This window comes from Faecalibacter macacae (assembly GCF_003687725.1).
Taxonomy (GTDB): domain Bacteria; phylum Bacteroidota; class Bacteroidia; order Flavobacteriales; family Weeksellaceae; genus Empedobacter; species Empedobacter macacae.
Map to the genome: position 1 here is coordinate 5,196 of NZ_RDOJ01000001.1, position 57,671 is coordinate 62,866.

At 31.0% G+C, this 57,671-nt stretch carries 58 protein-coding genes, 6 tRNA genes and 1 riboswitch (1 of these 65 only partly in view); of the genes, 40 read left to right on the forward strand and 24 right to left on the reverse strand.

What is annotated here, in order from left to right; all coding sequences use genetic code 11:
- Positions 1-15: 15 nt before the first annotated feature.
- The 3 genes from EAH69_RS00025 to EAH69_RS00035 all read right to left on the reverse strand — a co-directional run bounded on the left by EAH69_RS00025 (position 16) and on the right by EAH69_RS00035 (position 2,308).
- Positions 16-780 carry a DUF3108 domain-containing protein gene (locus tag EAH69_RS00025; RefSeq protein ID WP_121933164.1) on the reverse strand — a complete coding sequence of 255 codons (765 nt, stop codon included), beginning with the start codon at positions 778-780 and terminating at the stop codon, positions 16-18.
- 124 nt (positions 781-904) lie between these two features.
- Positions 905-1,201, reverse strand: a complete 297-nt coding sequence (locus EAH69_RS00030) for a NifU family protein (protein WP_121933165.1) — start codon at positions 1,199-1,201, stop codon at positions 905-907.
- Positions 1,202-1,204: 3 nt separating this feature from the next.
- Positions 1,205-2,308: an Mrp/NBP35 family ATP-binding protein gene (locus tag EAH69_RS00035; RefSeq protein ID WP_121933166.1), complete on the reverse strand. Its 1,104-nt coding sequence runs from the start codon at positions 2,306-2,308 to the stop codon at positions 1,205-1,207.
- 136 nt (positions 2,309-2,444) lie between these two features.
- On the opposite strand from EAH69_RS00035, the gene EAH69_RS00040 reads away from it, so the two are divergent.
- Entirely contained in the window at positions 2,445-2,906 is a 462-nt protein-coding gene (locus tag EAH69_RS00040; protein WP_121933167.1) for a DinB family protein, read from the forward strand.
- A 66-nt stretch (positions 2,907-2,972) separates the two neighbouring features.
- Here the strand turns inward: EAH69_RS00040 and EAH69_RS00045 are convergent, their stop codons facing one another.
- On the reverse strand, positions 2,973-3,545 hold the full coding sequence (locus EAH69_RS00045) for a nitroreductase family protein (RefSeq protein WP_121933168.1): 573 nt from the start codon (positions 3,543-3,545) through the stop codon (positions 2,973-2,975).
- Positions 3,546-3,621: 76 nt separating this feature from the next.
- Between EAH69_RS00045 and EAH69_RS00050 the strand changes: the two genes are divergently transcribed.
- From EAH69_RS00050 to EAH69_RS00070, 5 genes are all read left to right on the forward strand, one after another.
- Positions 3,622-4,377 carry a DUF2189 domain-containing protein gene (locus EAH69_RS00050; protein WP_121933169.1) on the forward strand — a complete coding sequence of 252 codons (756 nt, stop codon included), beginning with the start codon at positions 3,622-3,624 and terminating at the stop codon, positions 4,375-4,377.
- Positions 4,378-4,389: 12 nt separating this feature from the next.
- Positions 4,390-5,349, forward strand: a complete 960-nt coding sequence (locus EAH69_RS00055; protein WP_121933170.1) for an aminodeoxychorismate synthase component I — start codon at positions 4,390-4,392, stop codon at positions 5,347-5,349.
- Positions 5,333-5,938 carry an aminotransferase class IV gene (locus tag EAH69_RS00060; protein WP_121933171.1) on the forward strand — a complete coding sequence of 202 codons (606 nt, stop codon included), beginning with the start codon at positions 5,333-5,335 and terminating at the stop codon, positions 5,936-5,938. Before EAH69_RS00055 ends, EAH69_RS00060 begins: the two co-directional genes overlap by 17 nt.
- Before the next feature lie 50 nt (positions 5,939-5,988).
- Positions 5,989-6,090, forward strand: a riboswitch (SAM riboswitch).
- 76 nt (positions 6,091-6,166) lie between these two features.
- Positions 6,167-8,560 (forward strand): TonB-dependent receptor plug domain-containing protein, encoded by a 2,394-nt coding sequence (locus EAH69_RS00065; protein WP_121933172.1) that lies wholly within the window; start codon positions 6,167-6,169, stop codon positions 8,558-8,560.
- Between the two features lie 58 nt (positions 8,561-8,618).
- On the forward strand, positions 8,619-9,941 hold the full coding sequence (locus EAH69_RS00070; protein WP_230466648.1) for an APC family permease: 1,323 nt from the start codon (positions 8,619-8,621) through the stop codon (positions 9,939-9,941).
- A 367-nt stretch (positions 9,942-10,308) separates the two neighbouring features.
- On the opposite strand, the gene EAH69_RS00075 is transcribed toward EAH69_RS00070, so the two are convergent.
- The 3 genes from EAH69_RS00075 to EAH69_RS00085 form a co-directional block, all read right to left on the reverse strand.
- On the reverse strand, positions 10,309-12,312 hold the full coding sequence (locus tag EAH69_RS00075) for a flavohemoglobin expression-modulating QEGLA motif protein (RefSeq protein ID WP_121933174.1): 2,004 nt from the start codon (positions 12,310-12,312) through the stop codon (positions 10,309-10,311).
- Positions 12,309-13,289 (reverse strand): glutathione synthase, encoded by a 981-nt coding sequence (gene gshB, locus EAH69_RS00080; RefSeq protein WP_121933390.1) that lies wholly within the window; start codon positions 13,287-13,289, stop codon positions 12,309-12,311. The genes EAH69_RS00075 and gshB overlap by 4 nt, the downstream gene beginning before the upstream one ends.
- A gap of 199 nt (positions 13,290-13,488) precedes the next feature.
- Positions 13,489-14,007 (reverse strand): TlpA family protein disulfide reductase, encoded by a 519-nt coding sequence (locus EAH69_RS00085; protein WP_121933175.1) that lies wholly within the window; start codon positions 14,005-14,007, stop codon positions 13,489-13,491.
- A gap of 108 nt (positions 14,008-14,115) precedes the next feature.
- Between EAH69_RS00085 and pth the strand changes: the two genes are divergently transcribed.
- From pth to EAH69_RS00105, 4 genes are all read left to right on the forward strand, one after another.
- Positions 14,116-14,682: an aminoacyl-tRNA hydrolase gene (gene pth / locus EAH69_RS00090; protein ID WP_121933176.1), complete on the forward strand. Its 567-nt coding sequence runs from the start codon at positions 14,116-14,118 to the stop codon at positions 14,680-14,682.
- On the forward strand, positions 14,672-15,085 hold the full coding sequence (locus EAH69_RS00095) for a rhodanese-like domain-containing protein (RefSeq protein WP_121933177.1): 414 nt from the start codon (positions 14,672-14,674) through the stop codon (positions 15,083-15,085). Before pth ends, EAH69_RS00095 begins: the two co-directional genes overlap by 11 nt.
- Positions 15,085-15,315 carry a DUF3820 family protein gene (locus tag EAH69_RS00100; RefSeq protein WP_121933178.1) on the forward strand — a complete coding sequence of 77 codons (231 nt, stop codon included), beginning with the start codon at positions 15,085-15,087 and terminating at the stop codon, positions 15,313-15,315. The genes EAH69_RS00095 and EAH69_RS00100 overlap by 1 nt, the downstream gene beginning before the upstream one ends.
- A gap of 66 nt (positions 15,316-15,381) precedes the next feature.
- On the forward strand, positions 15,382-15,993 hold the full coding sequence (locus EAH69_RS00105) for a hypothetical protein (protein ID WP_121933179.1): 612 nt from the start codon (positions 15,382-15,384) through the stop codon (positions 15,991-15,993).
- 31 nt (positions 15,994-16,024) lie between these two features.
- On the opposite strand, the gene nadD is transcribed toward EAH69_RS00105, so the two are convergent.
- From nadD to EAH69_RS00125, 4 genes are all read right to left on the reverse strand, one after another.
- The gene (nadD, locus tag EAH69_RS00110; RefSeq protein ID WP_121933180.1) at positions 16,025-16,591 is read right to left on the reverse strand and encodes a nicotinate (nicotinamide) nucleotide adenylyltransferase; all 567 of its coding nucleotides are present in this window, start codon (positions 16,589-16,591) and stop codon (positions 16,025-16,027) included.
- 97 nt (positions 16,592-16,688) lie between these two features.
- Positions 16,689-17,273 carry a Maf family nucleotide pyrophosphatase gene (locus EAH69_RS00115; RefSeq protein ID WP_121933181.1) on the reverse strand — a complete coding sequence of 195 codons (585 nt, stop codon included), beginning with the start codon at positions 17,271-17,273 and terminating at the stop codon, positions 16,689-16,691.
- Positions 17,273-17,803: a KdsC family phosphatase gene (locus EAH69_RS00120; RefSeq protein ID WP_121933182.1), complete on the reverse strand. Its 531-nt coding sequence runs from the start codon at positions 17,801-17,803 to the stop codon at positions 17,273-17,275. Before EAH69_RS00120 ends, EAH69_RS00115 begins: the two co-directional genes overlap by 1 nt.
- Positions 17,803-18,567 (reverse strand): Rossmann-like and DUF2520 domain-containing protein, encoded by a 765-nt coding sequence (locus EAH69_RS00125; protein ID WP_121933183.1) that lies wholly within the window; start codon positions 18,565-18,567, stop codon positions 17,803-17,805. Before EAH69_RS00125 ends, EAH69_RS00120 begins: the two co-directional genes overlap by 1 nt.
- A gap of 210 nt (positions 18,568-18,777) precedes the next feature.
- Between EAH69_RS00125 and EAH69_RS00130 the strand changes: the two genes are divergently transcribed.
- Positions 18,778-21,183, forward strand: a complete 2,406-nt coding sequence (locus tag EAH69_RS00130) for a TonB-dependent receptor (protein ID WP_121933184.1) — start codon at positions 18,778-18,780, stop codon at positions 21,181-21,183.
- An 84-nt stretch (positions 21,184-21,267) separates the two neighbouring features.
- Here EAH69_RS00130 and EAH69_RS00135 read toward each other — a convergent pair whose 3' ends face one another.
- The 4 genes from EAH69_RS00135 to EAH69_RS00150 form a co-directional block, all read right to left on the reverse strand.
- Positions 21,268-22,431, reverse strand: coding sequence for a dicarboxylate/amino acid:cation symporter (locus tag EAH69_RS00135; RefSeq protein ID WP_121933185.1), 1,164 nt, complete (start codon positions 22,429-22,431; stop codon positions 21,268-21,270).
- Between the two features lie 79 nt (positions 22,432-22,510).
- Positions 22,511-24,367 (reverse strand): LysM peptidoglycan-binding domain-containing protein, encoded by a 1,857-nt coding sequence (locus EAH69_RS00140; RefSeq protein ID WP_121933186.1) that lies wholly within the window; start codon positions 24,365-24,367, stop codon positions 22,511-22,513.
- Positions 24,368-24,406: 39 nt separating this feature from the next.
- Entirely contained in the window at positions 24,407-26,011 is a 1,605-nt protein-coding gene (gene bshC / locus EAH69_RS00145; protein WP_121933187.1) for a bacillithiol biosynthesis cysteine-adding enzyme BshC, read from the reverse strand.
- Positions 26,011-26,907 (reverse strand): glycerophosphodiester phosphodiesterase family protein, encoded by an 897-nt coding sequence (locus tag EAH69_RS00150; RefSeq protein WP_121933188.1) that lies wholly within the window; start codon positions 26,905-26,907, stop codon positions 26,011-26,013. Before EAH69_RS00150 ends, bshC begins: the two co-directional genes overlap by 1 nt.
- Positions 26,908-26,989: 82 nt before the next feature.
- Here EAH69_RS00150 and EAH69_RS00155 point away from each other — a divergent pair, with 82 nt between their 5' ends.
- On the forward strand, positions 26,990-27,400 hold the full coding sequence (locus tag EAH69_RS00155; RefSeq protein WP_121933189.1) for a hypothetical protein: 411 nt from the start codon (positions 26,990-26,992) through the stop codon (positions 27,398-27,400).
- A gap of 139 nt (positions 27,401-27,539) precedes the next feature.
- On the forward strand, positions 27,540-28,502 hold the full coding sequence (locus tag EAH69_RS00160) for a hypothetical protein (protein ID WP_121933190.1): 963 nt from the start codon (positions 27,540-27,542) through the stop codon (positions 28,500-28,502).
- 52 nt (positions 28,503-28,554) lie between these two features.
- On the opposite strand, the gene EAH69_RS00165 is transcribed toward EAH69_RS00160, so the two are convergent.
- Together EAH69_RS00165 and EAH69_RS00170 are read right to left on the reverse strand one after the other, a co-directional pair.
- Positions 28,555-29,625 (reverse strand): mannose-1-phosphate guanylyltransferase, encoded by a 1,071-nt coding sequence (locus EAH69_RS00165; RefSeq protein ID WP_121933191.1) that lies wholly within the window; start codon positions 29,623-29,625, stop codon positions 28,555-28,557.
- Between the two features lie 2 nt (positions 29,626-29,627).
- Positions 29,628-30,218 (reverse strand): SprT-like domain-containing protein, encoded by a 591-nt coding sequence (locus EAH69_RS00170; protein WP_147439058.1) that lies wholly within the window; start codon positions 30,216-30,218, stop codon positions 29,628-29,630.
- A 53-nt stretch (positions 30,219-30,271) separates the two neighbouring features.
- Here EAH69_RS00170 and EAH69_RS00175 point away from each other — a divergent pair, with 53 nt between their 5' ends.
- The 6 genes from EAH69_RS00175 to EAH69_RS00200 all read left to right on the forward strand — a co-directional run bounded on the left by EAH69_RS00175 (position 30,272) and on the right by EAH69_RS00200 (position 34,620).
- Positions 30,272-31,018 carry an MlaE family ABC transporter permease gene (locus tag EAH69_RS00175; protein ID WP_121933193.1) on the forward strand — a complete coding sequence of 249 codons (747 nt, stop codon included), beginning with the start codon at positions 30,272-30,274 and terminating at the stop codon, positions 31,016-31,018.
- Positions 31,018-31,785, forward strand: a complete 768-nt coding sequence (locus EAH69_RS00180; RefSeq protein WP_121933194.1) for an ABC transporter ATP-binding protein — start codon at positions 31,018-31,020, stop codon at positions 31,783-31,785. Before EAH69_RS00175 ends, EAH69_RS00180 begins: the two co-directional genes overlap by 1 nt.
- 13 nt (positions 31,786-31,798) lie before the next feature.
- On the forward strand, positions 31,799-32,371 hold the full coding sequence (locus tag EAH69_RS00185) for a porin family protein (RefSeq protein ID WP_121933195.1): 573 nt from the start codon (positions 31,799-31,801) through the stop codon (positions 32,369-32,371).
- 75 nt (positions 32,372-32,446) lie between these two features.
- Entirely contained in the window at positions 32,447-33,151 is a 705-nt protein-coding gene (locus tag EAH69_RS00190; RefSeq protein ID WP_121933196.1) for a tetratricopeptide repeat protein, read from the forward strand.
- A 101-nt stretch (positions 33,152-33,252) separates the two neighbouring features.
- Entirely contained in the window at positions 33,253-33,747 is a 495-nt protein-coding gene (gene ribH, locus EAH69_RS00195; RefSeq protein ID WP_121933197.1) for a 6,7-dimethyl-8-ribityllumazine synthase, read from the forward strand.
- Positions 33,748-33,879: 132 nt separating this feature from the next.
- Positions 33,880-34,620, forward strand: a complete 741-nt coding sequence (locus EAH69_RS00200; protein ID WP_121933198.1) for an acyl-[acyl-carrier-protein] thioesterase — start codon at positions 33,880-33,882, stop codon at positions 34,618-34,620.
- Between the two features lie 48 nt (positions 34,621-34,668).
- Here EAH69_RS00200 and EAH69_RS00205 read toward each other — a convergent pair whose 3' ends face one another.
- Positions 34,669-35,133 carry a copper resistance protein NlpE gene (locus tag EAH69_RS00205; RefSeq protein WP_121933199.1) on the reverse strand — a complete coding sequence of 155 codons (465 nt, stop codon included), beginning with the start codon at positions 35,131-35,133 and terminating at the stop codon, positions 34,669-34,671.
- A 103-nt stretch (positions 35,134-35,236) separates the two neighbouring features.
- Entirely contained in the window at positions 35,237-35,653 is a 417-nt protein-coding gene (locus EAH69_RS00210) for a nucleoside-diphosphate kinase (RefSeq protein ID WP_121933200.1), read from the reverse strand.
- Between the two features lie 198 nt (positions 35,654-35,851).
- Here EAH69_RS00210 and EAH69_RS00215 point away from each other — a divergent pair, with 198 nt between their 5' ends.
- Genes EAH69_RS00215 through EAH69_RS00225 form a run of 3 tightly spaced genes read left to right on the forward strand, consistent with a single transcriptional unit; the run spans position 35,852 to position 37,352 of the window.
- Positions 35,852-36,289 carry a MarR family winged helix-turn-helix transcriptional regulator gene (locus tag EAH69_RS00215; RefSeq protein ID WP_121933201.1) on the forward strand — a complete coding sequence of 146 codons (438 nt, stop codon included), beginning with the start codon at positions 35,852-35,854 and terminating at the stop codon, positions 36,287-36,289.
- Positions 36,289-36,714, forward strand: coding sequence for an organic hydroperoxide resistance protein (locus EAH69_RS00220; protein WP_121933202.1), 426 nt, complete (start codon positions 36,289-36,291; stop codon positions 36,712-36,714). The genes EAH69_RS00215 and EAH69_RS00220 overlap by 1 nt, the downstream gene beginning before the upstream one ends.
- Positions 36,715-36,716: 2 nt before the next feature.
- The gene (locus tag EAH69_RS00225) at positions 36,717-37,352 is read left to right on the forward strand and encodes a nitroreductase family protein (RefSeq protein ID WP_121933203.1); all 636 of its coding nucleotides are present in this window, start codon (positions 36,717-36,719) and stop codon (positions 37,350-37,352) included.
- A 28-nt stretch (positions 37,353-37,380) separates the two neighbouring features.
- On the opposite strand, the gene EAH69_RS00230 is transcribed toward EAH69_RS00225, so the two are convergent.
- Together EAH69_RS00230 and alaS are read right to left on the reverse strand one after the other, a co-directional pair.
- Positions 37,381-38,292, reverse strand: a complete 912-nt coding sequence (locus EAH69_RS00230; protein ID WP_121933204.1) for a DMT family transporter — start codon at positions 38,290-38,292, stop codon at positions 37,381-37,383.
- Between the two features lie 67 nt (positions 38,293-38,359).
- Positions 38,360-40,969, reverse strand: a complete 2,610-nt coding sequence (gene alaS / locus EAH69_RS00235) for an alanine--tRNA ligase (protein WP_121933205.1) — start codon at positions 40,967-40,969, stop codon at positions 38,360-38,362.
- 98 nt (positions 40,970-41,067) lie between these two features.
- Between alaS and EAH69_RS00240 the strand changes: the two genes are divergently transcribed.
- The 14 genes from EAH69_RS00240 to EAH69_RS00305 all read left to right on the forward strand — a co-directional run bounded on the left by EAH69_RS00240 (position 41,068) and on the right by EAH69_RS00305 (position 50,827).
- Entirely contained in the window at positions 41,068-42,018 is a 951-nt protein-coding gene (locus tag EAH69_RS00240) for a M23 family metallopeptidase (protein WP_121933206.1), read from the forward strand.
- A 111-nt stretch (positions 42,019-42,129) separates the two neighbouring features.
- Positions 42,130-42,486 (forward strand): MerR family transcriptional regulator, encoded by a 357-nt coding sequence (locus EAH69_RS00245; RefSeq protein WP_121933207.1) that lies wholly within the window; start codon positions 42,130-42,132, stop codon positions 42,484-42,486.
- A 109-nt stretch (positions 42,487-42,595) separates the two neighbouring features.
- The gene (gene dnaE, locus EAH69_RS00250) at positions 42,596-46,996 is read left to right on the forward strand and encodes a DNA polymerase III subunit alpha (protein WP_121933208.1); all 4,401 of its coding nucleotides are present in this window, start codon (positions 42,596-42,598) and stop codon (positions 46,994-46,996) included.
- 110 nt (positions 46,997-47,106) lie between these two features.
- Complete coding sequence (gene trxA, locus EAH69_RS00255; protein WP_121933209.1) at positions 47,107-47,424, forward strand: thioredoxin; 318 nt, start codon at positions 47,107-47,109, stop codon at positions 47,422-47,424.
- A 126-nt stretch (positions 47,425-47,550) separates the two neighbouring features.
- Positions 47,551-47,627: transfer RNA gene (locus EAH69_RS00260), tRNA-Asp, on the forward strand.
- A gap of 50 nt (positions 47,628-47,677) precedes the next feature.
- A tRNA-Asp gene (locus tag EAH69_RS00265) sits at positions 47,678-47,754 on the forward strand.
- 47 nt (positions 47,755-47,801) lie between these two features.
- A tRNA-Asp gene (locus EAH69_RS00270) sits at positions 47,802-47,878 on the forward strand.
- A gap of 50 nt (positions 47,879-47,928) precedes the next feature.
- Positions 47,929-48,005, forward strand: a tRNA-Asp gene (locus tag EAH69_RS00275).
- A 47-nt stretch (positions 48,006-48,052) separates the two neighbouring features.
- Positions 48,053-48,126: transfer RNA gene (locus EAH69_RS00280), tRNA-Asp, on the forward strand.
- A gap of 57 nt (positions 48,127-48,183) precedes the next feature.
- Positions 48,184-48,260, forward strand: a tRNA-Asp gene (locus tag EAH69_RS00285).
- A 96-nt stretch (positions 48,261-48,356) separates the two neighbouring features.
- Positions 48,357-48,764 carry an NUDIX hydrolase gene (locus tag EAH69_RS00290; protein WP_121933210.1) on the forward strand — a complete coding sequence of 136 codons (408 nt, stop codon included), beginning with the start codon at positions 48,357-48,359 and terminating at the stop codon, positions 48,762-48,764.
- 132 nt (positions 48,765-48,896) lie between these two features.
- Entirely contained in the window at positions 48,897-49,736 is an 840-nt protein-coding gene (locus EAH69_RS00295; RefSeq protein WP_121933211.1) for a TraB/GumN family protein, read from the forward strand.
- Positions 49,737-49,815: 79 nt separating this feature from the next.
- Positions 49,816-50,247, forward strand: a complete 432-nt coding sequence (locus EAH69_RS00300) for a sigma-70 family RNA polymerase sigma factor (protein WP_230466649.1) — start codon at positions 49,816-49,818, stop codon at positions 50,245-50,247.
- The gene (locus EAH69_RS00305) at positions 50,237-50,827 is read left to right on the forward strand and encodes a hypothetical protein (RefSeq protein WP_121933212.1); all 591 of its coding nucleotides are present in this window, start codon (positions 50,237-50,239) and stop codon (positions 50,825-50,827) included. Before EAH69_RS00300 ends, EAH69_RS00305 begins: the two co-directional genes overlap by 11 nt.
- A gap of 69 nt (positions 50,828-50,896) precedes the next feature.
- Here the strand turns inward: EAH69_RS00305 and EAH69_RS00310 are convergent, their stop codons facing one another.
- Both EAH69_RS00310 and ahcY read right to left on the reverse strand, forming a co-directional pair.
- Positions 50,897-52,231, reverse strand: coding sequence for a PDZ domain-containing protein (locus EAH69_RS00310; protein ID WP_121933213.1), 1,335 nt, complete (start codon positions 52,229-52,231; stop codon positions 50,897-50,899).
- Positions 52,232-52,405: 174 nt separating this feature from the next.
- Positions 52,406-53,719, reverse strand: a complete 1,314-nt coding sequence (ahcY, locus tag EAH69_RS00315) for an adenosylhomocysteinase (RefSeq protein WP_121933214.1) — start codon at positions 53,717-53,719, stop codon at positions 52,406-52,408.
- A 63-nt stretch (positions 53,720-53,782) separates the two neighbouring features.
- Here ahcY and EAH69_RS00320 point away from each other — a divergent pair, with 63 nt between their 5' ends.
- From EAH69_RS00320 to EAH69_RS00335, 4 genes are all read left to right on the forward strand, one after another.
- Entirely contained in the window at positions 53,783-54,412 is a 630-nt protein-coding gene (locus EAH69_RS00320; RefSeq protein ID WP_121933215.1) for a 4'-phosphopantetheinyl transferase family protein, read from the forward strand.
- Positions 54,405-55,070 (forward strand): nicotinamide riboside transporter PnuC, encoded by a 666-nt coding sequence (gene pnuC, locus EAH69_RS00325; protein ID WP_121933216.1) that lies wholly within the window; start codon positions 54,405-54,407, stop codon positions 55,068-55,070. Before EAH69_RS00320 ends, pnuC begins: the two co-directional genes overlap by 8 nt.
- A gap of 39 nt (positions 55,071-55,109) precedes the next feature.
- Entirely contained in the window at positions 55,110-55,805 is a 696-nt protein-coding gene (locus EAH69_RS00330) for a Bax inhibitor-1/YccA family protein (protein WP_121933217.1), read from the forward strand.
- Positions 55,806-55,870: 65 nt separating this feature from the next.
- On the forward strand, positions 55,871-56,590 hold the full coding sequence (locus tag EAH69_RS00335; protein WP_121933218.1) for an LOG family protein: 720 nt from the start codon (positions 55,871-55,873) through the stop codon (positions 56,588-56,590).
- 171 nt (positions 56,591-56,761) lie between these two features.
- On the opposite strand, the gene EAH69_RS00340 is transcribed toward EAH69_RS00335, so the two are convergent.
- On the reverse strand, positions 56,762-57,671 hold the final stretch of the coding sequence (locus EAH69_RS00340; RefSeq protein ID WP_121933219.1) for an alpha-amylase family glycosyl hydrolase. 1,886 nt of this gene lie beyond the right edge of the window; the window shows 910 of its 2,796 coding nt (coding positions 1,887-2,796); its start codon lies off the right edge, out of view — the gene reads right to left on this strand; the stop codon is at positions 56,762-56,764.

The following is a 57,671-nucleotide window of genomic DNA, read 5'->3' on the forward strand; positions in this document are numbered from 1 at the left end:
CGGAGTGGCTTTTATTTATTTTGTAAACTTAACAGGATATTTTAAGTTTTTGTATTCGTATAATTCAGCATTTAAAGACCCAACCATCAAATTTGCTTTGATATGGACAGGAACTAAATTTTCGTCATCTGTTACCCACATAGTAACCGATTCTGATTCTTTAAATACACGTCCAGATTGAACGTATGGTCGAATTTTAATTGTATTAACTTTCCCGAATTTAGTTTTCTTCACTTCTCTTCCTAAAACTTTTAAACGGAATTTATAAGTTTCATCACCTAAGAAAATATTTTCGTTGATGAATTCTCCTGTTTTTAATTTGGCATGATCTACATTTCTCATGTTATAAAAAGCAGATAATAAATCTTGTGCATCTACAGGAATAGTTTCATAAGTAACTTTTTTGTGTTTACGATCGTCAACTTTAACTTGTTTACGCGCATGATCAAAATAATAAATCTGATCACGTGTATAACCACCTTCATAAATATCACGAATAAATTTAGAAGGTTTCATGTTTGATTTATTGATGTAAGATTGGTAATTATCTTCGACCTTGTAAAATGCTCTTACAGCACCACTAGAGTTTCCTTTACCAACGATGTGGAAATGATTGCTTCCGTTATAATTCGCATCCTTTACTTCTAGAGTGGCGAAGCCTGCATTTAATCCAGTATAATGAATTCTAAATTTTAAAAATTCGCCAGTTTTAAAATTCTGTGCATTGGCAATTGAAAATGAAAATAAAATTGTAAGTAATAAAGAAATGTATTTTTTCATCTTTTATATTTTGTTGATTTTATAATATTCAAAAGTATTGCCAAAAATAAAACTCGTTTCCAAAATCAAATGTTTTTGACTTGAAAACGAGTTTTTTTATGTTTTTATTTTAATACAACTTTCTTTAGATTGTTGTAGAAGTGTCTAAATTTTCAATGTTTTCTGCATCAGTAGAAGTTTCTAAAGACGAAACATTAATAACTTGAACAATTTCTGGGACATACTTTTTAATAGTCATTTCAACACCAGATTTTAATGTCATCTGGTTAACTGAACAAGCGATACAAGCACCTGAAAGACGTACCTTAACGATATTATCTTCAACTGATACTAACTCGATATCTCCTCCATCTTGGTTTAAAAATGGACGAATCTCTGTTAACGCTTTTTCTACTTCTAGATATTTTTCTTCTGCAGTCATTTCTTATTTATTGTTGTTAGACGAACATCCTGCCATAGTTGTAATACGTACAGCCTCTGTTGGAGGTAATGTACTGTTACGTTCTACTAAACTAGCAACAGCATTTCTAGCAATATTCATATAAACTTCAGACACGACAGTACCTTCTTGTAATGCAGCAGGACGTCCAACGTCAGCAGCCTCACGAATAGATTGAACAATTGGAATCTCTCCTAAGAAAGGAACACCAATCTGATCAGCTAAGTTCTTAGCACCGTTTTGACCAAAGATGTAATATTTGTTATTTGGTAATTCTTCAGGTGTAAAGTAAGCCATATTTTCTACAATTCCTAATACCGGAACGTTAATTGCTTCCATTTGGAACATTCCAACTCCTTTCTTAGCATCTGCTAACGCGATGTTTTGTGGAGTAGAAACTACAACTGCACCAGTAATCGGAACTTGTTGTACGATAGATAAATGGATATCTCCTGTTCCTGGAGGTAAGTCGATTACTAAGAAATCTAAATCTCCCCAATGCGCATCACGGATCATTTGGTTTAAAGCTTTTGCAGCCATTGGTCCACGCCAAACAATTGCTTGGTCAGTATCTGCAAAAAATCCAATTGATAATAATTTTACTCCGTAAGATTCTACTGGTTTAATTTTAGTTTTTCCGTTTACTTCAACAGAATATGGGCGACCATCTTCACAATCGAACATGATTGGCATAGAAGGTCCATAGATATCAGCATCTAATAAACCAACCTTGAATCCCATTTTAGATAAACTGATTGCTAAGTTAGATGAAACTGTAGATTTTCCTACACCACCTTTTCCTGATGCAACAGCGATGATATTTTTTACACCTGGTAATTCAGAACCTTTAATTTCTTGAGCTTTAGGTTCAGCTTCTACCGTAATGTTTAACTTTAAGTTTGCTTCTGGCAAGTTTTCTTTGAAGGCATTCTTTAAAGCGACTTCTAAACGCTTTCTTTCATGCATAGCTGGAGATGGAGATACGATATCTAAGTGGATATCATTTCCCATAACTTGTGCATTACGCATCCAGTTACGAATTCCTAATTCTTCTAAGACTTGATAGATTTGATCTCTTGTATAAGCCATTTTTGTTATATTAAATCATGCAAAATTACTAACAAACTATAACTTATCTAAATCTATCCTTGTGATTTTAATCGTTTTGCCTTATTTTTTGATAAATAGAACTAATTTATAGTATATTTAACCTTTAAATCAGACTATGGAAGAGCATATTATTTATCTTAATAAAATAAGAAGAGAGATAATAGACGAGCTTTCTCAGCATACTTTAGAGCAATTATTGTATATCCCAGTTGGTTATAAAAATAATATTTTCTGGAACGCTGCACATGTTTTAGCTACACAGCAATTAATTCATTATTACCTTTCAGAAAATAAAATGTTAGTCGACATGGATTTTATACGTACTTACAAAAAAGGAACGTTTGGGAATAGCGCGGCTACAGAAGAAGATGTTAATGAACTGATGGAACTTTTAGAAAGTACTCCTATGCAGTTATTCAAAGATTATCAAGGTGAAAAATTAGCGAGATATCGTACGTATCAAACGTCGATGGGAGTTGAATTAACTTGTATAGAAGATGCGATTATGTACAATAACATTCACGAAGCGATGCATCTTGGGTATATTTTGAGTTTAAAAAAGAATATTCCATTTTAAAATAAAAAGTCAAACCCAAGGGTTTGACTTTTCTATTTTTATACTTCGTATGGTTGAATAATTTAATTAATATTCTAAGAAACGAACTTTTTCTTCAATCGGTTTACGTACAGCCGCAGGCAATTCGTTATCGTATTTTCCCATGTAGAAAATACCAACACATTTTTCTCCTTCTTCCATTGGCGTAAATTCGTCTACGTTAGCAATTACATTTAATGGAGATGACCAATAAGCTCCAATTTTTAAAGCAGAAGCCATTAACCACATATTTTGTACAGCCATAGAAGTAGCTGCTAATTCTTCCCACTCCGGATTTTTATATTCATTTACGAAATTGATCAAAATGATTTTGTTCGATTTATCACATTTCTCAATTAAAGCATTTATTTTACGATCGCTTAAATCTTCTGGTGGCGTTCCTTGTACGTAAATTCTTTTCACGTACTCGCGGAAACGATCTTTTGCTGGTCCTTCTAAAACCACAAAACGCCAAGGTTCTGTTTTTTTGTGAGAAGGTGCCCAGTTTGCCGCTTCAAAGATTTGATTTAATTCTTCTTTCGTAATTTCTTCTTGATTATATTGAGGAGGAAATACTGATCTTCTTTTTTGGATAAGATCTAATAATTCTGCTGGATTCATGTTGTAACAATTATAATTTTTATGCAACTAATAATGCAAATTTACATTTTTTAAAACCAATTATTTATAAAAAACGATGATAAGAACGATTGACCAAATTAAATTAGAAAAAGCTAAAACTGAAAGGGTAGATATCAGAATTGGAGATTATTTAAATCAAGCTTTCACGATCTATGGAAAACATTGGCAACAATTTTCTTTGTTCGCATTAGTAGCAGGATTAATTTATGTGTTTTCGGTTATCACACTTGTAGGTCCATATTTAGTGATGTTCCCATTGCAAATGGGATATGGAAATGTTGTTGATAAAATTGAAAAAGGTGAATCTTTCGAGTTCAATGATTTCTTTATTGGGTTCCAAAAATGGACAAAATTCATCCCATTCTTTTTAATATTGATTGGTATTGGTTTAGCTGTAATGATTCCTTATGTTTTGATTTTAGGCGGATTCGGAATTTTTATGGAACATTCAGATGTTGCTGCACCAATTTTCGGATTATCGTTTTTTGCAATTTTTCCAATTTATATGATTGTAATTCTAATTGTAATGGTTGTGATGTATTTACCACCTTATTTAATATTTCACGGTAATTTGGGAGCTGTAGATAGTGTGAAAACTTCAATAGCTATTGCAAAAAAGAATTTTTGGTACCTTTTATTATTTGTTCTTCTGTTTTCTATTCTTTCGCAAGTTGGTATTTATGCTTGTGGTATCGGAATTTTAGTTTCTATGCCAATTGCGTATATCATGAATTATTTGATGATAAAAGATGTGTTATTGCAAGAAGGAAATAATGAAATAGATTCTATTGGGCAATCGCAAGAATTATAATATTTTTATAGAATGTTAACAACGCATTCGATTTTTGAACAAATGAATAAATTGGGAGCTGATAAAGTTCCCTTTTTTTTTATGATTGATTTTTTGAAAGAGCATGGAGAAGTAATCCCTTTAGCGGATTTACTTGATGATATTCAATTTTCAATGCATGCCGAAAAGCAAGAAATTTCACACAAAGATTTTTTGTTTGCTAAGCATCCAATTTCTTACGAAGATTATCAAAAACAGTTCAAAGTTGTTCACGATAATTTGATGTTTGGCAATTCTTATTTAACAAATCTTACTTGCGCCACACCAATTAAAACGAATTTGTCAATTGAGGAAATTTATAAATTAACTCAAGCAAAATATAAACTGAATTATAAAAATCAATTCGTTTGTTTTTCACCAGAGATTTTTGTTCAAATCAAAAATGGTAAAATTTCATCCTATCCGATGAAAGGAACTATTGATGCTTCGATTCCTTATGCGAAAGAAATTATTTTAAATGATGAAAAGGAAGCGGCTGAGCATGCAACAATTGTGGATTTGATTCGAAATGATTTAAGCTTAGTTTCAAATAACGTAACTGTAACAAATTATCGTTTTATTGATGAATTAATTACGAATGATAAAACATTGTTGCAAGTAAGTTCAGAAATTGTTGGAGATTTAGAAGATGATTTTATATCTCAAATCGGAACAATTTTCGATAAATTACTTCCAGCTGGTTCTATATGCGGTGCGCCAAAGAAAAAAACGGTTGAAATTATTTTGGAAGCCGAAAATTATAACCGTAATTTTTATACCGGTGTTTTCGGAGTTTTTGATGGCGAAAATGTAGATTCAGCAGTAATGATTCGATTTATAGAACAAGAAAATAATCAATTAATTTTTAAAAGTGGTGGCGGAATAACCGCAAAAAGTGAGTGCGAAAGCGAGTTTAACGAAATGATTCAGAAAGTATATGTTCCAATTTATTGAAAGTATTTGTTGTCTTAATCGCGAATTAAGAAACATAGATTTACACCAAGAAAGATTTGAAAGAACTCGTGCAGATGTCTTTCCTAATGCACCTTTTATGAGCTTAATTGAAGCGATTCAGATTCCGGATGAATTATCAAATGATAAATATAAAGTGCGAGTGATTTATGGAAAAGAAATTGAATCTATCGAATTTATTCCATACGAAATCAAAGAAATTAACACGATTCAATTACATAAAATTGGAAACGAAATCACGTATGAGTTTAAATATGCTGATCGATGGTTTTTTGATGAATATATCAAAGAAACTGGTTGTGATGATTTAGTTTTGGTGCGTGCTAACTATATAACAGATGCGATTTATTCCAATTTAATATTTTTTAATGGTATCGAATGGCATACGCCAACAACAAGTTTGTTACAAGGTACAATGCGTGAAAGCTTGTTACGTGAAGGCAAAATTCTTGAAAAAAATATTAAAACTCGCGACTTAAAAAATTATTATTCATTCAAAAGAATCAATTCGATGATGAATTTTGACGAAGCACAAACTTTTGATATCCAAGTTTTATTAGATTCTCTATAATATTAGTAGAGATATTTTGTTTATATCATATTTCATTTTACATTTGCATCAACTTATCAAGAAAGGTGGAGGGATTTGGCCCGTTGAAACCTTAGCAACCGGATGACTTTATCAAGGTGCTAATTCCAACCTTAAAAAGGGAAAGATGAGTGGTGAATTTTCTCAAATAAATTCCTACAGATTTTTTTAAGGTTTTCGATTTCTTGATTTATTAATGATTTAATAAAGATGAAAAGAAACAAATTTTTGTTAGCGACACTTGCCTTATTTGCAGGGACAGCTTTGTTTGCACAAGAAGTAGAAGAAGAAACAAATTCGTTAGATGAGGTTGTTTTAGTTGGTAATCGTGCCAACAATCGTACAGTGGTTAATTCTGCAGTTCCTGTAGATGTGATCAATGTAGAAGATTTAATTAAACAAGCGCCACAATTAACAGTTAATGATATTTTAAACTACGTTATCCCTTCATTTAATTCGGTTCGTCAATCATCATCTGATGGTACAGAACATATCGATCCAGTGACTTTACGCGGAATGGGACCAGATCAAGTTTTAGTCTTGATTAATGGAAAACGTCGACACACAACTTCGTTGGTGAATTATCAAAACACAGTTGGTAATGGTTCTGTTGGGACAGATTTAGGTGCAATTCCGGTTTCTGCCATTAAAACAATCGAAGTTTTACGTGATGGAGCGGCCGCTCAATATGGTTCGGATGCCATAGCAGGTGTTGTAAATGTGGTATTGAAAAATGCGCCAGGAGGAGAAGCATCGTTAACATACGGACAAACTGCCGAAGGTGATGGTGAAACGTATAACTTTAATGGAAGTTATGGTGCGAAATTAGGAAAAAATGGTTCGATTGTTTTTTCTGCTGTAGTTTCAGAACGTAAGAAAACAACGCGTACAGGCGATCATAATTTAGATATTTATGGTGATAATTTTGCCTACGATTTTGCGGATGATCCAGCAGGAGCAAGAGCCGCAGATGATGCTTTAATTGCTGCAAACGGTTTAACTCGTGATGATTTTAAATTCCAGATTGGTGATGCGCAAATTAGAAATCAACAATTTTTTGTGAATGCCGAAACTGAATTAGCCGATCGTTTAGAATTGTACACGTTTGGTGGCGTTTCTTTACGTCAAGGAGAAGGTTTTGGTTTCCGTCGTTTACCAAATGAAGTTCCTTCAGAATCTCAATCTATTTTTCCGAACGGATTTCAACCTGTTTTAAAATCAAATGTAAATGATTATTCTAATTCAACAGGATTACGTTACAAAACATTAAACGATTGGAATATTGATTTATCAAATACGTTTGGATTCAATGAATTCAAATACAATGTAGATAATACAGTTAATTATTCGTTAGGAGCAAATTCGCCAACTTCATTTTATGCTGGGAAACATTCTTTTTTACAAAATACAGTGAATTTAGATTTTTCTAAAAAAATTAATCAGAATGTAAATGTAGCTTTTGGAGGTGAATATCGTTACGAAAAATATCAAATTGAAGCAGGTGAAGAAGGTTCTTACAAAGATGGAGGATCGCAATCTTTTGTTGGGTTTTCGCCAGATAATGCGGTAAAAGGTGATCGTAATTCGGTTGCAGCTTATGCTGATTTAGGTTTAACATTTGGTGATTTTACTGCTGATTTAGCTGGACGTTTCGAAAATTATTCTGACTTCGGAAATACAATCAACGGTAAATTAGCTTTACGTTACGAATATGCAAAAGGTTACTCAATCCGTGGAGCTGTTTCTACTGGATTTAGAGCGCCATCTTTACAACAAAAATATTTTAGTAATTCTTATACCGACTTATATGTAAATCCTGATGGAACGCAATCTTTAGTTACAAAAGGAATTATTAGAAACTCTTCTGATTTAGCTCAAAATGTAATCGGATTAGACGAATTAAAAGAAGAAAAATCAGTTAATGCGAGTTTAGGTTTAACCTTCAGACCAACATCTAAATTTTTCATCACATTAGATGGATATTTCATTAAAGTAGATGATCGAATTGTCTTAACTTCAGATATTACAGATCCCTCATTAGAAGCAAATGGAGTTTCGGCTGCGCGTATTTTCTCGAACGCTATTGACACAGAAACAAAAGGAATTGATTTAGTTGTTTCTTATCAAACACGTTTAGGAAAAGGAAATTTCAATGCGAATTTATCTGCCAATGTCAACGAAACAAAAATTGTAAATTATCATTTCCCGAGTTCATTAACGGTTCCTTATAATCAATATTTCGGACCAGATCAGGTCAATATTATCGAAACTTTATCTCCAAAAGTAAAAGGTTCATTAAACTTAGGATATTCTATTGATAAATTTAATTTCTTAGTTCGTAATACGTATTTCGGGAAAGTTACAAAAGATGGATATCCATGGGGAAGTGTGCAAGAACATAGCGGAAAAGTGGTGACAGATTTAACTGTTGGATATGATGTAACTAAAAATGTCAACTTTACGATTGGAGCAAATAATCTTTTTGATATTTATCCAGACGAACAAGTTTACGAAAATTCTTATTACGGAGTTTTCAAATATGCACCAGTACAAATGGGTGTAACAGGAGCATATTATTTTGCTCGATTAAATTTTAGATTTTAATACAAATTAAATACAGTTTACAAGTGTCATAAAAGTCGTACTTTTTAGAAGTCGTTTTATGGCACTTTTACTTTTTATCACGATGGGAAAATTAAAAATAGGATGGAAGACAGCTACCGCATTAGTCGTATCGAATATGATTGGTACAGGAGTTTTTACAAGTTTGGGTTATCAAATTGCTGACCTTAAAAACACCTATTCTATTCTTTTATTATGGTTGATTGGCGGATTTTTAGCTTTGATTGGTGCTTTTATTTATTCAGAATTAGCCTCTAAATTCAAAGAATCTGGTGGAGATTATATTTATTTATCTCGAACGTATCATCCAGTTTTGGGTTATTTATCGAGTTGGGTTTCCTTGTTTGTTGGATTTTCAGCACCAATTTCGTTAGCAGCTTTAGCAATGATAAAATACTTGAATGTTTATGGTTTGGATTTAGGAAAAGAATTCGCGATCGGAATTATTTTAGTCGTTGCAATTTTCCAATCCTATAGCCTGAATTTGAGCAGTAAATTCCAAAATGTTTTTACAGTTTTAAAAGTAGTTTTTATTTTATTATTGATTGGATTAGGACTTTATTTTGTACCATCCATTGAACCGAATGCCATCGTTTTAGATTCGTCTTGGCAAAATGAAATTATTTTACCGGCTTTCGCGACTTCCTTAGTTTATGTAACATTTGCATACACAGGCTGGAATTCGGCTTCATACATTGTTGGAGAAATTGAGAAACCAAAAGTTAATCTTCCAAAAGCCTTATTTATAGGAGTGATTTTTGTGACGATTTCTTACATTTTATTGAATTTTGTTTTTCTAAAACACGCTTCTTCAGCAAGTTTATCTTTACAAGAAGATGTTGCAAATATTGCTTTTGTAAATGTTTTAGGACCAAATGGAGTAAAATGGGTGAGTTTATTTATCGCTTTACAATTAATTGCTACAATTAGTGGTTATTTATGGATTGGTTCTCGATTGACACAAGCAACGGCGAAAGAAAATAAATTGTGGAGTTTTATGGCACCTGCCAATAAAAATGGAATTCCATTACGTGCGATTTGGGTGCATACAGCAATTAGTATTGGATTAATTTTCACAGGCGATTTTGAAGTAATTTTTACTTATACATCTTTTGTTTTACAAATTTTAGCAACTTTAGCTATATCTACAGCTTTCTTCATCAAACAAGATCAATTAAAGATTATTAAATCTAAATTTTTCTATGTTTTACCTGCAATCTTCTTAGCGTTTAGTTTATACATCTGCTATTTTGTGTTGATGCAAAAAACAAAAGAAAGTCTGTTTGGGTTGGGAATCATTGTTTTAGGATTGATCTTATTTGTTTTTGATAAAAGGATAAGATTAGAAAAACCTGATAAATAAATTTAGTTTGTCTTTGATATTTTATTTGTTTTAAATAAAATATAGCAATCATAAATAAGCGTAATAGAAAAACCAATCGTTATACAAAGCCCAAATAACGCATAATTGAAAACATTTTCATGGAATATTTGATTTCCGATATGAAATACAGGATTGGATTTTTTGAACGTTGCACCGATCGTAAAAGATATTAATACAATTAATACATATATTTTTATTCTTAAATAGTTGTAATTTTTCATTTATCTTTTTAGTATTATTTTAGTAATTAACGAGAGATACATAAATTTATTTTTAGAAGTTTATTTTACATAAAATAAAAAAAGCCACTTCTTAAGAAGTGGCTTTTTTATTTAGAAATAAATTATTAATCTTTAATACCGTTAAAAATATATTGTAAAATCGGATTGATTTCCGGTTTTTCCAAATGCTTTTTAAAGATTTTAGTAAAATACTGAGGCGAATTAATCATCTTACGATCCACTAATTCATCAATAGTATCTACATATTCTACAGAAGTTTTACCAATTAAAAGGTTGTCTAATTTCTTTCCTTGATCGATATAATTCAAGATAGTTTTTAGGCCTTTTAAGTATAAAGCATCTTTTGTAAACCCACCACCACGATACACACGCGTAGTTAAATAGAATGCATTTTCCGGAGCCATTTTATATTCTTCCATCAATGTTAAAAACGTTTCATTAAACGATTTTCCGCTTGTTAACATATTTACAGCTAACACGCGTAAACCTAGTTCGCGTAAACGATCGTGGTTGATAGAATCTGAATAATATTCAGATAAAATTGCTAAACCTTCTTGCGTTAAAGTATTAACAGGTAAACCAATCGAAAAGATTTTTAAAGGCTGTTTTAAAGCATTCATTGTAGTAACCATATGTACACCAATTTCGTGCTCAATTAAACCTTTTGTAAATCGTTTATCGAATTTTACACCTTTCTTAATTACAACTTTTTTCTTTGAGTTGATTACTAAAGCTTTTGACGCAATATGGTCAGAAACTTCAATATCAAATTGAAAACCGTAATCTTGTGTTGCGTTTTTAAACAATTCTACAACTTCATTCTCATTAAATTCTCCTTCCTTTTCCATACGGAATTCAGGACAATAAAGAACGAAATTGGCATTATCAACATCTTTTTTTGATGGCTCGCCAAAATAACGTAACGAATTGTATAAGAATTTATTTGTACCAAGATTCGCTAATAAATCAACTTTATCAAAGTATGCATTAATTGTATCTACATACATATTTTGAATACTGATATCGTTGATTTTTTCAACCTTGATATTCGATAATTTTCTTTTAAATTCGAATGGATCAATATTTAAAGGATTGTACTTGAATTGTGGCTCGTATTTATAATTAGAAGCCAAAAATTTCTTCTTTTCAAACTCAAGATTAATCGGATTGATTACACTTAATAACTCGAAATCTTTAACTAAGCTATAAAGTTGTTTATCAATTTTAATTAAATCAGATTCTAATTCGTTGTGTAAAATATTTACTTGTTTTGAAACTTTATAAGAAGTTTCGTTTTTAATGAATTCGAATGCGTGATTTAAAATTGCTGTTTTAAATCCTTCTTTTATTTGGTTGATTACTTCAGGGAAAGATTCACCAGTTAATTCATCACAGTAAATTTTAGAAACTTCAGTAGCTAAAACCAAAGTGTCTTTAAATTTATTAGTAATGAAACCTAACAAATATCCACGTCCGTAAAAAACATCATTTACCGCAGTATAATTATGTATATCTCCTAATTCGATCAGGCTTAAACCATCACGCCAAGATTCAACATAATCCCCAAATTTCTGATGATCAACTAATTCTGCACCAATGTTAAAAACAGGAACAGGTCGGTCCCAACGTTTCCAGTTGTAAGAATGAATGTCGTAAACGACACATTTTTTAAACTTAGATTCTAATTTCTGGATTAAAGCTTCTACTACTTCGTAAAACGCGTGATGTTTAGCTAAGCTTCGTTGTTTTTGGGATTCACTTAATGGAGTTTCCCATACATTTTTTCCCCATGCTTCTTCATAAATAGCATTGTCAGGATCACGATTTAAATCGTATTCAAAACGAGAATCACAACCTTGTATTAAGATAGGGAAATTTCCTACGAATTCTGCTGTATGCGGATCTTCTTCATACCAACGTTCGTAGGTAGACAAACTACATTTTTCTAATACATCATCGCGCATTTGTCCACCATCATGGATAGCAGCACAAACGTAAGGTATATATTCATCAATTTTAATCTTGAATGATTCGTCTTCAGCATATGCTTCAAAGACAACTTCATTCTCAATATTTTTGATGATTTGTTGTATTGTTAAAATTTTCATTTTTTAAATTCTTCGTATTTCTCTAAAATCATAGAGATAATTTGTTTTTGGATGTCTGTATTTCCGTTTACATTATTGTGAGGAACGATTCCACCAGGACTAACCACATTTAATTCAACCATTTTTCCGTTGATTAAATCGATTCCTGTAAAATAAATTCCGTCTTTAACTAAACGTTCACCCATTTGGCGACATAAATTGATTTCGTGATCAGTTAAATCATGCTTGATAGCTGATCCTCCTGCAGAAATATTAGAACGGTGATCACCAGCTGCAGGCACACGCATAATTGCACCAATTGGTTCACCATTTATTACAATAGCACGAACGTCTCCTTTTTCAGCACCTTCAATATAATTTTGGCAGATGATAGGTTGAGGTTTTCCATCGTGGTTAATGTAAAAATCAGCAATTGAGCTTAAGTTTCCGATGCTATTTTTTTCAAAAAGAACAACACCTTTTCCACCCATTCCATCTAATGGTTTAACGATAAAACGCTCAAAATTATATTCTTCTACAAATTGTTTAATTAACTCAACATCGCGAGTAATTAAAGTTTGCGGAACGATAGATTCTTTACCATCATCAAAAGATGCAGCATAGATTTTATTATTTGCTTTACGAAGACCAGAAGGTTTATTTACAAAGAATACTTCGTCTTCAATCATTTCTAACATGTTTAATAAAAGTGGATCAACAGGTGGATCACTTCTCATAAAAATTATGTCGAACGATGTTAAATCTTTTACTGCAGTTTCAAATTGCATTGTATGATAAAATTCAACGCAATCTTCCGTTTCAATAGAGATCAATTTATTACATTTTCCAACTACTTTTCCTTTGTTGATAGAAATGTCTTTTGTTGTTAAATAAGATACTTCAAAACCACGGTTTACGCATTCTTTTATTAAACGCATTGTGGTATCTTTTCCTGGTTCTACTTTTTCCCAAGGATACATAACGAAGCATATTTTCATATAATATAAACGGATTTTTAATTTGTTGCAATAATAGACAAAAGTTTGATAAAATAATTTAAAAATTAAAAATTGGCGAAAATTTAATATCAATACGTCTAAATATAAGAAAATCAAATAGAAAAACATAAAATAAAAAGGTGATTGTTTATTGATTTATAATAAACAATCACCTTTTTGGTTGTAAACTTATTAACTCTTATTCTTTTTTTCGTAATTGATCAATAGTTGTTTGAACTTCAGGATCTTCTGCTTTTACTGAATAGTATTTTGCTATTTTACCTTCTTGATCTAAAATTAAATAACGTGGAATCCAATTTAAATCGATTGAAGTTGCAAACTCATTTTTCCAGTTATTTCCCATATAATAATGGTCACCTTCTATTTGATATTTTTCAACTCCTTTTTTCCAAGCTTCTTCTGTTTTATCCATTGATAGGTAAACAAATTTAACGTCTGGATTGTTCGCTTTTAATTCTTTTAATTTTGGCATTCCTTTAATACAATCTCCACACCAAGTTGCCCATAAATCAAGTACAACTATTTGTCCATTGTATTCTTTTATTACATTTTCTAATGTTAATGAACTACCTTTTGTATCAACAACTTTATCTTGTAAAGCTATTTGTGAAAATTCTGTTTTCATAACAGTAGGAATTTTTTGTGCAAAAACTGCTAATCCTACTATTAGGCTTAAAATGCTAAATATCTTTTTCATTTTCTATAACTCATATGCTTTTATCCAAAAGCTGTACCAAAATAACTGAAATTAATTAAATCTTATTAATTTTTCTATCTGAATCTTAAATATTGTACCTTTGTTTTTATGCAGAAATATTTAATCATTGGATTGGGTAACATCGGTGCGAAATACGAAAATACTCGTCATAATATTGGATTTAAAGTTGTTGAACGTATAGCAGAGAAAGCAGGTGCTAAATTTATTCCATCAAATTTTGGAGAAGTTTGTCAATTCAAATTTAAAGGTCGCCCTGTTACTTTATTAAAGCCAAATACGTATATGAATTTGAGCGGAGATGCTGTTAGATTTTGGATGAAAAAAGAAAATATTGCAATTGAAAATATTTTTGTGATTACAGATGATCTTAATTTACCTTTTGGATCTATTCGTATGCGTGCCAAAGGAAGCGATGGAGGACATAATGGATTGAAGGATATTCAAAATAAATTACAATCTCAGGCTTATCCAAGATTACGCTTTGGTGTAGGCAATGAGTATCTTAAGGGACAACAAATAGATTATGTACTTGGAGACTGGACTGCCGAGGAGAATGAAATTATGAATGAGAGATTAAATCATTCTGCAGATGCAGCATTATCTTTTGTATTTGCAGGGTTAAATAACACAATGAATCAATATAATGGGAAATAAATTTGTTTTAACGATGGCTTTAGTTGGAGGAATATTATTTACATCTTGCCAAACTAATCAAGTAGAAAAAGTAACATCAACAGAAGAAATTCAACAGATTATTTCTTCTTTAAATAATGTAAATCAAGTTGATTTATCGAATCCAAATAATGTTTTAATTGATGTTCGTACGCCAGAAGAGTATGCTGAAGGGCATGTACCAGGAGCAATTAATTTAAATGTAAAAGACGATAATTTTTGGAAAAAAGTTTCTGAATTAGATTCTACAAAAAATTACTACATCTATTGCCGATCTGGTGTAAGAGCAAAATCTGCAGAAGCAATTATGTTAGAAAATAACTTGAAAAAAGTACATACTTTTCAAGACGGAATGTTAACATACGAGGGAGAAACTGAAAAATAATGGAAGGTTTACGACCTGAATTTTTAAAAGATATCGTTACAACAAAAATGCCTTTTGGGAAATACCAAGGTCGTTTGTTGTGTGATTTACCAATTTCTTATCTAGAATGGTTTGTAAGTAAAGCTGGCTTTCCTGAAGGGAAATTAGGTCAGTTGCTTTCTACAGTTTATGAGATTAAATTAAATGGATTAGACGAAATCATTTTTCACTTGAAAAAGAATTATCAATAAAATATAGAAGGATTACTAAAACAGTAATCCTTTTTTTGTATTTTAGTGCTACTAAAATATTTTAAAATGAGAAAATTACTATTTGCTTTTCTCTTTACTACCCTAATTAATTTTAACCTAAAAGCACAAGAATCATCAGAGATATCTGTAGGTGTCGGTGATGGTGTTACTTATGAATTATTTTTTGAGTTTGAAGGTCTAATCAATGGTTTGATACCTAGTATTACTAAAGGACATTATTTTACAGAAGATGTATCGGTAAGTACACCATACATTTTTCTTGATTATAGAAGACCAGTTTCAGATCGTATGAAAGTAGGAGCTCAAATAGGATATTATGCTTATAAAGGAACATCTACAGAGTATAGTTTCAATAGAGAAATTTATGAGGTTTATGATGTTAAGCGATCTGCTTTTGTGATTATGCCAGGTTTAGATTATACCTATTATCAACGAAATAAGTTTAAATTTTATGGCAATGTAATGGCCGGAGTTGGTATTACAAATTCAGAAGCAAAAGGAACAATGAATACATCTCGCTATGGTGAAGATAATAATGTGATTTTTGCTTTTCAAGTCAATCCTATAGGGTTATCTTATGGAGAAAATTTTAAAATTTTTGCTGAAGGTGGATTAGGTTTCTCAATAGTTAATGCAGGAGTTAGGTTTAAATTATAATATAAAGGATTACCAAACGGTAATCCTTTTTCTATTTATATAATCCAATTTTATCCAAATGTTCCCAAACGCCATTTGGTAACATTGGTTTAATATTTCTATTTTCTTTAACCGCTGAACGAATAAACGTTGAAGAAATTTCCATCAAAGGAGCTTCTACAATTTGTACATTTTCTAAGCTTTCATCTTGGACATATCCTGGTCTTGGATAAACATAAATTGGATATTTAGCCAAGATAATTTCACTATTTTTCCATTTGTGTAATCCTTTTAAATTATCAGAACCCATGATTAAACAAAACTGATCATTCGGATATCTTTCTTCTAAATGAATTAATGTATCAATGGTGTAAGAAGGTTTTGGTAATCGAAATTCGATGTCTGAAGCTCTAAGATTCGGATAATCTTTAATAGCGATTTCAACCATATCTAATCGATCAAATTCATTAGCTAAAGAAGCTTTCTTCTTGAATGGATTTTGAGGTGAAATTACAAACCAAACTTGATCCAAATCGGTAAAATTTTGGAAATGATTTGCAATAATTAAATGACCAATGTGTATAGGATTGAATGAACCAAAGTATAATCCGATTTTCATAGCAATATTATTTTTACAAACTTATTAACTTTTGTGGATAACGCGATAATTAAGCCAAAGAAATAAAAAAGGCTTCCATTTCTGAAAGCCTTTTCTATTAAAATTTTTGTAATTCTTTATACAATTGATGTACGGGTAGTCCCATTACATTAAAATAACTTCCGTCGATTTTTTCAACTCCGATGTAACCAATCCATTCTTGGATTCCGTAAGCACCAGCTTTATCGAAAGGTTTGTACTGATCGATGTAGAAATAAATTTCTTCATCTGTTAATTCAGCAAAAGTAACTTTAGTTTCAGCAGTAAAAGTAACTTCTTTATCAACTGATTTAATTGTTACAGATGTGTAAACAGAATGTGTGTTATTACTTAAAGCTTTTATCATTCGGTAAGCATCTTCACGATTTTCAGGTTTTTCTAACGATTCGTTATTTGCCCAAACAGTTGTATCAGACGTAATGATTATTTCATTCAGTTTTAAATCTGAATAAGCATTTGCTTTCTTGGCTGATAAATATTCAGTAATTTGATTTGCTTTGTAAATTTCACGGTCAAAAGATTCATCAATATTTAATGATAATGTAGAAAATTCTAAACCTAAACCAGCTAATAATTCGCGTCTACGAGGAGATTGAGAAGCTAAAATTAATTGCTTGTCTTTTAATTTATCTTGTAATAACATTAGACAGAAGGGATATATTTAGCATCTTCATTATACCATAATCCTTGTACTTTTAGGATTTGTTCTAATAAATCGCGTACACATCCTTTTCCACCATTTTCAGGTGAAATATATTCAGCAGCTTTACGAACATCCATACACGCATCGTTAGGGCAAGTAGATAATCCAACTAATCCCATAACAGCTAAATCTGGATAATCATCACCCATGTAAGCAATTTCGTCAGGATCTAATCCGTAAGAAAAAACTAAATCTTGAAAAGCATCAACTTTATCATGCGCACCAACATAAATGTCTGTTAATCCTAAATATTTTAAACGATCTACTACAGCCTGATCTTTTCCTCCAGTAATAACCGCGATACGAATACCTTTTTTAATAGCTAATTGCATAGCATATCCATCTCTCGTATTCATTGATCTAACCATTTCACCAGTTGGTAAAAGAATTAAATTTCCGTCAGTTAAAACTCCATCAACATCAAGAATAACAGTTTTAATGTTATTCAATTTCTCTTTGTAACTTATCATTAGTCTTCGTATTCTCTTTTAATCGAATCTGTTAAGATTTGATAGATTTGTAATAATCTTGAATCATTTTTTAATAAATCTAAATGTCGATTAACAATCACATCATCACCTCTACGAGCTGGTCCTGTTTGTGCATCGTGTGGCGTTAATTCTTCCACTTTATTAGCCGTTTCTTTGATTAAAGGAACTAATACATCAAAAGGGACATTATTCTTTTCGCAGAAATCGCCTGCAATTTTGTACATATGATTCACGAAATTACTTGCCCAAACCCCGCACATTTGTATTTCCATACGACTTTTAAAATCTAATTCGTACACATCATTAGAAATACGTAATGCAAATTCTTTCAATGCAGTTGCATCTTCAGGATTTTCAGCTTCTACGAAAAATGGAATTTCGTCGTAACGTAATTTCTTTGTTTTAGTAAATGTTTGTAGCGGATATAAAACACCTTTTCTATAATCACCTTTTAATACTGAAATTGGAGATGATCCAGAAGTATGTACAACCAATACATCGTCAAATGGTATGTAGTGCGAAAATTCTTCGATACCACTATCAGCACAAGCAATGATATATAAATCCGCTTTTTCTATTTCTGAAATTTTATCGGTATATGCTACACGATTTGCTTCACCAATTTCTTTCGCATGTTCTAATGTACGATTGAAAATTTGTCGAACGTTAAACGTATTTTCTATTAATGCACGAGTTAGGTGGAATGCAACGTTTCCAGCGCCTAAAATTACTATTGAATTCAAATTAGAGATTATCTTTTTTTAGATTCGAGATGTTATAAAATTAAGCTATTTATACGAGGTGTAAAAAAAAATGAAATTTTTTTAATATTAATTGTAACGTTTTATTTTTTTGTGCGTCTTATTGGGTAAATGAAGCAAATTGTGAATATGTATTATGTAAAACAAAGTACCTTGCTTTTGATTTAAACTATTATTTAAAAATTTACACAGATGAAAAAATATACACTTTCTATTCTATTCGCTTTTTGTTCCGTCTTTAGTATGGCACAAGAAGTACAGCCTGTTAAAGGACATGTTGTAAATGCTAAACAAGAAAAATTAGCATTTGTTTCGGTTACTTTAAATAAAGCTGAAGATGATTCTTATGTTACAGATTTAACTACAGATGAAGATGGAAATTTCAATTTTGAAGATATTACAGACGGGAAATATAAAGTTGTTATTACTGAATTTGGTTATGCGCAACACGAACAATTAATTGAAGTTGTAGATGGAGTTGTTGACTTGGGAACAATTCAGTTAACAGAAAATAAATCAGACCAAACAGTTGAATTAAAAGGTGTTTTTATTCGTAAAGAAACTTCACAATATCGTAATGAAATTGATAAGCGAGTAGTAGAAGTTGGGAATGATTTAATTGCAGCTGGTACTGATGCAGCTTCAGTTTTAAATAATATTCCTTCGGTTAGTGTAGATCAACAAACAGGTGCATTGTCGTTAAGAGGTAATGAAAATGTAAAAGTTTTTGTAGATGGAAAACCTTCATCTCAATCAGCTGCGGATTTATTGAAACAAATTCCATCAAACCAAATTCAACGTATTGAAATTATAACAAATCCTTCAGCAAAATATGAAGCAGACGGAAAGTCTGGTATCATCAATATTATTTTAGTTAAGGGACAAAAGAAAGGATATAATATTGGTTTAGTAACAGGTTATGAACAGGGGAAAAAAGCACGTTTTAATTCGTCGCTTAATTCGAATGTTAATGTTGGAAATTTCAATATTTTCGGAAACTTAAACTATGCTGATCGTCCAGCAAAACAACACGGAATCGGTCAAAATTTTGATCAAGATCTCGACATGTTGTTCGATATTTATAATAAAGGTAGAAATCTATCTTACAAAGTTGGTGTGGATTGGTTTATTAACGATAAAAATGCGTTAACAGTTTACACAAATCAATGGCGAGGAAAATGGGATAGTGTAATTAATTCAGATGTAGTTGAAACTGGATTAACAAAGAGAAATATTAATGATATTATTTCTGATAACGATGGTTTTGATTACAGTTTAAATTACAAATTAGATTTTGATAAAAAGGATCATAACATTGTTTTAGATGCTTTTTATTCTGAAAACTTAAGTGATGATAGTCGTGATTATACAAATACTTATCCTAATCCAGAATTTTATAATGAATTAAGAGATAATCAAACTAAAAATACACGTATTAATTTAGATTATACCAATCAGATTGAAGGTGCGGGTAAAATTGAAGCAGGTGTCCAATTCAGAAATGAAAAGACAGAAAACGTATTAAATTCTACACAAATAATTACTGAAGACGGATTAGATTTTAATCCAAATGTAAACTTTGATTTCGACCGTAAATTTTTATCAGCTTATACAAATTACAAGCAAAAATTTGACAAGTTTGGAGCGCAAGTAGGATTACGTGTAGAAAATGTTAAAGATGATGGTAATTGGTTATATGCTCCTGCAAATAAAGGAACAATTAAAAAAGATTATACAGATTTCTTTCCATCGGTTTTCTTGACGTATGATTTAACTGAAAAAACTCAAGTTTCATTTAATTATAGTCGTCGTATTGATAGACCAGGAATGTACCAACTAACGCCAGTTCCACAATTTACAACAGCTTTAATGACGAGTAAAGGTAATCCAGATCTAAATCCAGAATATACAAATTCAATTGAGTTAGGTTATTTAAAACAATTAGACAAAGGTTCGTTATCTGCTACAGTTTTTTATCGACATGTAACAGATAATATCATTCAAGGATTTACAAAGGATCCAGAATTAGATACTCGTTTTATTCAATATAATATGAATTACGATAAAGTTAATAATTACGGAATTGAAGCAAGTTGGAATTATAAAGTTGCCAAATGGATGAATGTTTTCTTAGCAGGAGATTTTACTTCGTCTGAAATGCAAGACGTTTCAACTGAAATATTAGACGCGAACGGAAACCCAACTGTTAATAAAATTACGGCTAATGTTTTATCGTTAAGAATGAATAATAATTTTAATTTATCTAAAAATTTAACATTACAACAATTTGGATTCTTTAGAGGTAAAACTAAATTTTTACAAGGAGAAATGTTAGAAATGTGGAGTATGAATCTTGGTTTACGTTACACGTTTATGGAAGGAAAAGCTTCTATATCTGCTCGTATGAATGATATTTTCAAAACGATGCGTGCTCGTGTAAATATGACGCAACCTTATTATGGTTATGCAAACTTTAACTGGGAGGCACATACATTTTACTTAGGATTTACTTACAACTTTGGTGGGAAAGTAAAAACAAGAGCAGAGGTTCAGCAAAATAAAACGGATCAATCTGGAGGAGGTATTGGATTACAATAAAACTAAATTCTTTTAAATATTTTTATAACTAAAAAGGAGATAAACATATGGTTTATCTCCTTTTTTATTTGATTTTTTTAAAGCTTATTTTTTACCAAAAAATCGATTTAAAACTACTGCGATTGCTCCATCACCAGTAACATTTCCGGCCGTACCGAAACTATCCATCGCAATGTATAAGGCAATCATTAACGCTTGATTTTCTGGACTAAATCCTAACATAGACGCAATGATACCAATTGCAGCCATAATTGCTCCACCAGGAACTCCAGGTGCGGCAACCATTGCAACTCCTAACATTAATATGAAACCTAAAAATTGCATAAAATCTATCGGCATTCCTTGGATTAACATCAGGGCTAAACAACACATTACAATTTTTATCATAGAACCTGATAAGTGAATTGTAGCACATAGTGGAACAGAGAAATTTGCGATCTCTTCGTCAACTCCGTTCTTTTTTGTTTGTGCTAAAGTTACCGGAATTGTAGCGGCAGAAGATTGTGTTCCTAAAGCAGTAAAATAAGCAGGTAACATATTTTTTAATAATGTAATCGGATTCTTTTTAGCAATTGTTCCAGCTATGATAAACTGTATTAATAGTAATACAACGTGTAGAATAAAGATTACTCCAATAATTTTTAAGAATACATTTAAGATAACCATTACTTGACCAGAATATGTCATATTTAAGAAAATTCCGAAAATGAATAATGGTAACAATGGAATGATTACGGCTTGAATTAAGAATGTAATTATTGATTCAAAATCATCTGCAAATTTCTCGAAAGTAGAGTTTTTTAGTTTTGATAATCCAATTCCAAACAAGAATGAAAATACCAAAGCTGGCATTACATCAAAAAACGGAGGAAATTCTATCGTGAAATATGGTTTTAATTCTTTTGCATTTTCAGCTAAACTAATTTGTCCAGTTTGGTTTTCTAATAAACTCGGGAAAATTGTCATGGCTGATGTATATCCTAACATTCCTGCAAAAATCGTTGATCCGTAAGCTATCAACACGGTTGTTAATAACAATTTTCCTGCAGTTTGTCCTAATCTTCCGATTGAAGGAACAATTAATCCTACAATGATTAGAGGAATTAAGAAGTTTAATAATTCGCTAAATAAATCATTGAAAGTAAGGAAGATTCTTCCGATACTTTCTGGAATAAAATTACCAATTACAATACCTAATATGATAGCAATGATAACTTGTATTAGTAAGTTGTTTTTGAGTTTGTTCATAGGCGAATTTAAAAATATTTTGCCAAAAAAAAGCGATATAGTAAAATCTATATCGCTTCAATTATATTTTTTGTTTTAATTATTTTTTTGGTAATCTAATGATTCGGGCAGAATCATTTGCATAAGCCTTTGATGAACCGACACGTTTGTAAGCAAATTTGCTTGCTAATCTTGTGTTTTCAGCAGAAATATTATTTAAGAAATCTCCTTTAGAATTCATTCTATCTACAATATCATAAACTGTATCATAACCTAGTTGTTCTGCACGTTTAGGTAAGTAACAATAAACATCTGCAAAATCTTTTAAGATACTTTTCGTTTCTTCGTTTCTTGTATTCATGATGTTACTTGTACTAAAAACAAATCCAAATTCGCGGAAAGCATCAATGTTAGCCGCATTATTTGTATCATAAATATCATAAACATCAACAGATTTAATTCCAAATGCTTTGATATTATCTTTGTTAAAAGTTTTTAAACGTTCTAAATATTGTTTTCCTAAAACATCGTTATCTCCAACCATAATTGCAGTAATTGGCGTAAAGTAATTTACATCTCCAACTTTGTCGTTTGGTTGAATGATTTTAGAAGCATCGTTAACGATAACAACATTAGCTTTTAAAGATTTTTCTAAAGTTTTCTTTGTGTAGTTTGCTAATTCTTGGTGATCAGAATCTGTTAATAAATAGATTTGTTCACCAGCAAAAGTTTTAGAAACTTCTTCAATAATCTGATCAGCTAAAACTTCTTCTCGTGGATTTGCAATTAATAAGTTTTCGTAATTATTTAATTCATCGCTTGTCGCATAAGGAGAAATAATTCCGATTCCAGATCCTCTTAAGAAATCTGCAACTTCTATAACAGCACCAGCTTTAATAGGTCCAATAATCGCATCTGTTTTTGATAAATCTTGAGTAGATAAAATTGATTGAATATCGTTTTCATCTTTTGTATCAATAACTTTAACGTTGATGTTTTTCCCTGCTTTAGTTAATCGATTTAAAGCAACTTTTGCTCCTGTAAAAAATTGCATTGCTTGATTGTTTTTTAATGAAGTTGGATTATCTGCATTAAAAGGTAACATCAATACAATGTTAATTTCGTTATCGTTGGCACGTTTTACTTTACCAGCTTCTGCATATTTTATAATTTTAGCATTGTTTTCTAATGGTAATTTTAAGACCATTCCGGCTTTTAAACCATTAATAGCATCAGGATTTAACGCTAACAATTCGTCTAAATTTGTATTATATCTATTGATGATATTATATGCAGTATCACCCGATTGAACTGTATAGTTAATCGTGTTATTTTCAATTACTGCACGACCAGATTTTTTAGGAATGTTAATAACCATTCCATTTTTTAAACCTTCCGTTTGTAATTGAGGATTTTCTGCATAAAAATCGTCTACAGAAACATTAAATTTCTTTGATAAACTATATAATGTTTCTCCTTTTTCAACAACATATCCATTAGATGATGGTACAGTTTCTTTTGGCTTAGAAGAAGTAACTGTAGTTGTCGTTGATTTTTTTGGAATACGAATTACATCGCCAACTTTTAATCCATTTTCTAATTGTTTTGGATTTAAAGATTTTAATGTAGCTTCAGTAACATCATATTTACGAGTTATTTGATAAATACTTTCTTTTGGCTGAATTGTCAAATAGATAAAGTTTTCATCTTCAAAATTAGTCGCAGAAGTTTGTTCATTATTTTTAGATGTTACAGCTCCAGGAATAATAATTGAATCGCCAATCTGTAATCCATTTTTTTCGATTGTAGGATTAGCTTTATATAATTCTTCTTGGGTTACACCATATTTTTTAGAGATTCCATATACAGTTTCTTTTGGCTCAACTTTATGTGTTTTTTGTTGAGCAAATAATACTGTAGAACCAATAAAAAGTAATAACGATACTATTTTTTTCATTTAAATGAATTTACGGTATAAATATACGAATAACTTTACTTAAATATCTTCGGCTAACGTATTTATAATAAAGTTAAACTCAAATGGTTTAATATTTTGATAGATAGAGTCTATAAAGAGTTTAACATCAACATAATCGAAATCCGAAAAATGGCGCACACGTTCTTGTAAACCATTGTTTTGTGTTAAATCTTCTAAAAGTAGATCTATTCTATTTTGATAATCTTCTTGTTTCTTAATTTCAGCTTTTACTAATCTTTTTTCAAGTTTTTCAAAACCTTTTATTTGTTTTGTTCTTTGCGCCTGAATCATGTTAGCAAATGAAACATCGGTTTGAGTTGAAAGATTTTCTAATTCTTTGAATAAATTTTCTAATTGATTTCTTAAATCTGGTAGCTGTTCAATTAACTTAGAATTCTTTTCAACATCTTCTTTTATGATATTGCGTCCTGTACGAAACAAATCCTCATCTCTCAAATTTAGAGCCAATTGTTTTTGAACTTGTTTTTTTGTTCGAATTAACATCGAATTTCTTAAGACCAATAAAGGAAAATCTACTTTATAAGCTTCAAACATAGATTTTAATTCTAACCAATATGCTAATTCACCACCACCACCAATGTATGCAACGTTTGGTAAAATAGTTTCTTGGTATAAAGGTCTTATGATTACATTTGGACTAAATTTTTCAGGAAATTGTTTTAGTTCTTCTATAATTTCAGTTTCAGTAAATGAAATTGAAGTGTTTAAAATATTGTATTTCCCATTTTCAAAAACAATTCGTTCTCTTGATAAAGGATTAGCTATATAAAATAAGTTAATTTCACGTGGATTTACTTGTGCATGAACATTTAATTTACTTAATTTTTCAATCTCCGGAATAACGTGTTGAAAAGCTAAATTATTTTTAATTTCTTTTTCAAAGATCGGAATTATGGTCTGTTTTAAGATTTTATCATCACCATCAATCATAAGTAATCCATAATCTCCAAAAAGAGCATGAACTAATTTTCTTGTAGCTTCTGTAAGCGTTTTAGATGATAAATACGAAGCATCGATTAATTCTTTCAACTGTTCTTTTTTCTTTCCATTCGGAAATAAACTTAAATATGAATTAAAAACTTCCTCTAATCCATCAGTAGTTAATTGTCCAACTGGTCCACCATGTGTTTTGGCCCAATGAATAACGCGATCACTGTAATGAAAATGATTAATTTCATCAAAATCGTGATCTTCTGTTGCCATCCAAAATACAGGAACAAAATTAATTTCGTCTTGCGATTTATTTAATTCTTTACACTGTTTAATTACCTGTAAAATTTTATAAAAAAAGAAAATTGGTCCAGTAAAAAGATTTAATTGATGACCAGTAGTAATTGTAACTGTATTATATTGTTTTAAAAGTTCTAAGTTTTTCTTTTGCTTTTTTGATAAACTTAAATCTTTTAATTGATCTTCTAATTGTTGTACTAAAACACTACGATGTTGATATGTTTTTAACTTATCTTTTGCTTGATCTGTGTAGTTTTCAAAAGATGGAAAACGATTATAAAATGGTTTTATTTCTTCTTTTTGATCAATGTAATTTAACATTAAAGAAGAAAAATAGTTCGAATCTTTTAAACTTATAGTTTTAGTTTCCATTAGTTTTTGTTTATAGTTTGATAAACTTCAAGTGCTCTATCTGTTGCAAAGATATCAACTCCTTGCGTTTCTAACTCTTGATATATGGTATTTCCTCGTGCTTTTGCACTTCTATCTATATTTCCTAAAGTCCCAAAAATTACCATAATATTTTGTTCATGAATTTTGTCGTATAATTCTTTAGGAGACCTAATTGTTCCAGTAAAAGCAACCATTTTATCGGTCGGAATTCCACTGTTTATCATTTCATTAAATTCACGTTCGTTTCGCATAGATACAGATAAAAGCATTTCTGGAGCTAAACGATTTAATTTTTTTGCTTGACCGGTTGAGTAAGAGACTAAAACAACTTGATTTTGCATTTGGTTTTTTCTAATTTCAGCTATTAAATCTTTATAATCTACATCTTTTTTAATATCTACCATAAAGTAAATAGGTTTGCCTTTTCCCCAAATTAAAGCTTCTGTAAAAGTTGGAATTTTAAATGTTGTTGTATTCTTAAAATCATCAACCAAAAAGTATTCCTTAATTTGATTAAGTGTAACTTGATTTACATCTTGTCTGCCTGTAGATGTACGTTGTAGACTGTTATCGTGCATTAAAATTAATTGACCATCCTTTGTTTTAGCAACATCAATCTCAAAAATCTGAATTCCTTTTTCATATAAATACTGCATCGTTTCAATCGAATTTTCTGGATAATTTTCTATTCCACTTCCTCCACGATGAGCACTAACTAAATTTTTTTGTTTTTGATTATAACTAAAATCAATTTCAGTTTGGTTTGATACTTGCTTTACATTATTTACAGGTTTTTCTGGATTACAACTCCAAAAAAGCAAAAAAGCGAAGCATAAAGTATTGAAATGGTTAAATTTTAACTTATTTAAAAACATATTTTTGATGCTGTTATTTTTAGTTATACCTTTATTAAAGTGTAAATTTAAAGTGAAATTATCAACATAAGCAAGTTATAAAATGGGATTAAGAAGTTTAATAAAAAAAGTTTTAAGAAGAGCAGAAACAGTTACTGACAGAGAAGCTGATCGATTTGATTTAGTAACAGAGAAATTGTCTGCTACAGGTTCTGTAATTGCAGATGATACAAAGGAGTTTGCAAAAAAGACATTTGATAATTTAAAAGTTGCAGCAAATGATATCAAAGATGTATCAAATGAAGCAACAAAAGACATTAGAGCAAAAGTAAAAGAAGATTACAACGATGTTAAGGAAATTGCTGAAAAAAGAATACATGAAACTAGAGACATCGTTCAAGAAAAGTTAGCTACAACTAAAGATAAAGTTGAAGATAAGGTTGAAGACGCAAAAGATCAGGTTGTAGAAATTAAACAAGAAGTAAAAGAAGAGGTAAAAAAACTTGATCAATAATATTTTTAATCAAGAAGTCACATTTTCTTACAAATAATAGTTAAAACTGTTCTTTTTTTTAAAAAAAGGAGCAGTTTTTTATTTTATGGATTAATTTTTGTAGGTTATTTGTCTGATTTGATTGAAGTTTAATGCCAGTATGAAAACTAAAGAGTATACAAATTTAGAAACCAAACCTACCTTCTCTAAAAATATTATTATTCTTTTGCTTTCTATTGCTTTATTAGGGACTTTCGGATATATTTTATTCGAGAAAAAAAGTCACGAAAGGGAAGTAGGAATAGGCGCATCTATTATAGATGATTTGGAAAGATCGCGCGAAGTTTTAAAACAAGAATTAAGAATAGCCAGAGCAGAATATGACACTGCCAAAATAGCAATTGTGAATAAAGATGCTGAAATGTTAGAAAAAGATCGTCTGATCTTTGAAAAGCAAAAGCAAATTCAAAATATTCTTAACAATGACGAAATTTCGAAAGAAGATATCAATAAAGCAAAACGCTTAATTTCTTCTTTGAAAACGGAACTTGGGGAATATAGAAGACAAATTGAGGTTTTAACTCAGCAAAATGAGAGATTAAAATCTAAAAATGAAGCGCTTTCGGAAGAAAATATATTAGTGTCAGAAAAAAATAAAGCGATTTCTGAAGATTTAGTAAATGTGACAAATGAAAAAGAGGTTAATCGTATGAATGTGAATTCAACTTTAGCAATCTCTAATTATTCATTAACAGGTCTTAAAGTAAAAAGTTCTGGAAAAGAAGTTGAAACTGAAAAAGCAAGCCGTATTAATAAATTACGCGTAGCTTTTGAAGTTGATCCAAATACGAATGCCATTGAAGAGAATAAGGAATTATTTATTGCGATATATAAACCAGATGGTGAATTAGGTCGTTTTGAAGGTTCTAATCCTGGAAATATTCCATTACGTTCGGGAAAAAATGTTGAATATTCAGACCGAGTTATTTTTAAATTTGATCCGATAAAAGGAAACAAAATATCTTTTGATTGGAAAGATTATAGTTTCCCAAAAGGAGAATATAAAATTGACATTTATCAAAATGGATTTAAAATTGCTCAGAACAAAATATCATTGAAATAATTTCAGTTTATAATAAAAAAAAGGGTTCTCAAATTTGAGAACCCTTTTTTTATTAACAATATTTTTCGCCTTTATTTAGTCGTATATCACTTACATAACTTCTAATTTCTTTTACATTAGATTTTGGACAAATAATTAATCCATTTTGAGAATCAATTACAACAAAATCTTTTAAACCATCAACAATTATCGCTTTATCTTGTGTTGAGTAGATGAAAGAGTTTTCTGTATTATAGGTAATGAAATTTTTACTTTGTATTGTATTTTCAAATTCATCAACCGGAGTATGATCGCTAATTGATTTCCAAGTTCCCATATCATTCCAGCCAATTTCAGTTGGTATTACGTATACATTTTTCGCTTTTTCTAAAATCGATTTATTGATTGAAACAACATCTAATGTTCCGTAAATAGTTTTCAATAACTTCACATTTCTTTCAGGTTGATCAAAATATGCAGTTAATGTTTCAACCATTCCAGGACGATAAGTTTGAAAAGCTTCTAAAATTGCTTTCGTTGACCAAATTAAAATTCCGGTGTTCCATAAAAAATCACCACTTTCTATAAATGAGTTTGCGAAATCTTCGTCAGGCTTGTCAACAAAAGTTTTTACCTTTTTTATAGGTAGTCCTTCTTCTATTACTTGTACGTAACTTAGATTAATATCTGGTCTATTAGGTTCAACACCCAGCGCGATTAGATGATTTGTATCTGCATATTCAAAAGCAACTTCGATACTTTTTACAAAATCATCTGCATCATAAATTAAATGATCAGATGGAGCTACGATTAATTTTGCGTTAGGATTAATCTCATGAATATGCATTGCTGCTAATAAATTACAAGCAGAAGTGTTCATAACACGAGGTTCTAAAATTATATTTTTGTCAGATATAGTAGGTATTTGTTCTTTGACTAATGAAGTATAATTTTCTGTAGTAATCACGAAAATATTTTCTTCAGGAACAACTTTTTTTAACCGATTGTGTGTGATTTGAATTAAAGTCTTCCCAATTCCCAACAAATCTAAAAATTGTTTAGGTTTTTTAACAGTGCTCATTGGCCATAATCTAACGCCAGTTCCGCTGGCTAAGATTACTGCATAATGATTGGATTGCATCATAGTTATAGTTTTTCTACTAAGGCAGTAGCGTTTATTAAATAGTTTTTGTTGGTTTTTATATCACAACAAATATACCTTAATTTTCGTTTTTCACCTTTTTGGAAAACTTTTTGACCTAATTTAAAATGAGTTCCGATTTGTAAATCTTCTAAATAGTCTTGATAGTCCTCCGAATCGTTGATTAAAAATTTAGCAATATTTGAATCTGCTCCGACAGAAGCTTTTGGTGACTGTGCATGTTTAGCGACGTAAATGCGTACTTCCTCTGGATAAATTTCGATAGATTCGGCTAATAATTTTCCGAATATTATTTTCCATTCTTTGCCATGGGGTGCAACTTGTCCGTAATTATATTTTGCATAAACCATCATGTGAGCAATTTCATGAGTAAAGACAAAGAAAAATGCTTCAGGATTCAAATCGCCATTTACGGTAATTTGATGCCTTTTCTGAGGTTGTAATTTGCGATAATCTCCCAATTTAGTCTGTCTACTTCGTGTAATTTTTAAAGTTAAAGGATAAGGATTTATCCATTTTTCAATAAAAACTAAAGCATTTTTAGGAAGATAGGGTTGTAATTGTTCTAAATTCACATTGTGCAAGATAAATAAAAAGCTATTTCAATAAAAATCTTAATTTTGTCGTAATGAAAATATTTGAACAAATAGGTTCTTACTTTATGCTAATGGCTAAAGTATTTAGTAAACCACAAAAACTTAAAGTTTTTTGGAAGTTAACTATACGTGAGATTTGGGATTTAGGAATAAATTCTATTGGTATCATGACATTTATATCAACCTTTATGGGGGCGGTTTTAGCATTACAAATGGCTCAAAACTTTCAAGGAGCTGATATTCCTGTGCCAGATTATTATATCGGATACGCGACAAAAGTTGTATTGGTGTTAGAATTTGCCCCTACAATTATGTCCTTAATTTTGGTGGGTAAAGTTGGGTCGTATATTGCATCAAGTATTGGTACGATGCGTGTTACAGAACAAATTGATGCTTTAGATGTAATGGGAATCAATTCGCCAAACTTACTGATCTTACCAAAAATAATTGCTTGTGTATTTTTTAATCCAATTCTTGTAATGATTAGTATTGGTTTTGGATTAATAGGAGGTCATTTAATTGGTTTAAGTACCAAAATGTGGTCTGAAGCTGATTTTATCACTGGGCTTCAAATGCAAATGGCCACAAAATTATATGTTTATACATTTATTAAAACGATGGTCTTCGGATTTGTTATAGCAACAATTCCTGCATATTATGGTTATAATGTAAAAGGAGGTTCGTTAGAAGTTGGTCGTTCGTCTACGACTGCAGTAGTTTGGACTTCTATTACAATTATCGTTATCAACTTAATATTAACTCAAACAATTTTAAGCTAATGATTGAGGTAAAAGAAATACGCAAATCTTTTGATGCGATTGAAGTTTTAAAAGGTTTTTCTTTAACATTTGAAAAAGGAAACGTAAACTTAATTATTGGTCAATCAGGTTCAGGTAAAACAGTTTTCTTAAAAAACTTAATTGGATTATTAACACCAACGTCTGGACAAATTCTTTACGAAGGTGAAAATATGGTTGAGTATGATTATAAAGAAAAACAACGTTTACGAAGTGAGATTGGTGTAGTTTTTCAAGGAAGTGCATTGTATGATACGATGAATATTTTGGAGAATGTAAAGTTCCCATTAGAAATGTTTTCGGATATGTCGCCTACAGAAATTGATAAACGTGCTCGTGAAGTTTTAGATCGTGTAGAAATTGCTCGTACAGCTTTAAAAAAATTCCCTTCAGAAATTTCAGGAGGTATGCAAAAGCGTGTGGCAATTGCTCGTGCAATAGTAAATAAGCCAAAATATTTATTTGCTGATGAACCTAACTCTGGTTTAGATCCAAAAACTGCATTAGTAATTGACCAGTTAATTTATGATATCACAAAAGAGTTAAATACAACAACTATTATTAATACACATGATATGAACTCGGTTATGGAAATCGGAGATCATATCGTTTTCTTAAAGAATGGATATTTAGAATGGGAAGGAAATAAAGATGAAATTTTGGTTGCTGATAATCCAAATGTTATCGATTTCGTTTATTCATCAAACTTATTCAAGAAGTTAAGAGAAGCACTACTTAAAGAAAAATAAAAATATAACACACATGAAAAAAATATTATTTACAGCGTTAGTTGCAGCTTCATCATTAGTTTCAGCTCAGGGGATTGACTTTGGAGCAAAAGCAGGTGTTGTTTTCAATGCAAATGATGGATTTTGGGAAGGAATGGATGGCGTTTCTAAAGCAGAAGGGTCAACAGGATTCCAATTAGGTGCTGTATTAAGAGCTCGTTTTGCTGGTTTTTACGTTCAACCAGAATTACTTTATACTCAAACTACAAATGAGTATGATAAAGGGAAAGTAAAAAAGAAAAGTATGGACATTCCTGTGGGTGTTGGTAAAAGATTTTTAGGTATTGCTCATGCTCAAATTGGACCAACTTTCTCATACTATTTTGAAGATAAATTAAATGTAGGAAATTTTGTAAATGCAAGTCAAGATCAATTTGGAGTTGGTTACCATATTGGTGGAGGAGTACAGATTAAAAATTTAATGTTTGATTTAAGATACCAAAAAGGTTTTGGAAAATTAACTTCTGAATTTGTACAAGGTTCAAGTAAATACCAAACAGAGAATACACCACAAAATATTAATTTATCTGTAACATATTTATTCTAACAAATAGTTTCAGAATAAATTAATTGGATATATTTGTGTCAAATATGTATTTTTGCAACCTCGTAATAAAACAAAATGGCAAAAAATAATAAGAAAGAAGAATTTGCAACTGAGCAATTTGTAGAAAAATTAGATAAAACAGCTTTTGACGTAGAAACTTTTGTTGAAGATAACGCTAAACTTATCGTTGGTGTTTTAGTAGCATTAGTTGTTGCAGCTTTAGGTTATTTCGCTTACACTAAATTTGTTGTAGAACCAAAAAGTGAGGAAGCTTTAAATAATATGGTTCAAGCAGAACGTTTATTTGATCAAGATTCTGTAGCACAAGCATTAAAGGGTAGCGCTGGAGCTTACCAAGGATTACAACAAATTGTTGATGAATTTGGTAACACTGAAGCAGGAAACTTAGCTCGTTTTAAAGCAGCAAGTTCTTACTACAAGTTAGGAGATTACGCATCTGCAGTAAAATTATTAGAAGATTTTTCTACTAGTGATGAGGTAATGTTAGCTCAAAAATACGGTATGTTAGGAAACGCTTTAACTCAATCTAATAAAGTTGAAGAAGCTTTACCATATTTCGTTAAAGCAGCTGAAGCAACAGAAGTAGAAACGTTACAAGTTACTTACTACACAAAAGCAGGAGAAATCGCGATGAGTGTTGGTAAAAACGAAGACGCATTAAAATATTTCCAAATATTGGTGGATAAATATCCAGGAGCGAATAATGGAAATGCAGAGAAATTTGCTGAAAGATTAAAATATGTTGTAGGAACAAAATAATCCGACAATAAAAATTATAAAATAGAATCGAATCCCTCGGGGTTCGATTTTTTTATTTACTATAGTATTTCGTAATTTTACGACAAGCAAAAAAACAAAAAATGGCAACAGAAAATAAAAACTTGTCTCAGTACAACAAGGCAGAGTTACCAAGCGTAGCAGGTAAGAAATTTGCGATTGTTACGTCTGAATGGAATAATCATATTACATTTAATTTACGTGATGGTGCTAAAGATACTTTAGTTGATTTAGGAGCAAGTATTGAAGATATTGAGTTGTATCAAGTACCTGGTAGTTTCGAATTAGTTTATGGTGCAGATAAAATAGCGAAAGCAAAGCCAGAATTAGACGGTATTATCGTTATTGGTTGTGTAATTCGTGGTGCAACAGCTCATTTCGATTACGTTTGTGAGGGAGTAACACAAGGAATTAAAGATTTGAATATTAAACACGAAATGCCAATTATCTTTTGTGTTTTAACTGACGAGAATGAGCAACAATCTATTGATCGTTCAGGAGGAAAACACGGAAATAAAGGTGTTGAAGCTGGAGTTGCTGCAGTAATGATGGCAGACTTTAAATCAAAATTAGGTTAAAAAATATTTTTTATAAATAGAATCGGGTAGTGTAAACTATCCGATTTTTTTTGACAAATATTTAAAAGTTATTATGCTATTTATTTCAAATAGCCTTTTTACATTTGTTTATAAATAATTAAAGAATCAGATATGCCAATTGCACCAAATTTTAGATCAAAGCATTATAAAGATTGGGAAATTTATTTTCCGATGTGTTATCCAAATACTTTCTTAAAGTTAAATGAGATGGCAAATTTGTTTCAAATTACAGCCTCAGAACATGCAAATTTAGGTGGCGTAGGATTTAAAGATTTACAAGAATATAATCATTCTTGGGTTTTAAGTCGAATGCGAATAGAGATTGATGAATTACCAAGTTGGCTAAATAAAATTGAAGTTAATACTTGGGTTGAAGAATTAAGAGGAGCAAAGTCTACTCGTAATTTTACAATCGAAAGAGAAGGTAAAAAATTGGTTGGAGTTTCAAGTTTATGGGCAATTTTTAATACAGAAACGCGTCGTCCAGATTTGTTACAAATTGATACCACACACATCGAACGTTTCAAAGAATTACACGCAACTGAAACTGCTCATCAAGTAATTGATCTATCACCAGAACCTACTGAAAAGCACGAATATGTTGTTCAGTTTGCTGATATTGATATTCTTTATCACGTAAATAATACAAGATATTTGGAATGGTGTTTAAATTATATTGATCCTGAAATAGTATTGTCTAATCAAATCAAAGCGCTTAATTTAAACTTTATAAAAGAAGTTAGTTTAGGTGATAATGTAATTGTTGAAAAAGCTGTTTTAGATAATAAAATATTATTTAAAGTCGTTAAAGAAGACAAAGTTTGTTTTGCATGTGAATTAGAATTGAAATAAAAATATAAAGCCTTCTGAAAATCATCAGAAGGCTTTTTTATTTTGTTATTATTTCTTTAATAAGATATATTTTTCGGCATCATCGCCTTCAATTTTCTTTTGGTTTTTATCTAATTGATAAATTTTTCCTTCAGAAACAAAAAATGAATTTGGCACGTTTGCAATTTGTTCTAAAACAATTGTATTTCCATCTTCTTCAAAATGATATGTACCTGTAGTCATCAATTCTTCTTTATCAACACCAACACGTTTTGTTCCATAAACAAACATATTATCTGGCATTAATTTTAAAGACAACTCAATTTCTTTACAATCTGAATTAATACAAGGTAAAATTCCTTCATATATTCCTTCGTAGTCCAAAGAATTTTTTGCGTTATGACTATCAACAATAGTATCTGTAACAACAATAGAATCGTTTGTTTTTGTGCTCTGAACTGAATCTTTATCGTTACCACAAGAAGTAAAAATGAATGATCCAGCAATTAAAAAAGTAATAGATATTTTTTTCATGATTCTATATTTTATCTACTAAAGGTACAAAAATACAGAGTAAAAAAAAATCCTTCCAACTTGGTTGAAAGGATTTAATATATAGAAATTATATTTCTTCTAATTAGAAAATTTCTTTTGCAGCGAAGTGGAATGCAGCTTCGATTGCAGCGTTTTCGTCTGAATCAGAACCGTGAACAGCGTTAGCATCGATAGATTCAGCGTATTTAGCACGGATTGTACCTTCAGCAGCCTCAGCTGGGTTAGTAGCACCGATTAAAGTACGGAAATCAGCAACAGCGTTATCTTTTTCTAAAACTGCAGCAACGATTGGTCCAGAAGTCATGAACTCAACTAAATCCTTGAAGAAAGGACGCTCAGCGTGGATAGCATAAAATGCTTCAGCATCTTGCTTAGCTAATTGAGTCATTTTTGCAGCTTTGATAGTGAAACCTGCGTCTGTAATATCTTTTAAGATATCTCCGATGTGTCCTTTTGCTACTGCATCAGGCTTGATCATTGTAAATGTAATGTTTGCCATTTTATTGATGTATTATTTATTACTAAATTATGAGAGTGCAAAATTACAAAAAATCATGCGAATCAACGAAAAAAGGTTTGAAAATTTACATGTTGATAAAATTACTATTAATTATTTAAAAAAGACAAAAGTTAATATTTTGTCAAATTATATTGTGTACAATATAATTTAATTAACTTTGAGATAGAAAATAAAATAATGGAAGAAGCAGAATCTTTAAAATTATCAAATCAAATATGTTTTCCGATTTATTCTTTATCAAAAGAGGTGGTTAATCAATATCGTCCTTTTTTGGATCAATTAGATCTTACCTATCCACAGTATTTAGTAATGCTTGTTTTGTGGGAAAGTGATGGTGTTACAGTTGGGAATATTGGAGATAAGTTAGCTTTAGATACAGGTACACTTACGCCTTTGTTGAAAAGATTGGAAGCAAAAGAAATGATTCATCGTAAACGTAGTGCAGAGGATGAACGTATCGTTTTAATTTCTTTATCAGAAAAAGGAAAAAACATGAAAGATTTAGCGTGTAAAATTCCAAATCAAATGAAACAAAAATTTGATTTAACAGACGAAGAAATTTTAAGTTTAAAACAAATTATTTATAAAATATTAAATTCAAAAACATCAAAATAATGAAAACTTTATATACAACAGCGGTTACTGCAACTGGAGGTCGTAACGGAAAAGTAAAAAGCGAAAATGGAATTTTAGATTTAGACGTCAAAATGCCTAAAGCTTTGGGAGGAGCAAATGACGATTACGTAAATCCAGAAATGCTTTTTGCAGCTGGTTATGCAGCATGCTTTGACAGTGCATTAAATATGATAATAAAGATGACTAAAATTGAAACAGGTGAAACATCTGTGAAGGCTGAAGTAAGTATCGGTCAATTAGAAAATAATGGATTTGGTTTATCAGTTATCTTGTCAGTTAATATTCCAAATGTAACGATAGAAACTGCTGAAAGTTTAGTAAATAAGGCGCATGAATTTTGTCCTTACTCTAATGCAACTCGCGGAAATATAGAGGTAGAACTTCAGGTAACAACAAATAATTAATTATGTCATTAATAGAAAATTTACAGTGGAGACATGCCGTAAAAGCATACAATCCAACGAAAAAAGTTAGTCAAGAAAATATTGATAAAATAGTTGAAGCAGCTCGTTTAGCTCCAACATCTTCAGGTTTACAACCATTTAAATTATTAGTGGTAGAAAATCAAGAACTAAAAGAAAAATTAGTAAAAGGAGCTTTAAATCCTGAATGTATGCGAGATGCTTCTCATGTACTTATTTTTGCTGCTTGGGATAGATATACTGAGGAGAGAATAGATTATATCTACGATATGACTACGGATGAACGTGGTTTGCCTCGTGGACGTTTCGGTAGCTATACAGATCAAATCAAAGGAATTTATTTGAACGAAACAGTAGAAGAAAATCATGCACATATTGCCCGACAAGCCTACATTGCTTTAGGATTAGCTTTAGCGCAAGCTGCTGAATTAAAAATAGATTCTACTCCAGTTGAAGGATTTGATAATGCTCATATAGATGAAGTTTTAAATTTAAAAGAACATAATTTAAAAAGTGTTTTAATCATGTATGTTGGCTATGCTGATGATGAAAATGATTGGTTAAAGAATATGAAAAAGGTTAGATTACCTAAAGAAGAATTTGTAATAGAATATAAATAAAAAAAGCGACTCAATTTTGAGTCGCTTTTTACTTTGAAATTATTTTTTTATTTCGGAATAATTCCGGGTTGTAATTTGTTACAAATACACCTGTGATAATTAAACATGCAGCAATAATAAATTTGGCTGTAATTGTTTCATCTAATATCAACCAACCTAATAAAATTGCAATAATAGTGTTGATATAAGAAAGAATAGAAACCTGTACTGGCGATATTTTGCTTAAGGCATAATGGAACGCATAAAAAGTTATTACTGATCCAAAAATGGCTAAATACAGCATTGAAAGTAAGCTTTTAGTACTCCAATTTTCAAAATTGTATTCTTTACTAAAAATAAAAGCAAGTATGATTTGTACAATTCCGGCAAACATAAACTGGTAAAATAAATTTAGAGTAATATTTTCTGTGTTGATTTTAATCTTTTTAGAAAATAAAGTTCCAGAAGCAAAACCACAAATAGCGCAAAACATTAGGATGATTCCTGATCTATATTCTGGATTAGCTAAATCTTGTATTCCGTCCCAAAAAATAAATAATATTCCACTAAAACACATTAAAATTCCGATTAGTCCTTTAATCGTAAATTTTTGTAAACCGATAATTAATGAACCTATAAAAACTAAAATTGGCGTACTAGCACTAATTAAAGATGCTAAACTACTGGTTAAATTTTCTTCAGCAAATGTTGTCATGCCATTTGCAAAAATTAACATCAAAGTTGCAATGATAATTTGTGATGAAAAGTTTTTCCATCCAATCCATTTTAATTCTTTTCTAAAAAGTAAAATTATAAGCATAATGATTCCTGCAATGAATTGTCTAATTCCCGCAACAAACCAACCAGGGATTGTTTCTACTGCAACCCTAATACCTAAAAATGTAGTTCCCCACACGATTGCAACTAAAATAACTGCAATTAAAAGTTTTATATCTTTCAAGATGATTAATATTTGCGTAAAAAAAGCGACTCTTTGGAGTCGCTTTTTATATTATTTAGATGTGAAATTATTTGATAAATTCAACAGCTTGTTTTAATGCAGCTTCAATACCAGAAGCATTTTTACCGCCAGCTGTTGCTAAGAAAGGTTGACCACCTCCGCCACCGTTGATGTGCTTCGCGATTTCTTTAACAATATTTCCTGCGTGTAAGCTTCTCTCAGCTACTAAGTTTTTAGCGATAGAAATTGTAATAGATGGTTTTACAGCATCATTAGTAGCAACAACTACAAATGCATTTTCCATATCATTTGTTAAATCAATAGCATTTTGTTTTGCTGCATTTGTATCTAAATTCGTTTTAATCGCTAAGAAATTAATTCCGTTAATTTCTTTTACGGCTGCTTTCCAAGTTGCTTTTTCAGCAGCTGCTTGTTGCGCAACGAATTTTTCTACTTGTTTCTTTAATGCTGCGTTTTCATCTAATAAAGATTGAACTGCTTTTAATGCATCGTTTTTAGTTTTTAATGCAACTAAAACTTCATTGTAATTTGTTTCAGCTTCTTTTAAAGCATTGATAGCAGTATCAGCAGTAATTGCTTCGATACGACGAATTCCAGCAGCAGTCGAAGATTCAGATAAAATCTTGAATAAACGAATATCAGCTGTATTGTTTACGTGTGTACCACCACATAATTCAACAGAAGTTCCAAAACGTACAATACGCACTTTATCACCGTATTTTTCACCGAATAAAGCCATTGCACCTTCAGCTAAAGCTTCTTCCATTGTAGCTTCTCTCTTTTCAATAAAAGGTAAAGCCGCTACAATTTTTTCGTTTACTTTTTGCTCAACGATTGCAATTTCTTCTTCTGTCATTTTAGCAAAGTGAGAGAAGTCAAATCGTAAATAATCATCACCAACATAAGAACCTTTTTGTTCTACGTGTGTTCCTAATACCTCACGTAAAGCTTCGTGCATTAAGTGTGTAGCTGAGTGATTTTTAGTTGTCGCATTACGTTTAGCAACATCAACTTTTGCTTGGAAAGTTCCTTCGATGTTTTCTGGTAAAGTTTCTACGAAGTGAATAATTAAGTTATTCTCTTTCTTTGTATCAACTACTTCAATTGTTTCGTTTGGAGAAACAATCACACCTTGGTCACCAATTTGTCCTCCAGATTCTGCATAGAACGGAGTTTGGTTGAAAACTAATTGGTAGAATTCTCCTTTCTTATTTTTTACTTTACGGTAACGTGTAACTTTTACTTCAGCTTCAGTGTTATCGTAAGCGATAGATGTTTCGTTTCCAGATCCTTCTAAAACAACCCAGTCATCAGTAATTAATGCCGTAGCTTTTTTAGAACGTTCTTTTTGTTTTGCCATTTCAGATTCGAAACCAGCTTCATCAATTGTGAATCCGTGATCTTCTGCAACAATACGAGATAAATCTGCAGGGAAACCGTAAGTATCGTATAATTCAAAAACAACATCACCAGGAACAACTTTAGAATCTCCTAATTGCTCGATGATTTGGTTTAAACGATTTAATCCTTGCTCGATAGTTCTTAAGAAAGAAGCTTCTTCTTCTCGAATTACACCTGTAACAATCGTTTCCTGTTTTACTAATTCTGGGAAGAAATCTCCCATTTCAGCTTTTAAGATTGGGTATAATTGGTAAATAAAAGGCTCGTTTAATCCTAAGAAACGGTATCCGTAAGAAATAGCACGACGTAAAATACGACGAATTACATATCCAGCTCCTGTGTTAGATGGTAATTGTCCATCAGCAATAGCAAATGCTACTGCGCGTAAGTGGTCAACTACAACACGAATTGCAATATCTGTTTTTTCAGCAGCACCATATTTAACACCAGAAATTTCCTCTAACTTTTGAATAGTTGGTTGGAAAACGTCTGTGTCGTAGTTAGATGTTTTTCCTTGTAAAACCATAGCTAAACGCTCGAATCCCATACCAGTATCGATGTGTTTTGCTGGTAATTGCTCTAAAGAACCATCAGCTTTACGTTGGAATTGCATGAATACTAAATTCCAAATTTCAATAACTTGTGGGTGATCCATATTAACTAATGATTTACCATCAACAGCTAAACGATCAGCCTCTGGACGGATATCAACATGGATTTCAGAACATGGTCCACATGGTCCGATATCTCCCATTTCCCAGAAGTTATCTTTTTTATTTCCGTATAAAATACGATCCTCAGCAATATGTTTTTTCCATAAGTCTAAAGCTTCTTGGTCCAATTCTGTTCCATCTTCTTTATCTCCTTCAAAAACCGTAACATAAATTTGATCCTTAGAAATCCCGTATACTCCTGTTAAAAGCTCCCAAGCCCAAGCGATTGCTTCTTCTTTAAAGTAATCACCAAAAGACCAGTTTCCTAACATTTCAAACATCGTGTGGTGGTAAGTATCCTTTCCTACATCATCTAAATCGTTATGCTTACCTGAAACACGAAGACATTTTTGAGTATCTGTGATACGGTTGTTCTTTGGAATACCATTACCTAAAAAGAATTCTTTGAACTGGGCCATTCCTGAATTATTGAACATTAAAGTTGGATCATCTTTAAGTACAATTGGAGCAGAATCAACGATTAAATGCCCGTTTTTTTCAAAAAAACCAAGAAATTCTTTTCTTATATCTTTGGATTTCATTTAATTATAATATTTTTATATTTTGATTAACACGATTGCTCGTACAATATTCTTTACTTTGCAAACGTTTTACAAAGATATAAAAAGGTTTGGTTAGAATGGAAAATAATAACTATAAGTATAAATCATCGAATGTTTTAAAGGATTGGTCAATTAAAAGATTGAAAAATATTCCTAAAACATTTTACTATGGATTTGCTTTTTTATGCATTGCAACTATAAGTGCCGGAATGGTTGGATACAATTTTAATGATTCAGAATTTGCATTAACTGCAAATAAATATAAGAATAGTGAAAGCAAATTACTTGCCGAACTTCAAAAAGCACAAAAAGAAAATAGCGAATTAAACGAAAAGTTTAAAGAAGTTGAGGTTGCATTAACAGAATTAGAAGAAAAAGACAGAAATATTTATCGTACAATTTATGATTTAAAAGTTGATGAAGATATTGATTCTATTAATAAAGTAATTAACGAATATTCTGCAGAAGATATTGATATTTTATTATCAAAAATTGAAGAGGAGAAAAAATCATTAGACGAAGTTTTAAGAAAAGCAGGTGGGAAAGATAAAGATTTAACATCTTTACCAGTAATTAAACCTGTTGCTGATAAATATTTAAACAGAGTAGCTTCAGGATTTGGATCACGTTTTCACCCAATTCTTAAAGTAAATAAGATGCATAACGGGTTAGATTTTGCAGCAGCAACAGGAACTCCAATTTATGCAACAGGTGATGGAAAAGTTAAAATGGCAGGATTCAATTCTGGATACGGAAATGTAGTTGTAATTCGTCACGGAAATGGTTTCGAAACTTTATACGCACACATGAGCCGTATTAAAACAAGAAATGGACAATCAATTAAACGTGGTGATGTAATTGGGTATGTAGGTTCAACAGGTCTATCAACAGGTCCACACTTACATTACGAAATCCATAAAGACGGAAAACCAGTTGATCCAATTATGTACTTTTATGATGATGTAGATCCAGATGATTTCATCAAGATTTATCAAAATGCAAAGAAAAGTACACTTTCATTAGATTAAGAAAAATAGAGATAAAAAAAAATGCAAATAACTTAGTTACTTGCATTTTTTTTATTTTAAGTAATTGGTTTTGTTTGGTCTGATGATAATTTTTGTTATTTTTGGATTAACATGAATATCGAATTACCAGATAAACTTTATTACTCCATAGGTGAGGTTGCAAAAGCGTTTAACGTAAATGCATCCTTAATTCGTTTTTGGGAAAAAGAATTTGAAATTATACAACCCAAGAAAAATAAAAAAGGTAATCGCTTATTTACTCCTAAAGACATCGAAAGTTTTAAAACGATTTATTATTTAGTAAAAGTAAAAGGGCATACATTAGAAGGTGCTAAGCAATCTTTGACTAAAAAACCATCAAAATTAGAAGAAATAGATGTTGTCACACGATTAGAGAATATCAAACAAGAACTCTTAAATTTAAAAATGAGTTTTGATGAAATAGAAGATAAGGACGAACGAAAATAGTTCGTCTTTTTTTATGATTCAAGTTTTCTTCTTAACTTTTGATAACAAAATCTTGCCATAAGATTTCGTAACTTTGAAAACTTAATTTATTTAGAAGCCAAAATCGTCCATGTATTTAATATTCGATACCGAAACAACCGGTTTACCTAAAGATTGGAATGCGCCAATTACAGATGTAGACAACTGGCCACGCTGTATACAAATTGCTTGGCAGCTACACGATGAAATGGGAAATTTAGTAGAACATCAGGATTATTTAGTAAAACCTGATGGCTTTGATATTCCTTATGATTCGGAACGTATTCACGGTATTTCTACCGATTTAGCAACCGAAAAAGGAGTTCCTTTAAAACAGGTTTTAGACTTATTTTATGAAGCTTTAGGAAAGGCTAAATTTATCGTTGGACAAAATCTTGGTTTCGATATCAAGATTATGGGAGCTGAATTTTATCGTATGAAATATGCGAATAATTTAGCTGAAATGTCTGTTTTAGATACATGTACCGAAGTTACTGCCGAATTGTTAAAATTACCTGGTGGTCGTGGTGGTCGTTATAAATTACCAACATTAACAGAATTACACCAATATTTATTTGGTGTTCCGTTCGGAGAAGCCCACAACGCAACTGCCGATGTGGAAGCAACTACGCGTTGTTTTTTCGAATTAATTCGTAAAGAAATCTTCACTAAAAAAGAGTTACAAGTAGAGGACGACTATTTTGTACGCTTTGCTGAAGCAAATCCAACGAATATACAACCGGTTGGTCTTAACCATATCAATCTTAAAAAAGCGTCGGAAGAAATTGCGAAGCTAAAGGCGAAAAATGAGCCGAAGATTGATGTTCCTGAAATTTCTGATGAGGTTAAAACGCAGTTTGCTCAAGCTAAATTTGCGCATTTACATAATCACTCACAGTTTTCTATTCTTCAATCTACAATTTCTGTTGATGCTTTAGTGGCTGCAGCTGCTAAGGATAAAATGCCTGCAGTAGCAATTACGGATCATGGAAATATGATGGCTGCTTTCCATTTTAATGCGGCAGTTCAAAATCATAACAAAGAAGCAAAAGCTAAGAATGAAGAGTTAATCGCTGAAGGAAAAGAACCAACAGAACAAATAATTAAACCGATTATTGGATCTGAATTTTTTGTGTGTGAAGATCATACCAATAAATCTCAGAAAGATAATGGGTATCAAATTGTTTTATTAGCAAAAAATAAAAACGGTTATCAAAATTTAGTAAAATTAGCTTCTATTGCCTACACAGATGGTTTCTACTACGTGCCGCGTATTGATAAAAAGTTAATTGAACAGTACAAAGAAGATATTCTTGTTTTATCTGGAAACTTACAAGGTGAGGTTCCGAATAAAATTTTAAATCTTGGTGAACGTCAGGCCGAAGAAGCTTTAATTTGGTGGAAAGAACAATTTGGTGACGATTTTTATATCGAAATGATGCGTCACAATCAAGAGGACGAAAATCGTGTCAACCAAACTTTATTAACTTTAGCTCGTAAGCACGAAGTTAAATTAATTGCTACAAATAATACTTATTATATAAGTCAAGACGATTCCAATGCACACGATATTTTATTATGTGTTCGTGATGCAGAAAAACAGGCAACTCCAATTGGTCGTGGTCGTGGATTCCGTTTTGGTTTACCAAATCAAGAATATTATTTCAAGTCTCAGGATCAGATGAAACAATTGTTTCAGGATGTTCCAGATTCGATTATAAATATTCAAGAAGTTGTTGATAAGATAGAAGAATACACTTTATATCGAGATGTATTACTTCCAAAATTCGATATTCCCGATGAATTTCAATCGCCAGAAGATGAAATTGATGGTGGAAAAAGAGGAGAAAATGCTTATTTACGTCACCTAACTTACGAAGGTGCGAAAAAGCGTTATCCAGAAATTACAGATGATATTCGAGAGCGATTAGATTTCGAGTTGTTAACAATTGAGAAAACGGGTTATCCTGGTTATTTCTTAATTGTACAAGATTTTATCGCAGCGGCAAGAAAAATGGGCGTTTCTGTTGGTCCAGGTCGTGGTTCGGCGGCGGGTTCTGCAGTAGCTTATTGTTTATGGATTACCAATTTAGATCCTATTCAGTACGATTTACTTTTTGAGCGTTTCTTAAATCCTGACCGTGTATCCATGCCCGATATCGATATCGATTTTGATGATGAAGGTAGATCATTGGTAATGGATTATGTAATTGATAAATACGGAGCAAGCCAAGTAGCTCAGATTATTACCTATGGAACAATGGCAGCTAAATCTTCCATAAAAGATACAGCTCGTGTATTAGATTTACCATTGTATGAATCAGAACGTGTCGCGAAACTTATTCCGAATATGAAGTTGGCTAAAATTTTCAAATTAGATGATAAAGCCTTAAAAGATTCTTTACGTTCGGAAGAATTAGAAGCAGTTAATGAATTGAAACGTCTTTCGGATGGAACAGATTTAATTGCAGAAACAATTCAGCAAGCAAAAATTTTAGAAGGTTCGGTTCGTAATACAGGTATTCACGCCTGTGGGGTGATTATCACACCTGATGATATCACGAATTATGTACCAGTTACAACCGCAAAAGATTCAGATTTATACGTTACCCAATTTGATAACTCGGTTGCAGAAAGTGCCGGATTATTAAAGATGGACTTCTTAGGATTAAAGACTTTAACTTTAATCAAGGATACAATTAAATTAGTTAAAATGCGTCATAACATCGAAATTGATCCAGATACAATTCCGATTGATGATGCTAAAACATATGAGCTTTTCCAGCGTGGTGAAACGATTGGAGTTTTTCAATACGAATCTCCTGGAATGCAAAAATACATGCGCGATTTAAAACCGACAGTTTTTGCCGATTTAATAGCCATGAATGCCCTGTATCGTCCAGGTCCGTTAGAATATATTCCGTCATTCGTTCGTCGTAAAAATGGGGAAGAACCTATTAAATACGATTTAGATGCGTGTGAAGAATATTTAGGAGAAACCTACGGAATTACGGTTTATCAGGAGCAAGTAATGTTACTTTCGCAAAAATTAGCAGATTTCTCGAAAGGTGATGCCGATGTCTTACGTAAGGCGATGGGTAAAAAACAAAAAGCTGTACTTGATAAAATGAAACCAAAATTCGTGAATCAAGCAGCTGAAAAAGGACACGATCCAAAAGTATTAGAGAAAATTTGGACAGACTGGGAAGCCTTTGCATCGTACGCCTTCAATAAATCACACTCGACTTGTTATGCTTGGATTGCCTATCAAACAGCATATTTAAAAGCACATTATCCAGCTGAATATATGGCTGCCGTACTTTCAAATAATATGAATGATATTAAACAAGTTACTTTCTTTATGGAAGAATGTAAACGTATGGGATTATCAGTTCTTGGTCCAGATATCAATGAATCGATTACGAAGTTTAATGTGAATGAACTTGGTGAAGTTCGTTTCGGAATGGGAGGTGTAAAAGGAGTGGGACAAGCTGCGGTACAATCTATCATTAAAGAACGTACAGAAAATGGTCCATTTAAAGATATTTACGATTTTGTTAAACGTGTTGAATTACGAACTGTTAATAAAAAAACGATAGAGAATCTTGTTTTAGCAGGAGGCTTTGATTCGTTCGAATTTCATCGAGGGCGTTATTTCTTCATAGATAACGGAACGACGAATTTAGAGAAGTTAATTAAATACGGAGGAAATTATCAAGAACAAAAGAATTCTGCTCAAACTTCGTTATTCGGTTCTTTTGGTGGTGAAGATGGCGAAGTAGAAGATGTGATTCCGATGTTACCAGATTGCGAAAAATGGAATATGATTCAGACACTTGCAAAAGAAAAAGAAGTTGTAGGAATTTATATTTCTGCCCATCCTTTGGACGATTTTAAACATGAAATGCGTTTAGTATCGAATATGACGATTGCCGATTTAAAAGGAAATGAAGATAATCTTGTCGGTAGAGATATTTCGATGGTAGGAATGATGAGTAATATTGCGCATCGTATCTCTAAAAATGGAAACGAATTCGGTAGTTTTACATTTAGTGATTATACAGATTCTTATGATATCACCTTGTTTGGTGAAGAGTATTTAATGTACAAGCACTTTATGCAAGAAAATATGTTTCTTAATTTACGTATGGCAATTACTAAACGCGAATTTAAAGACAAAGATGGTAATGTAACAAGTAGTAGAATATTTACAAAAATTAATAAATTACAGCTTTTAACAGAGATTATTGAAAAGCTAGTTGATCGAATTACATTGAATATTGATGTTGATATTTTTAATGATTCAATATTAGCTAAATTATCAGAAATATTCTATAAATATCAAGGAGAGAAATCTTTACGTATTAAAATTATAGATAATAAAGAGCAACAGCAAATTGATTTGCCAGCACAAAAAATACGTGTTAATATTTGTCGTGAATTATTAAATGAACTAGAACAAAATACAGATATCAAATTTAAATTGAACTAATTATGTTTATATTTTATCCTGAAATTGATAGAAATTATAAAAGGAATTTTATAGCATAATTATTTTGTTTAATTTTGTCTTAAATAATGAATTAATAAAATATAGAAATTATGGCATTAGAAATAACAGACTCTTCATTTGTATCAGATATTATTGAGTCAGGTAAACCAGCAATGGTAGATTTTTGGGCAGTTTGGTGTGGACCTTGTCGTATGGTAGGACCAATCGTTGAAGAAATCGCTGGAGAATTTCAAGGTAAAGCTATCGTTGGAAAAGTTGACGTAGATACAAATCAAGAAGTAGCTGCTAAATATGGAATCCGTAATATCCCAACAATTTTATTCTTCAAAGACGGAGAAGTTGTGGATAAAGTTGTAGGTGTAGCGCCAAAAGAACAATTAGTAGAAAAATTAAATGCAATTTTATAATTTTTTAAATTGCTGATTATAAAATAGTAAAATCTCAGTTTGAAAAAAACTGAGATTTTTTTTGCAAAAAGATTTGGTAACTTCAAAAAAGCGCCTAACTTTGCAATCCGAAAACAATACAACACTGATCCGGTAGTTCAGTTGGTTAGAATACTTGCCTGTCACGCAAGTGGTCGCGGGTTCGAGTCCCGTCCGGATCGCCAACAAAGAGTGTAGTTCTTTAACAAAAAATAATATATTTTAAAATAATACTGATCCGGTAGTTCAGTTGGTTAGAATACTTGCCTGTCACGCAAGTGGTCGCGGGTTCGAGTCCCGTCCGGATCGCCAATTTTTTTTATTGCCTTAAAATATATTATAATTAATTTATAATTTTAGATCCGGTAGTTCAGTTGGTTAGAATACTTGCCTGTCACGCAAGTGGTCGCGGGTTCGAGTCCCGTCCGGATCGCCAACAAAGAGTGTAGTTCTTTAACAAAAAATAATATATTTTAAAATAATACTGATCCGGTAGTTCAGTTGGTTAGAATACTTGCCTGTCACGCAAGTGGTCGCGGGTTCGAGTCCCGTCCGGATCGCCAATTTTTTTTATTGCCTTAAAATATATTATAATTAATTTATAATTTTAGATCCGGTAGTTCAGTTGGTTAGAATACTTGCCTGTCACGCAAGTGGTCGCGGGTTCGAGTCCCGTCCGGATCGCATCTATTTCTTTTTCTATTTTAGAACGATCAAGAATTATAAATAAAATTAAAGACTGATCCGGTAGTTCAGTTGGTTAGAATACTTGCCTGTCACGCAAGTGGTCGCGGGTTCGAGTCCCGTCCGGATCGCCAACTATAATATCTTTTAAAGCTTCGCATTTATGTGAAGCTTTTTTTTTGCCTTCAACTTAACAAACTCTACTTTTGCATAACACAAACGCATAACGCATGAACAATATATATTTAGCGAATGCTCTGGTAACAGACAACGAAGGACGAATGTTAGCTGTTCGTAAAAAGAATTCAAAATTTTTTCAGATGGTCGGTGGGAAGATTGATGGAGTTGAAGAACCAATTGAAACTTTAAAAAGAGAATTTTTAGAAGAAATTAATATTGATATCAACTTGCACCAAGTTTCTTTATTAGGACAACACACTACAACAGCCGTAAATGAAGCAAATACGAAAGTACACGCAAATGTATTTCATGTTCATTTAAATTCGATAGAATCGCTTAAAATCGCTTCAGAAATTGAAGAAATGGCTTGGATAACTAAGGAAGATTATAAAAACTTTCAATTAGCACATTTATTAGAAGAATTTAGTTTACCAATTTGGTTAAAAATAAATTTTTAAAAATTTTATATCCAGTTTAATACTGATGAATAAAGGATTTCAATATTATTTTGAAATCCTTTTTTTACGAAATTTATTATTTTTTGTAACGAATTGAAAATTTGATTACTTACTAATTAAATTAACACAACGATGAAAAATTTATTCACAACAGTATTTTTATTAATATTCTCATTTGTTTTTGGTCAAAATTCCCTTTTATGGAAAATAGAAGGAAATGATTTAAAACAACCTTCATATCTTTTTGGAACTGTACACATGATCTGTAAAGACAATTTTGAAATGAAAGAAAAATTAATTTCAGCAATTGATAAAACAGAACAAGCGTATTTGGAAATTGATATGGGAAATCCAAATTTTATGTCAGAGATGCAGGCTAACATGATGGGAGATAAAACGATATCATCTCAAATATCGAAAGAAGATTCAATCTATATCAACGAGCAATTAACAACCAAGTTTGGCGCTGGATTAGCGGCTTTTGATCAAATGAAACCAATGATTGTAATGTCATTGTTAATGCAAGGTGCTTTCCCTTGTGAGTTAACAAGTTTTGAGGAAGAAATTATTTCAAAATTTAAAGCATCTAACAAAACTATGGGCGGTTTGTCAACTGTTAAAGATCAATATGCATATTTAGATCGATTTATCGATACAAAAGAAATGGTAACAACAATTAAAATGTTACATACAGATGAATTTAAATCAACTATGCAAACGATTTCTGATTTATATCAAAAAGAAGATATCAATGGTTTAGATGAAGTAATGATTAAATATTCAGCTTCTAATCCAGATATATATAATATTTTAATGGTAGAAAGAAATGAAAAATGGATTGCAACTATTCCTTCAATCGTTAAAGATAAATCAACTTTAATAGCAGTTGGCTCTGCACATTTGGCAGGAGAAAAAGGACTAATTAATTTATTAAAAGCCAAAGGATATAAAGTCACTCCAGTTTTAAATTAATTTTTTGATTTTGAACAAACAACAAGAATTTCTCCACCTCATCGAAAAGCACAAAGGGATTTTACATAAAGTCTCCAAAATGTATATGGATAATGATGAAGATAGAAATGATTTGATACAAGAAATTGTACTACAATTATGGAAATCCTACGAACGTTTCGAAGGAAATGCTCAGTTTTCGACATGGATGTACCGCGTTTCTCTAAATACAGCTTTGACTTATTTTAAAAAAGAAAAGAAAAAAACAGATAAATATACTTTTTTAGATAATCTGGATCGCATAGATGAAGTAGATTCTAATGAAAAAGAAACGCAATTAGAATTATTTTATAAAGCCGTTCATGAACTAAATAAGGTAGAAAAAGCGTTGATATTTCTTTTTTTAGAAGGACAAAGTCATAAAGAAATCGGACAAAATTTGGGGATTACAGAAGGTAATGCGCGAGTGAAATTAAACAGAACAAAAGATAAATTACAAACCATCATAAAAACCTACGGCTATGAATTTTGATGAATTAAAAAAACAATGGGATAATCAACCTTCAGATGAAGTGATTATTGAATCAAATTTGGAGACAAAAAATCAAGCTAATACAGTAATTGATATGGTAAGAAAAGTAATGAAAAAGGATTTTTATTATTATCAATTACCAGCCTTTCCTTTGATTTTATTATACCCGTTTATTTTAGATGTATATACACCTATATTTTGGTGGACTATATTATGTGTTCTGGCTATAATGATTGTTCCATTATTCTATTTGGTGAAATTTTATAATTCATCTTATAAGTTAGAATATAATTCATTACGTAATATTAATTGGTTTTATTATAATTATAAATCCTCTATAAAAATATATAGTTTGTATTATTATGTGTTTAGTATTCTAGTTATTTTACTTATAGGTATAAAGTTAATTGAATGTGAAAATGATGTGTCTTTTGATTCTTTTTATTTTATTATAAGCTTTACTATTTTCATGATAATTTATGTTTTTTTTACAATAAAATTTTTAAAATGGTGGGTAAATAAATTGTATAAAAAACCGTTGATACAGCTAGAAGAAATCCTCAATCAACTAGAAGAATAAAAGTTAAAGCAAATCGAACAAATTTTAGATGATTTAGAAGAATAAAAAAAGAGTGACCAACGGTTACTCTTAATTGTTTTCATACGGTATCTCTAAAATAAATTTATATTTAAGAAGTTGATTGTTTCTTAATACAACCATGGTAATTTCTTTGAATTCGTTTTCAAGCATAAAATTTTCAATGTCATTCAAGTTCATTTTATTTGTCTTTCGATTATTAAGAGAAACTAACTGATCGTTTATTAACAACCCAACTTTTTCTGCATTCGAATTTTTTCTGATACTTTCTATTTTATAAACCGGATTCATCACAAGTTTATATTGTATTTGACTCTCGCGTACTAATTGGTTGTTCATTTCATTCGTTTTATTAAATGAAACATTAACAGTCTCTTTTCCCCATTCAAAATTTGAATGTACAATTGTTAATCCGCTTCGGTTGTAATGAAATGGTTGATTAAAATTACGATTAGGTTTGTAATATATTTTCTGATCATTATAATCTAATATAATTGTAAAACGACGTAAAATTTCGTTTCCGATTGAACCTTTTCTATCTTTTTCGAGCTGTACAAACTGAATAGACGAAATATTTGGAATAGCAATCAGTGGATTTTTGAAAATATATTTCCCGAAACTTAATTCTTTTATAGCACCTCTTTCACCACTAACAATTCCATTAAAACCTTTACCAAGTTCATCATAAAATGCATTTTGTGGAGGAGTTAAATTATGGATTTCAGTTTTTAAAAGCCATAAACCATCACTGTTACCTAAATCAAGTAACATTTTTTGATTGTAAAATGTTTCGTTCTGAGTAAAATCAATATTGAAATATGGTTTTCTTTCTCGGTTAATATAAATATCGCTGATTTGGTAACGATTTTTATTTTTTATGAATGCGTTGGATTGGTAAATAGTGAATCGTTTGTTTAAGTAATCAATTTTGATGGGATAATTTTTAAAAAATTCATACCCAATAATTCCATGTACATCCATCCCAAAGCGAGAAAATAAGTCGAAATTTTCGTCTTGAATAATTACAATTTTTGCAGAAGTATTGATGTATTTGGAACTTATAAGAATTTCATTTCCGGTAGAAATATATCCTTTGCTTCCTTCAAGATTACTTCCAAGACCTTTTAGCTTGACTTCTTTTAAATTTGAATGATTGATAGAGTTTTGGTAACGACCAAAGAGGATTGTTTCTTTTAATCCCGAATCGATTATGAAATTCATCTCATTTCCATTAACTTTTACGGGAATAATAAGCAAGTTTTTAACAATCTGAAATGGGATAGTTTCAGATTTAGTGTTTTCTGTTAATCTAAAATCAATTTCCTGAGCTTTAGATATAAACGAAACAACGATGAATACTATGCATAAGAAATACTTTAATTTCATTCGATGAGCATCTTCTATTAAAGTTACGAAATATATTGTTTCGTATTTCAGTTTGATGCTTATATTATTATGAATGAATATTTAAAATAAAAAAAATGCCCACGCTTGTTCAGGGCGTGGGCTATAGTTAAGTGTATGATTTTTTATTTCAAATAAAATCTAATTTAAAAATTATTAATATCTATAATACTCAGGTTTGAAAGGACCATCTACTTGCACACCGATATAAGCAGCTTGCTCAGCAGATAACTTTTCTAATTCAACTCCTAATTTAGCTAAGTGTAATTCAGCAACTTTTTCATCTAAATGCTTAGGTAAAGTATAAACTTTGTTTTCGTAAGCATCAGTGTTAGTCCATAATTCGATTTGAGCTAAAGTTTGGTTTGAGAAAGAGTTCGACATAACGAAAGAAGGGTGACCTGTAGCGATACCTAAGTTTACTAAACGACCTTCAGCTAAGATAATGATATCTTTACCGTTGATGTTGTACTTGTCTACCTGAGGTTTAATTTCTTCTTTAGTATTACCGTAAGCTTTGTTTAACCAAGCCATATCGATTTCGTTATCGAAGTGACCAATGTTACAAACTACAGTTTTGTCTTTCATCTTCATGAAGTGTTCTTCACGTACAATTCCAAAGTTTCCTGTAGTTGTAATAACGATGTCAGCAGTTTCAATAACTGTATCTAAACGTTTTACTTCGAAACCTTCCATTGCAGCTTGTAAAGCACAAATAGGATCAATTTCAGTTACAGTAACGATTGCTCCAGCACCACGGAAAGATTCCGCTGTACCTTTACCAACATCACCAAAACCACAAACTACTACACGTTTACCAGCAATCATTAAGTCTGTTCCACGACGAATCGCATCAACAGCAGACTCACGACATCCGTACTTGTTATCGAATTTCGATTTAGTAACAGAATCGTTTACGTTAATTGCAGGCATTGGTAAAGTACCTTTTTCCATTCTTTCGTAAAGACGGTGAACTCCTGTAGTTGTTTCTTCTGATAATCCTTTGATCTCAGCAACTAACTCTGGGTAACGGTCAATCACCATATTCGTTAAGTCTCCACCATCATCCAAGATCATGTTTAATGGTTGGCGATCTTCACCGAAAAATAATGTTTGCTCGATACACCAATCGAATTCCTCTTCGTTCATCCCTTTCCAAGCATACACAGGTATACCAGCAGCAGCAATAGCAGCAGCAGCATGATCTTGTGTAGAGAAAATATTACATGAAGACCATGTAACATCAGCTCCTAAAGCAACTAACGTCTCGATTAATACTGCAGTTTGGATTGTCATGTGTAAACAACCCGCAATGCGAGCACCTTTCAATGGTTGAGCCGCTTTGTACTCTTCACGGATAGCCATTAACCCAGGCATCTCAGCCTCAGCCAACGTAATTTCCTTTCTTCCCCACTCAGCTAAAGAAATATCTTTAACTTTGTAAGGAATGTATTGCGTATTTGTATCCATCAAATGATATATTTAACATATATTAAAGTAAGCAAAGTTACAAACTAAATTACGATTTTAAAAATGCCAATTATCGATTATATCAATAAGCCAAACCTTGTTAAAATCATTACTTGGGAAGTGAGCGAAACGAACGAAGAATTGTTGGATTTTTTGCAACTAAACGAGTATAGGATTGAGAAGTATAAAACGCTTCGTCCTAAGCAGGCAAGAGAATATCTTGGTCTACGTGCTTGTTTAAAAGAATTAGGGGTTGATTATGATGTGAATTATGATGAAAAAGGTAAACCATATTTGCCAACCGATGCTGAAATTTCTATCACACACTCTTATGGAAAAGTATCAGTAGGTGTAAGTGATTTTGCAATTGGGATTGATATTGAATTGTCTCGTCCGCATAAAATTTCTAACATCAAAAATAAATTTGTACGAAAAGATGAACAAGAATGGCTACCAAAGATTGATGAGAATGAATACCTTCATATAATTTGGGGAATCAAAGAAGGTTTGTATAAGTTGAATGGAGGAAACCTTTGGAATTTCTTAAATCATTATCGTATTGAAGCTTTTGAATTAGAGGAGAACAAACCAATAGCGTGTTGGATTTCTGATGATGAAAAGAGTTTGAAATATACAGCCTATTACAAGATGATTGAGGATCATTATTTAATCTGGGTTTTGGATCATGAATAATTTTTTAGAATATATTATCTCTCCATACCGAGATTACACAACTCTCCATATTACTTTAGAAATAATTGCTACAATTTTTGCTATTATATCTGTTATTCTTTCAAAAAACAGAAATATTTGGGTTTATCCTACAGGTATAATTTCTACTTTTTTATACATCTATTTATTTTTTTCTTGGGGATTATATGGCGAAACTTTGATTAATTTCTATTACACAACCATGTCTATTTATGGCTGGGTTCTTTGGAATAAGAAAACTGAAGATGATAATATTCATGTAGAGGTTGATTGGGCAACAAAACAAGAATATCTAAAATCAATTGGATTATTTTTCGGAACATTTATATTCATATTAATTCTCTATCATTTTAGACCAATTATTGACGGGTTAAAATCAATCAACGAAATCAATACGCTAACATGGAATTATACGGTTGTCGATTTTATTGATGCGTCTTTAACAGGTGTTTTCTTAATCGGAATGTGGATGATGGCTAAACGAAAAGTAGACAGTTGGATTTTTTGGATTATAGGCGATTTTGTCATGATTCCGTTACTTTTATACAAAGGTTATGCAATATCATCTTTTCAGTATTTATTCTTAACAATTTTAGCCTTTTTAGGATTTATGGAGTGGAAGAAAAATGCTAAAAAATAAATGTATTATCTTCGTAAGATTCAGTTATAAAAAAAATATATGATATCACAAGAATATAAAGAAGTTGTAGCAATGGCTACTTCTGAAGAAAAAGCTACATTTTATAAGCATACTTATGGGCATGTAGCGGGAGGTGTTTTAGCTTTTATTATTTTAGAAGCTATATTTTTACAAGTACCTTTTATTGTTAATACATTATTAAGTTTTACTCAAGGTTACCTTTGGCTTGTATTAATCGGAGGATTTATGGGAATCTCTTGGGTTGCACAGAAAATGGCAATGGATGAGGTTTCTAGACCAAAACAATATTTAGGATATTTTTTATACATCGTAGGACAAGCGTTGTTATTTGTACCAATGTTGTACATCGTAATTAATTATACAGGGACAATTGTCTTAAAACAAGCAGCTGCAGTAACCGGAGCATTATTTTTGGCATTAACAGCTATTGCTTTTATGTCTAAAGTTGATTTTTCTTTTATGAAGAAAATTTTAACAATAGGATTTATCCTAGCTTTAGGAACAATAGTTGCAGGAATGATTTTCGGATTTTCGTTAGGGTTATGGTTTTCTGTTGCAATGTGCGCATTAGCAGCAGGATCTATTTTATACGAAACACAACAAATCCAATATCAATATTCGACAAACCAATATGTACCAGCAGCGTTAGGATTATTTTCTTCGTTAATGTTATTATTTTGGTATGTACTACGAATTTTTATGAGCAGAGATTAATAAGAAATTAATAATTATAACTTTAAAAACCGTGGCTATTGTTACGGTTTTTTATTTTTGAAATTATGACAGATAAAGAGAAAAAAGAACAAGATAGAATACAATCTCCTTTCCGTCCAAAGGATTGGAATGAAATAAGAACAAATGATTCTTGGGCATTGTTCAAGATTATGAATGAATTTGTTACTGGTTATGAAACTATGTCGAGAATAGGACCTTGTGTTTCTATTTTTGGATCGGCACGCACATCACCAGATCATCCACATTATAAGATTGCAGAAGAGGTTGCTTTCGAATTAACTAAAATTGGTTTTGGTGTAATAACTGGTGGTGGACCAGCAATTATGGAAGCTGCAAACAAAGGAGCGCAAAGAGGAGGAGGAACTTCTGTTGGGTTAGGAATTCGTTTACCTTTCGAAACAAAATTGAATGATTACATTGATCGTGATTATGAAATTAATTTCGATTATTTCTTTGCTCGTAAAGTAATGTTTGTAAAATATTCTCAAGGATTTATTGTAATGCCAGGAGGATTTGGAACTTTAGATGAATTATTTGAAGCTTTAACTTTAGTACAGACAAAGAAAACAGGTCGTTTTCCAATTGTTTTAGTTGGTGTAGAATATTGGTCTGGGTTATTTGAATGGATCAAAAACAGAATGTTTGAAGAAGGTTATATTTCTGAAGAAGATTTTGAATTATATCGTTTAGTTGATACTCCAGAAGAAGCTGTAGGGCATATCAAAGCTTTCTATGAGAAGCACAACATCAAATTAAATTTATAAGCATAAAAAAACTCCGAGTAATTAGCTCGGAGTTTTAAACATTAGTTTATAAAAGTTTTAGTGTTAAATGGAGAAATCCTTGGCAGTAACTTCTCTTTTGTAAAAATATAAGATAATTATTTTAAATCAATTCTTTTTTTTATAAAATATTGAAAAACTTGTTAAAAAAATCTATTTGATGACTAATTTTTGAACATATGTTTTAATTGAATTTTTAATTTCAATAAGGTATATCCCTCTATTTATAGAATGCGTAGAAAAAAAGTTATCTTTTTTAAAATTTCCATTAAATGATTTTATCGTTTTTCCAGATAAATCTATAATTCTTACATTTTTAGTATTTTCACTAATTCTGAAACCATTTTTTGTAGGGTTTGGATAAATTATTAATTTATCTTTATTTGAATCTTTAACAATATTTAGTGTGCTTTTATTACCAAAAATTCTAAATTCTCCAGGATTTAATTGCAATGTGAAATCAGTAGAATTTACATTAATTGTCGATTCATCCATTAAATTATACCAAGTACCATTATATGGAAATTGAGGTGAAATAGTTTGAGTACTTGTTGTAAAATTAGCTACAACAATTACATCTTTTAATTCTGTTTCAGTTAAATTTGGATTACTAATAGAAATTCTTGGTTTTAAATCACCAGAAGAAATGGTGTAATTATCTGTATTAAAAACTTCGTTATTTAATCTAATCTCAATTATTTTAGCCCAAGTATCATAAACAGAAGTTCTGTCTTGGTTTGTTAAATATCCAATTTCTCCAGGAATTGGTTTAGGATCTGTTCTACATCCTTCGTTTGTTGTTCCATTGTTACAATAATTAATTGAGAAATCATAACCTAATTCACTAAATTGCCATATCATTTTTGGACCAGGAATCATGAATAATATTGCACCTACTGCTTTTTGTCTTTCTAATGCAGTAGTTAAATTTTTCACGTTGTAAGTTCCTTCTTGCGCTCCCCATTGAAGGTTTTTATGCATCAAACGTTCTTCATCGTGGCTTTCTGCGTAAACAATTAAATGTTTTTTATTAAAACCTTTTTCAGTATGTTTTAACCAATTA

Excerpts from the sequence above, each read along its gene's own strand:
- EAH69_RS00025 (WP_121933164.1), bottom strand. The coding sequence starts at position 780 with ATGAAAAAATACATTTCTTTATTACTTACAATTTTATTTTCATTTTCA.
- EAH69_RS00030 (WP_121933165.1), bottom strand. The coding sequence starts at position 1,201 with ATGACTGCAGAAGAAAAATATCTAGAAGTAGAAAAAGCGTTAACAGAG.
- EAH69_RS00035 (WP_121933166.1), bottom strand. The coding sequence starts at position 2,308 with ATGGCTTATACAAGAGATCAAATCTATCAAGTCTTAGAAGAATTAGGA.
- EAH69_RS00040 (WP_121933167.1), top strand. The coding sequence starts at position 2,445 with ATGGAAGAGCATATTATTTATCTTAATAAAATAAGAAGAGAGATAATA.
- EAH69_RS00045 (WP_121933168.1), bottom strand. The coding sequence starts at position 3,545 with ATGAATCCAGCAGAATTATTAGATCTTATCCAAAAAAGAAGATCAGTA.
- EAH69_RS00050 (WP_121933169.1), top strand. The coding sequence starts at position 3,622 with ATGATAAGAACGATTGACCAAATTAAATTAGAAAAAGCTAAAACTGAA.
- EAH69_RS00055 (WP_121933170.1), top strand. The coding sequence starts at position 4,390 with ATGTTAACAACGCATTCGATTTTTGAACAAATGAATAAATTGGGAGCT.
- EAH69_RS00060 (WP_121933171.1), top strand. The coding sequence starts at position 5,333 with ATGTTCCAATTTATTGAAAGTATTTGTTGTCTTAATCGCGAATTAAGA.
- EAH69_RS00065 (WP_121933172.1), top strand. The coding sequence starts at position 6,167 with ATGAAAAGAAACAAATTTTTGTTAGCGACACTTGCCTTATTTGCAGGG.
- EAH69_RS00070 (WP_230466648.1), top strand. The coding sequence starts at position 8,619 with ATGGCACTTTTACTTTTTATCACGATGGGAAAATTAAAAATAGGATGG.
- EAH69_RS00075 (WP_121933174.1), bottom strand. The coding sequence starts at position 12,312 with ATGAAAATTTTAACAATACAACAAATCATCAAAAATATTGAGAATGAA.
- gshB (WP_121933390.1), bottom strand. The coding sequence starts at position 13,289 with ATGAAAATATGCTTCGTTATGTATCCTTGGGAAAAAGTAGAACCAGGA.
- EAH69_RS00085 (WP_121933175.1), bottom strand. The coding sequence starts at position 14,007 with ATGAAAAAGATATTTAGCATTTTAAGCCTAATAGTAGGATTAGCAGTT.
- pth (WP_121933176.1), top strand. The coding sequence starts at position 14,116 with ATGCAGAAATATTTAATCATTGGATTGGGTAACATCGGTGCGAAATAC.
- EAH69_RS00095 (WP_121933177.1), top strand. The coding sequence starts at position 14,672 with ATGGGAAATAAATTTGTTTTAACGATGGCTTTAGTTGGAGGAATATTA.
- EAH69_RS00100 (WP_121933178.1), top strand. The coding sequence starts at position 15,085 with ATGGAAGGTTTACGACCTGAATTTTTAAAAGATATCGTTACAACAAAA.
- EAH69_RS00105 (WP_121933179.1), top strand. The coding sequence starts at position 15,382 with ATGAGAAAATTACTATTTGCTTTTCTCTTTACTACCCTAATTAATTTT.
- nadD (WP_121933180.1), bottom strand. The coding sequence starts at position 16,591 with ATGAAAATCGGATTATACTTTGGTTCATTCAATCCTATACACATTGGT.
- EAH69_RS00115 (WP_121933181.1), bottom strand. The coding sequence starts at position 17,273 with ATGTTATTACAAGATAAATTAAAAGACAAGCAATTAATTTTAGCTTCT.
- EAH69_RS00120 (WP_121933182.1), bottom strand. The coding sequence starts at position 17,803 with ATGATAAGTTACAAAGAGAAATTGAATAACATTAAAACTGTTATTCTT.
- EAH69_RS00130 (WP_121933184.1), top strand. The coding sequence starts at position 18,778 with ATGAAAAAATATACACTTTCTATTCTATTCGCTTTTTGTTCCGTCTTT.
- EAH69_RS00135 (WP_121933185.1), bottom strand. The coding sequence starts at position 22,431 with ATGAACAAACTCAAAAACAACTTACTAATACAAGTTATCATTGCTATC.
- EAH69_RS00140 (WP_121933186.1), bottom strand. The coding sequence starts at position 24,367 with ATGAAAAAAATAGTATCGTTATTACTTTTTATTGGTTCTACAGTATTA.
- bshC (WP_121933187.1), bottom strand. The coding sequence starts at position 26,011 with ATGGAAACTAAAACTATAAGTTTAAAAGATTCGAACTATTTTTCTTCT.
- EAH69_RS00150 (WP_121933188.1), bottom strand. The coding sequence starts at position 26,907 with ATGTTTTTAAATAAGTTAAAATTTAACCATTTCAATACTTTATGCTTC.
- EAH69_RS00155 (WP_121933189.1), top strand. The coding sequence starts at position 26,990 with ATGGGATTAAGAAGTTTAATAAAAAAAGTTTTAAGAAGAGCAGAAACA.
- EAH69_RS00160 (WP_121933190.1), top strand. The coding sequence starts at position 27,540 with ATGAAAACTAAAGAGTATACAAATTTAGAAACCAAACCTACCTTCTCT.
- EAH69_RS00165 (WP_121933191.1), bottom strand. The coding sequence starts at position 29,625 with ATGATGCAATCCAATCATTATGCAGTAATCTTAGCCAGCGGAACTGGC.
- EAH69_RS00175 (WP_121933193.1), top strand. The coding sequence starts at position 30,272 with ATGAAAATATTTGAACAAATAGGTTCTTACTTTATGCTAATGGCTAAA.
- EAH69_RS00180 (WP_121933194.1), top strand. The coding sequence starts at position 31,018 with ATGATTGAGGTAAAAGAAATACGCAAATCTTTTGATGCGATTGAAGTT.
- EAH69_RS00185 (WP_121933195.1), top strand. The coding sequence starts at position 31,799 with ATGAAAAAAATATTATTTACAGCGTTAGTTGCAGCTTCATCATTAGTT.
- EAH69_RS00190 (WP_121933196.1), top strand. The coding sequence starts at position 32,447 with ATGGCAAAAAATAATAAGAAAGAAGAATTTGCAACTGAGCAATTTGTA.
- ribH (WP_121933197.1), top strand. The coding sequence starts at position 33,253 with ATGGCAACAGAAAATAAAAACTTGTCTCAGTACAACAAGGCAGAGTTA.
- EAH69_RS00200 (WP_121933198.1), top strand. The coding sequence starts at position 33,880 with ATGCCAATTGCACCAAATTTTAGATCAAAGCATTATAAAGATTGGGAA.
- EAH69_RS00205 (WP_121933199.1), bottom strand. The coding sequence starts at position 35,133 with ATGAAAAAAATATCTATTACTTTTTTAATTGCTGGATCATTCATTTTT.
- EAH69_RS00210 (WP_121933200.1), bottom strand. The coding sequence starts at position 35,653 with ATGGCAAACATTACATTTACAATGATCAAGCCTGATGCAGTAGCAAAA.
- EAH69_RS00215 (WP_121933201.1), top strand. The coding sequence starts at position 35,852 with ATGGAAGAAGCAGAATCTTTAAAATTATCAAATCAAATATGTTTTCCG.
- EAH69_RS00220 (WP_121933202.1), top strand. The coding sequence starts at position 36,289 with ATGAAAACTTTATATACAACAGCGGTTACTGCAACTGGAGGTCGTAAC.
- EAH69_RS00225 (WP_121933203.1), top strand. The coding sequence starts at position 36,717 with ATGTCATTAATAGAAAATTTACAGTGGAGACATGCCGTAAAAGCATAC.
- alaS (WP_121933205.1), bottom strand. The coding sequence starts at position 40,969 with ATGAAATCCAAAGATATAAGAAAAGAATTTCTTGGTTTTTTTGAAAAA.
- EAH69_RS00240 (WP_121933206.1), top strand. The coding sequence starts at position 41,068 with ATGGAAAATAATAACTATAAGTATAAATCATCGAATGTTTTAAAGGAT.
- EAH69_RS00245 (WP_121933207.1), top strand. The coding sequence starts at position 42,130 with ATGAATATCGAATTACCAGATAAACTTTATTACTCCATAGGTGAGGTT.
- dnaE (WP_121933208.1), top strand. The coding sequence starts at position 42,596 with ATGTATTTAATATTCGATACCGAAACAACCGGTTTACCTAAAGATTGG.
- trxA (WP_121933209.1), top strand. The coding sequence starts at position 47,107 with ATGGCATTAGAAATAACAGACTCTTCATTTGTATCAGATATTATTGAG.
- EAH69_RS00290 (WP_121933210.1), top strand. The coding sequence starts at position 48,357 with ATGAACAATATATATTTAGCGAATGCTCTGGTAACAGACAACGAAGGA.
- EAH69_RS00295 (WP_121933211.1), top strand. The coding sequence starts at position 48,897 with ATGAAAAATTTATTCACAACAGTATTTTTATTAATATTCTCATTTGTT.
- EAH69_RS00300 (WP_230466649.1), top strand. The coding sequence starts at position 49,816 with ATGTATATGGATAATGATGAAGATAGAAATGATTTGATACAAGAAATT.
- EAH69_RS00305 (WP_121933212.1), top strand. The coding sequence starts at position 50,237 with ATGAATTTTGATGAATTAAAAAAACAATGGGATAATCAACCTTCAGAT.
- EAH69_RS00310 (WP_121933213.1), bottom strand. The coding sequence starts at position 52,231 with ATGAAATTAAAGTATTTCTTATGCATAGTATTCATCGTTGTTTCGTTT.
- ahcY (WP_121933214.1), bottom strand. The coding sequence starts at position 53,719 with ATGGATACAAATACGCAATACATTCCTTACAAAGTTAAAGATATTTCT.
- EAH69_RS00320 (WP_121933215.1), top strand. The coding sequence starts at position 53,783 with ATGCCAATTATCGATTATATCAATAAGCCAAACCTTGTTAAAATCATT.
- pnuC (WP_121933216.1), top strand. The coding sequence starts at position 54,405 with ATGAATAATTTTTTAGAATATATTATCTCTCCATACCGAGATTACACA.
- EAH69_RS00330 (WP_121933217.1), top strand. The coding sequence starts at position 55,110 with ATGATATCACAAGAATATAAAGAAGTTGTAGCAATGGCTACTTCTGAA.
- EAH69_RS00335 (WP_121933218.1), top strand. The coding sequence starts at position 55,871 with ATGACAGATAAAGAGAAAAAAGAACAAGATAGAATACAATCTCCTTTC.